General features: G+C 73.4%; 28 protein-coding genes. 19 read left to right on the top strand and 9 right to left on the bottom strand.

The features are described 5' to 3' along the window. Positions 1-123 precede the first annotated feature (123 nt). Both ACFV6D_RS14955 and ACFV6D_RS14950 read right to left on the bottom strand, forming a co-directional pair. Positions 124-687: an acetate uptake transporter gene (locus ACFV6D_RS14955; RefSeq protein WP_063349313.1), complete on the bottom strand. Its 564-nt coding sequence runs from the start codon at positions 685-687 to the stop codon at positions 124-126. A 304-nt stretch (positions 688-991) separates the two neighbouring features. After that, a complete protein-coding gene (locus ACFV6D_RS14950) occupies positions 992-3,553 on the bottom strand; it encodes a SpoIIE family protein phosphatase (RefSeq protein WP_380559938.1) in 2,562 nt (853 codons plus the stop codon). A 570-nt stretch (positions 3,554-4,123) separates the two neighbouring features. Between ACFV6D_RS14950 and ACFV6D_RS14945 the strand changes: the two genes are divergently transcribed. The 9 genes from ACFV6D_RS14945 (at position 4,124) to ACFV6D_RS14905 (ending at position 17,373) form a co-directional block, all read left to right on the top strand. Beyond that, on the top strand, positions 4,124-8,632 hold the full coding sequence (locus ACFV6D_RS14945) for a hybrid sensor histidine kinase/response regulator (RefSeq protein WP_063351394.1): 4,509 nt from the start codon (positions 4,124-4,126) through the stop codon (positions 8,630-8,632). 294 nt (positions 8,633-8,926) lie between these two features. Then, entirely contained in the window at positions 8,927-9,565 is a 639-nt protein-coding gene (locus tag ACFV6D_RS14940) for a response regulator (RefSeq protein ID WP_063351395.1), read from the top strand. 146 nt (positions 9,566-9,711) lie between these two features. Continuing rightward, entirely contained in the window at positions 9,712-12,399 is a 2,688-nt protein-coding gene (locus tag ACFV6D_RS14935; protein WP_380559936.1) for a DNA translocase FtsK, read from the top strand. A 263-nt stretch (positions 12,400-12,662) separates the two neighbouring features. Then, complete coding sequence (locus ACFV6D_RS14930; protein ID WP_363374410.1) at positions 12,663-13,526, top strand: RodZ domain-containing protein; 864 nt, start codon at positions 12,663-12,665, stop codon at positions 13,524-13,526. Positions 13,527-13,643: 117 nt separating this feature from the next. After that, on the top strand, positions 13,644-15,137 hold the full coding sequence (rimO, locus tag ACFV6D_RS14925; protein WP_380494239.1) for a 30S ribosomal protein S12 methylthiotransferase RimO: 1,494 nt from the start codon (positions 13,644-13,646) through the stop codon (positions 15,135-15,137). Next, complete coding sequence (pgsA, locus tag ACFV6D_RS14920; RefSeq protein ID WP_380494237.1) at positions 15,134-15,772, top strand: CDP-diacylglycerol--glycerol-3-phosphate 3-phosphatidyltransferase; 639 nt, start codon at positions 15,134-15,136, stop codon at positions 15,770-15,772. The genes rimO and pgsA overlap by 4 nt, the downstream gene beginning before the upstream one ends. A gap of 32 nt (positions 15,773-15,804) precedes the next feature. Continuing rightward, the gene (locus ACFV6D_RS14915) at positions 15,805-16,281 is read left to right on the top strand and encodes a CinA family protein (RefSeq protein ID WP_380377605.1); all 477 of its coding nucleotides are present in this window, start codon (positions 15,805-15,807) and stop codon (positions 16,279-16,281) included. 380 nt (positions 16,282-16,661) lie between these two features. Next, positions 16,662-17,030: a helix-turn-helix domain-containing protein gene (locus ACFV6D_RS14910; RefSeq protein ID WP_049660741.1), complete on the top strand. Its 369-nt coding sequence runs from the start codon at positions 16,662-16,664 to the stop codon at positions 17,028-17,030. Between the two features lie 55 nt (positions 17,031-17,085). Then, positions 17,086-17,373, top strand: coding sequence for a hypothetical protein (locus tag ACFV6D_RS14905; protein WP_380377579.1), 288 nt, complete (start codon positions 17,086-17,088; stop codon positions 17,371-17,373). 77 nt (positions 17,374-17,450) lie between these two features. Here ACFV6D_RS14905 and ACFV6D_RS14900 read toward each other — a convergent pair whose 3' ends face one another. Continuing rightward, a complete protein-coding gene (locus ACFV6D_RS14900) occupies positions 17,451-22,184 on the bottom strand; it encodes an ATP-dependent helicase (protein ID WP_380559934.1) in 4,734 nt (1,577 codons plus the stop codon). 172 nt (positions 22,185-22,356) lie between these two features. Between ACFV6D_RS14900 and ACFV6D_RS14895 the strand changes: the two genes are divergently transcribed. The 7 genes from ACFV6D_RS14895 (at position 22,357) to rny (ending at position 30,125) form a co-directional block, all read left to right on the top strand. Beyond that, complete coding sequence (locus ACFV6D_RS14895; protein ID WP_380559932.1) at positions 22,357-23,934, top strand: S8 family serine peptidase; 1,578 nt, start codon at positions 22,357-22,359, stop codon at positions 23,932-23,934. A gap of 53 nt (positions 23,935-23,987) precedes the next feature. Next, positions 23,988-24,578 carry a GNAT family N-acetyltransferase gene (locus ACFV6D_RS14890; RefSeq protein WP_363374392.1) on the top strand — a complete coding sequence of 197 codons (591 nt, stop codon included), beginning with the start codon at positions 23,988-23,990 and terminating at the stop codon, positions 24,576-24,578. Then, entirely contained in the window at positions 24,575-24,769 is a 195-nt protein-coding gene (locus ACFV6D_RS14885; protein ID WP_063349322.1) for a DUF3046 domain-containing protein, read from the top strand. The genes ACFV6D_RS14890 and ACFV6D_RS14885 overlap by 4 nt, the downstream gene beginning before the upstream one ends. 84 nt (positions 24,770-24,853) lie before the next feature. Then, positions 24,854-26,110, top strand: a complete 1,257-nt coding sequence (locus tag ACFV6D_RS14880; RefSeq protein ID WP_380336445.1) for an AI-2E family transporter — start codon at positions 24,854-24,856, stop codon at positions 26,108-26,110. Positions 26,111-26,287: 177 nt separating this feature from the next. Then, a complete protein-coding gene (recA, locus tag ACFV6D_RS14875) occupies positions 26,288-27,406 on the top strand; it encodes a recombinase RecA (RefSeq protein ID WP_063349323.1) in 1,119 nt (372 codons plus the stop codon). A gap of 4 nt (positions 27,407-27,410) precedes the next feature. Next, entirely contained in the window at positions 27,411-28,499 is a 1,089-nt protein-coding gene (gene recX / locus ACFV6D_RS14870) for a recombination regulator RecX (protein ID WP_380559930.1), read from the top strand. 156 nt (positions 28,500-28,655) lie between these two features. After that, the gene (gene rny, locus ACFV6D_RS14865; protein WP_380559928.1) at positions 28,656-30,125 is read left to right on the top strand and encodes a ribonuclease Y; all 1,470 of its coding nucleotides are present in this window, start codon (positions 28,656-28,658) and stop codon (positions 30,123-30,125) included. Positions 30,126-30,188: 63 nt separating this feature from the next. Here rny and ACFV6D_RS14860 read toward each other — a convergent pair whose 3' ends face one another. The 5 genes from ACFV6D_RS14860 to ACFV6D_RS14840 all read right to left on the bottom strand — a co-directional run bounded on the left by ACFV6D_RS14860 (position 30,189) and on the right by ACFV6D_RS14840 (position 35,410). After that, complete coding sequence (locus ACFV6D_RS14860; protein ID WP_063349325.1) at positions 30,189-31,937, bottom strand: FAD-dependent monooxygenase; 1,749 nt, start codon at positions 31,935-31,937, stop codon at positions 30,189-30,191. A 122-nt stretch (positions 31,938-32,059) separates the two neighbouring features. Next, entirely contained in the window at positions 32,060-32,911 is an 852-nt protein-coding gene (locus tag ACFV6D_RS14855; protein WP_380428664.1) for an amino acid ABC transporter permease, read from the bottom strand. After that, complete coding sequence (locus ACFV6D_RS14850; RefSeq protein ID WP_063349327.1) at positions 32,908-33,558, bottom strand: amino acid ABC transporter permease; 651 nt, start codon at positions 33,556-33,558, stop codon at positions 32,908-32,910. The genes ACFV6D_RS14855 and ACFV6D_RS14850 overlap by 4 nt, the downstream gene beginning before the upstream one ends. A 55-nt stretch (positions 33,559-33,613) precedes the next feature. Then, positions 33,614-34,516, bottom strand: a complete 903-nt coding sequence (locus tag ACFV6D_RS14845; RefSeq protein WP_380336426.1) for a glutamate ABC transporter substrate-binding protein — start codon at positions 34,514-34,516, stop codon at positions 33,614-33,616. Between the two features lie 120 nt (positions 34,517-34,636). After that, entirely contained in the window at positions 34,637-35,410 is a 774-nt protein-coding gene (locus ACFV6D_RS14840; RefSeq protein ID WP_063349329.1) for an amino acid ABC transporter ATP-binding protein, read from the bottom strand. 371 nt (positions 35,411-35,781) lie between these two features. On the opposite strand from ACFV6D_RS14840, the gene ACFV6D_RS14835 reads away from it, so the two are divergent. Both ACFV6D_RS14835 and ACFV6D_RS14830 read left to right on the top strand, forming a co-directional pair. Next, entirely contained in the window at positions 35,782-36,537 is a 756-nt protein-coding gene (locus ACFV6D_RS14835; protein WP_380559926.1) for a response regulator transcription factor, read from the top strand. 6 nt (positions 36,538-36,543) lie between these two features. Continuing rightward, the gene (locus tag ACFV6D_RS14830; protein WP_063349331.1) at positions 36,544-37,974 is read left to right on the top strand and encodes a HAMP domain-containing sensor histidine kinase; all 1,431 of its coding nucleotides are present in this window, start codon (positions 36,544-36,546) and stop codon (positions 37,972-37,974) included. 75 nt (positions 37,975-38,049) lie between these two features. Here the strand turns inward: ACFV6D_RS14830 and ACFV6D_RS14825 are convergent, their stop codons facing one another. Continuing rightward, positions 38,050-39,069 carry a TAXI family TRAP transporter solute-binding subunit gene (locus tag ACFV6D_RS14825; protein ID WP_079135875.1) on the bottom strand — a complete coding sequence of 340 codons (1,020 nt, stop codon included), beginning with the start codon at positions 39,067-39,069 and terminating at the stop codon, positions 38,050-38,052. Between the two features lie 85 nt (positions 39,070-39,154). Here ACFV6D_RS14825 and miaB point away from each other — a divergent pair, with 85 nt between their 5' ends. After that, on the top strand, positions 39,155-40,657 hold the full coding sequence (gene miaB, locus ACFV6D_RS14820) for a tRNA (N6-isopentenyl adenosine(37)-C2)-methylthiotransferase MiaB (RefSeq protein ID WP_279634927.1): 1,503 nt from the start codon (positions 39,155-39,157) through the stop codon (positions 40,655-40,657). The last annotated feature ends 193 nt before the right edge of the window (positions 40,658-40,850 follow it).

Below are 40,850 nucleotides of genomic sequence, written 5' to 3'. Positions count from 1 at the left end.
TGTGGGGGTGGGTGTGGGTGGCGTCCTGGGGGGGGGTGTGTTGTGGGGGGGGGGGGGTGGCGTGTGCTCTGGGGGCGCGCCCCCCCCCCCCCCGGTACGCCGCGGCGGATCAGCCGCAGCGGGTCATTTGACCGGCAGGGCGATCCTGCCCCAGGAGCCGTTGCTGAGCGCGGAGGTGGCCCAGTACCAGGCGGTGAGCCCGGAGACGGCCGCGACCCAGCCGGCGAACTTGGCGAGGCCGCTGTAGCCGCCGAAGACGGCGATGGCGTTCAGCAGCAGGGACAGCGTGAGCAGGCCGTAGACGGCGCGGCTGAACAGGCCCGCGCCCCAGCTGGCGGCGGTCAGGGTGAGGGCGAGCAGGGCCCAGAGCAGGAGGAACAGGCCGGCGGCGTTCTTGCCCGCCCCGCCGGCCGTCGACCAGGTCGCCCAGAAGGCGCCGAGGCTGGTGAAGGCCGTTCCGGTGAAGCCCTCGCCGCCGCGGAGCTGCCACAGGCCCGCGATGAAGAGGGTGACTCCGCCGACCAGATGGGCGAGGTGTGCCGCGTCCCCGACCCCGGTGCCGCTGAAGACGCCGGTGGAGAGCAGGCCGTAGGCGAGCAGTGTGAGGCCGAGTGCGAGGTAGCCGAGGTTACCCGCGTCGGCTCCGGTGGAGCGGGCGTTCGTTGCCCCGGTAGCTTCGTTGCTCACCGGAGGCTCCTTTCACTTTGGGCGCGCGCAGGGCGCAGTCAACGCAGTGGTGTGGTCCGATGAGGTGGATGCGCGCGACCGCGCCGAGGGCGCACGGCTGGAGCGTGCGCGGGCTGCGGTCAGAAGTGATGGGTCGGCGGGAGAGCCGCCGGTCCTGTCCCCGCCGGGGGATTCCCCGGTGAGATCGGTGTACCCGGACGTACTCGCTTGTACCCTTGTGAATATAACAATTTGTGACGATGTCAGCTGTGGAACGCTCAGGGCCGACCGGGGAGCCAGGGGCTGACCGAGAGGCGGTGTCGGCTCACGAGGCGCGCTGGGTCGGCACCCGCAGGGTCAGGATGGCCATGTCGTCGGACGGCGGTTCCGGGGCGAAGCGCTCGACGGCGCGCTGCACCCGCATCGCGACCGCCCCGGCGGTCAGGCCGGTACAGCCCGTGAGCACCTCGGCGAGGCCGTCGTCGCCCAGCATCCGGCTGCCCTCGCGGCGTTCGGTGACGCCGTCGGTGACGCACAGCAGGACCTCACCGGGGGAGAGCACCAGGCGCTCGGCGGTGAGGTCGAGGTCCTCCATGACGCCGAGCAGCGGCTGCGGGGTGGCGGCCCGGTCGACCTGGCCGTCGGTGCTCAGCCGGAGCGGCAGCGGGTGGCCGGCGCAGACCAGGGACAGTTCGATGCTGCCGTCCGGGCGGGGCGTCAGTTCGCCGTAGAGCAGGGTGAGGAAGCGGCTGCGCGAACCCTCGTCCAGGATGGCCGCGTTGAGGCGGCGGAGCACCTGCGGTGCGTCCAGGCCCTCGCGGGCGAGCAGGCGCAGCGAGTGCCGGGCGAGGCCGGTGACCGAGGCGGCCTCGGGGCCGGTGCCGCAGACGTCGCCGATGGCGAAGCCGTAGGTGCCCTCGCGGATGGTGAACAGGTCGTAGAAGTCGCCGCCGACCTCGTTGCCCTCGCCGGCGGCCTGGTAGTAGACGTCGACCTCGACGCCCGGGATCTCGGGCAGGTCCGGCGGCAGCAGGCTGCGTTGCAGGGCCTGGCTGGTGGCGGTGCGCTCGGAGTAGAGGCGGGAGTTGTCGAGCGCGAGGGCGGCCCGGCGGGAGAGGTCCTCGGCGAGTTCGAGGATCTCCTGGCGGAACCGGACGCCGGCCGGGACGCCGAGCGCGAGCAGGCCGATGACCCGGTTGCGGGCGGTCAGCGGCAGGACGACGGTCTCGCCGAGCAGTCCGGCGAGTTCGGGGCTGTCGGTGAGGCCGCCGGCGGCGGCGGTCTCGGCGGGCGCCGACCAGAAGCGGACGCCGTGGGTCGGGCCGGCGTCGGGGGCCGGGGTCTTGTCGAGCAGGTCGCGCAGCGGGTCGATCCGGTCCTCGTCCTCGTGCAGGACGAAGGCGAGGCCGGCCGCGGCGCCGTGGTCGCCCTTGGTGTAGACGGCGCACCAGGAGGCGAGGGTGGGGACGGCCATCTGGGCCATCAGGGCGAGGGTCTGCTCGTGTTCGAGGGTGCCGGCGAGCAGGTCGGAGGCCTCGACGAGGAAGGACAGCGAGCCCCGGCGGAGTCGTTCGAGCTCGGTCAGCCGGGTGCTCTCGACGGCGAGGGCGACCCGGTCGGCGGCGAACTGCAGCCGCAGGGCGTCCTCGTTGTCGTAGCGGCCGGGTGCGGCGGTGGCGATGCCGAGTGAGCCGATCAGCCGGCCCTCGACCTTGAGCGGGACGGTGACCAGGGAGCGCATGCCGCTGCCGGTGAGCAGGGGCAGGCCGGTCGGGCGGGAGGTGAGGTCCTCGTGGACGGAGGGCAGCCGGGCGGAGTCGTAGCGGCTGCCGGTGTCGACCGGGAAGCGGGTGTGCCGGCGGTGTCCGGAGGTGAAGCCGGTGGCGGCGCGGACCTCGAACTCGGTCTCGTCGTCGGTGGTCAGCAGCAGGTACGCGGCGTCGGCGTCGAGCAGGTCGCGGGCGCGTTCGACGGTGCGCTGGAGCAGGGTGTCGAGGTCGTCGGTGGCGACCGGGCCGGCCAGCAGGTCGAGCCGGGGGCCGGTCGGGTCGGAGCGCTCGCCGGGCAGGGCGCGGGCGGGGGAGCGGAGCACCGCGCGGTCGGGTTCGAGGACGAGCAGGCAGAGGGTGGAGGGGACGCCCTCGGTGTCGCGTACGCGGACCTGGACGCCGTACACCTCGACCTCGTGGCCGTCCGCGCGGCGGACGCCGTAGCCGCCCTCCCAGCGGGCCAGCCGCAGGGTGTCGGCGAGGCCGAGGCCGCGGCCGGCGGACTGCGGCCAGACGGCGAGGTCGGCCCAGGGGCGGCCGAGGACGGTCGTGGCGGGGTACTGGAAGAGCGCCTCGGCGTCCGGGTTCCAGGCGAGGACGCGGCCGTCCTCGTCGAGCTGGACGACGGCGACGTGCACCGGGCCGGGGCCGCTGGGCAGGTCGCTGCCGGGGGTCGCGGGGACGGCGTAGCGGGTGCCGGCCACGGGGGCGGGCAGGGTGAGCCGGAACCAGACGGTCTTGCGCCCGGCCGCGTACTCGACGCCCCAGCGCTCGGCGAGGGCGGAGCACATCAGCAGGCCGCGGCCGCCCTCGCCGTCGGGGTCGGCGTAGCGGTCGGAGGCGGTGACGGGGCCGTCGCCGAGGGAGGGCAGGCCGCGTTCGGGGTGGTGGTCGGTGACTTCGATCCGGACGGTGCCCTCCTCCCGCAGGCAGCACACCTCGGCGGCGGTGCCGGCGTGGACGACGGCGTTGGTGACCAGTTCGCTGACCAGGACGACGGCGTCGTCGACGACCTCGGGCAGACCCCAGCCGAGCAGCGCGTCCCGTACGAAGCCCCGGGCGGCGGCTGCGGACCGGCCGTCGGGGTCGAAGGTGGCGGCTGCGCGCGCGGTGACCACGTTGCCACTTCTCCTCTGCTGCTCTGGCCTTGACTGTCCGGGGCGTGGCGCCGACTCCCGGTGCGTGCCGCCGGGGTGGCGGCGCTGGGTCGGGTCATGGCCCGGTGCAGCGCTCCACCCTACTTTCCGCTTGGTTCCCCGTGGGGACGGGGCGTTGAAACAGGCACCTGAGAGTGATTCTGCCCACCTGTTTCGGACGGTCGGCTACCAACCGGGCGCAACCGGCCGTATACCCGGCGCCGGTGCTGCCAGACTGGGGGGTCCGCGACGGCCGGTCGGAGCAGTACGGTCGATGCGGGTGCCGGTGTGCCGTGTGGGGCGCCGGTACGCAGCCCGACCGGGCCGGTGCCCCGGTGCGTGCCGTACCGGCACGGACGGTCACCGGAAAGTTCACGATGTGGGAGGGGCCCGTTGAGTTCGGCCACCAAGGACGCAACCGGTACGACGCCGCCCGTTCCGCGCGGTGGGCGGTCCGGGACCGCGCCGCGGAACGCGGCCGGCCGGCGAGTGAGCCACAACCGGGGGGCGGAGCCGGCCGAACTGCGGAAGCTGCTGGCCGCGCTGACCGCGATGCGGGACGGCAACTTCCGCCGCCGGCTGACGGTTCCGGGGGACGGTCCGCTGGCGGAGATCGCCGCGGTGTTCAACGAGGTCGCCGAGCGCAATCAGCACCTGACCGGGGAACTGGCCCGGGTGCGGCGGGCGGTGGGCCGCGAGGGCCGGCTGAACGAGCGGCTGGAGACCGGCGCGGGCGAGGGCGCCTGGATGGCGGCCGTCGACAACTGCAACGCGCTGATCGACGATCTGGCCCGTCCGATGGCCGAGGTGGGCCGGGTGCTCTCCTCGATCGCCGAGGGCGACCTGGACCAGAAGATGGAGCTGCGCTCGCTGCACAGCAACGGGGTGAGCCACCCGCTGCGCGGCGAGTACCTGAAGATCGGCCGGACCGTCAACGGGCTGGTGGACCAGCTCTCGGAGTTCACCGACGAGGTGACCCGGGTGGCCCGCGAGGTGGGCACCGAGGGCAAGCTGGGCGGCCAGGCCAAGGTCCGCAGTGTGTCCGGCAGTTGGAAGGACCTGGCGGATTCGGTCAACACCATGGCCGGCCGGCTGACCGCGCAGGTGCGCAACATCGCCCAGGTGACCACCGCGGTGGCCAAGGGCGACCTGTCCCGCAAGGTCACCGTCGAGGTGGCCGGCGAGATGCTGGAGCTGAAGAACACCGTCAACACGATGGTGGACCAGCTGAACGGGTTCGCCGCCCAGGTCACCGGGGTGGCCAGGGACGTGGGCACCGAGGGCCGGCTCGGCGGTCAGGCGCAGGTGCCGGGCGTGGCCGGGGTCTGGCGGGACCTGACGGACTCGGTGAACTTCATGGCCGACAACCTGACCGGCCAGGTGCGCAACATCGCCCAGGTGACCACGGCGGTGGCGCGCGGGGACCTCTCGCAGAAGATCGAGGTGGACGCGCGCGGCGAGATGTTGGAGCTGAAGAACACCATCAACACGATGGTCGACCAGCTCTCCGGCTTCGCCGAACAGGTGACCAGGGTGGCCCGCCAGGTGGGCACCGAGGGGCGGCTCGGCGGTCAGGCGCAGGTGCCCGGGGCGGCCGGGGTGTGGCGCGACCTGACCGACAACGTCAACTTCATGGCGAACAACCTCACCGATCAGGTGCGCAACATCGCGCAGGTGACGACCGCGGTCGCCAAGGGCGACCTGTCGCAGAAGATCCAGGTGGACGCGCGCGGGGAGATCCTGGAGCTGAAGAACACCATCAACACGATGGTGGACCAGCTGGGCGCCTTCGCCGACGAGGTCACCAGGGTGGCCCGGGACGTCGGCACCGAGGGCATCCTCGGCGGTCAGGCGAGCGTGCCCGGGGTGTCCGGGACGTGGAAGGACCTGACCAACAGCGTCAACCTGATGGCCAACAACCTGACCAGCCAGGTCCGCAACATCGCCGAGGTGACCACGGCGGTGGCGCGCGGCGACGTGTCGAAGAAGATCACCGTCGACGCCCGGGGCGAGATCCTGGAGCTGGTGACGACCGTCAACACCATGGTCGACCAGCTGTCGGCGTTCGCCGACGAGGTGACCCGGGTCGCCCGCGAGGTGGGCACCGAGGGGATCCTGGGCGGCCAGGCGCGGGTGCGCGGGGTGTCGGGGATCTGGAAGGACCTGACCGACAACGTCAACTTCATGGCGTCCAACCTGACCGGGCAGGTCCGCAACATCGCCGAGGTCGCCACCGCGGTGGCCCGCGGCGACCTGTCCAAGAAGATCACCATCGAGGCGCAGGGCGAGGTCGCCGCCCTCGCCGGGACCTTGAACACCATGGTCGACCAGCTCTCCTCCTTCGCGGTGGAGGTGACCAGGGTGGCCCGCGAGGTCGGCACCGACGGCACCCTGGGCGGTCAGGCGAGCGTGCCGGGCGTGGCCGGCATCTGGAAGGACCTGACCGACAACGTCAACCTGATGGCCAACAACCTCACCGGCCAGGTCCGCAACATCGCGCTGGTGATCACGGCGGTGGCCCGCGGCGACCTCTCGCAGAAGATCGACGTCGACGCGCGCGGCGAGATCCTCCAGCTCAAGACCAGCATCAACACCATGGTCGACCAGCTGTCGGCGTTCGCCGACGAGGTCACCCGGGTCGCCCGCGAGGTGGGCACCGACGGGCGGCTCGGCGGCCAGGCCCGGGTGCCCGGCGTGGACGGCACCTGGCAGGACCTCACCGAATCGGTGAACGAACTGGCCAACAACCTGACCCGGCAGGTGCGCGCGATCGCCCAGGTCGCCACCGCCGTGACCAGGGGCGACCTGAGCCTGCGGATCGACGTGGACGCCGCGGGGGAGCTCGACGAGCTCAAGGACAACATCAACCAGATGATCGCCAACCTGCGCGAGACCACCCGCACCAACCAGGAGCAGGACTGGCTCAAGACCAACCTGGCCCGGATCTCCGGCCTGCTCCAGGGCCGCCGGGACCTGGAGGCCGTCGCCTCGCTGATCATGACCGAGCTGACCCCGGTGGTCTCCGCCCAGCACGGCGCCTTCTTCCTCGCCCAGCCGGCCGGCCGCACCGCCGAGCTGATCACCGAGGACGACGACGAGAACGACACCGTCCTGCGGCTGATCGGCAGTTACGGCTACCAGCGGCGCGCGATGCCGACCACCTTCCGGCCCGGCGAGTCGCTGATCGGGCAGGCCGCGGTGGAGAAGCGGGCGATCATCCTCAAGGAGGCGCCGCCCGGATACCTCAAGATCGCCTCCGGCCTCGGCGAGGCCTCGCCGGCCCACATCGTGGTGCTGCCGGTGCTGTTCGAGGGCCGGCTGCTGGGCGTGATCGAGCTGGCCACCTTCAGCTCCTTCACCACCGTCGCGCTGGACTTCCTCAACCAGATCGCCGACCTGATCGGCGTCACCGTCAACACCATCAGCGTCAACACCAAGACCGAGGGCCTGCTGCTGGAGTCCCAGCGGCTCACCGCCGAACTCTCGATGCGATCCGCCGAGTTGGAGGCGCGCCAGGAGGAACTGGAGCGCACCAACGAGGAGTTGCAGGAGAAGGCCGAGCAACTCGCCCAGCAGAACCGCGACATCGAGATCAAGAACAGCGAGATCGAGGAGGCCCGGCAGGTCCTGGAGGAGCGCGCCGAGCAGCTCGCCCTGGCCTCCCGGTACAAGAGCGAGTTCCTTGCCAACATGTCGCACGAGCTGCGCACCCCGCTCAACTCGCTGCTGATCCTGGCCAAGCTGCTCTCCGACAACAACGAGGGCAACCTCTCGCCCAAGCAGGTCGAGTTCGCCGACACCATCCACGGCGCCGGCTCCGACCTGCTCCAGCTGATCAACGACATCCTCGACCTCTCCAAGGTCGAGGCCGGCAAGATGGACGTCCGCCCGGCCCGGATCGCCCTCGTCCAGCTGGTCGACTACGTCGAGGCCACCTTCCAGCCGGTCGCGCTGGACAAGAACCTGGACTTCGCCGTCCGGGTCTCGCCCGCCCTGCCGGTCACCCTGCACACCGACGAGCAGCGGCTCCAGCAGGTGCTGCGCAACCTGATCTCCAACGCCGTCAAGTTCACCGACGCCGGCGCGGTCGACTTCTCGATCTCCCCGGCCGGCGCGGAGGTCCCGCAGCACGTGCGCGAGCGGCTGCTGGAGTCCGGCTCGATCAAGGACCCGGACGACGAGCTGATCGCCTTCGCGGTCTCCGACACCGGCATCGGCATCCCCGGCAACAAGCTGCGGGAGATCTTCGAGGCGTTCAAGCAGGCCGACGGCACCACCAGCCGCAAGTACGGCGGCACCGGGCTCGGCCTGTCGATCAGCCGCGAGATCGCGCGGCTGCTGGGCGGCGAGATCCACGCCGAGAGCGAGCTGGGCAAGGGCTCCACGTTCACGCTCTACCTGCCGCTGCGCACCGAGGCCCCGGGCGCGACCCAGGTCGAGCGCCCGGTCGTGTCGAGCGTCCCGACGCTGCGCGCCTCCGTCGGCGTGACCCCGATCGGGGTGCCCGTGCCGGTCGGCGAGAACCCGGCCGACCACTGGGCCCAGGAGGTCCGCGAGCTGGCCGAGGAGCGCCGCCGCGGCGCGGTGGAGCGACGGCGCAGCGCCGCCCTGGACGCCGCCGCCGGGGCCCGCCCGGTGGAGCCCGCCCCGCCCCGCCCCAGCCGCAGCGACGTGCGCTTCGACGGCCAGCAGGTGCTGATCGTGGACGACGACGTCCGCAACGTGTTCGCCCTCACCAGCGTGCTGGAGCAGCACGGCCTGACCGTCCTGTACGCCGAGAACGGGCGCGAGGGCATCGAGATGCTGGAGCAGCACGAGAACGTGGCGCTGGTCCTGATGGACATCATGATGCCGGAGATGGACGGCTACGCGACCACCGAGGCGATCCGCCGGATGCCCCAGTTCGCGGGCCTGCCGATCATCGCGCTGACCGCGAAGGCGATGAAGGGCGACCGGGAGAAGTCGCTGGAGGCGGGCGCCACCGACCACATCACCAAGCCGGTGGAGACCGACCACCTGCTGGCGGTGATGCGCGAGTGGCTGCGGGCGGACCGCGCGTAGCGCCAGGGGAGGGCGCGAACTCCGGGGCGGGCTCCGGGGTTCGCGCCGTCCGGTGGGCCGGTTTGCTGGCGGTCGGGCCCGGGAACCCGGTAGGGTCACCGATCGTTGCGAACAGTGACCGGACGGCGACACGCTGCTGAGCGTGCGCCGGAGCACTGGCCGCGCGCCGCTCCGGATCGGGTCACGACGGAGCGATGTGCCGGGCGAGGGGGTGCGGCTAGCATGACCGGGGTAGCGGTGGGCAGGACGCGAGTGCCATCACCGGGCGGCAGGCAGGCGACAGGAGGGCGAGCCCTGATGCAGAAGGCGAAGATCCTCCTGGTCGACGACCGACCGGAGAACCTGCTGGCGCTGGAGGCGATCCTCTCCGCGCTGGACCAGACGCTGGTGCGCGCCGTCTCCGGCGAGGAGGCGCTCAAGGCGCTGCTCACCGACGACTTCGCGGTGATCCTGCTGGACGTCCAGATGCCCGGGATGGACGGCTTCGAGACGGCCGCCCACATCAAGCGCCGCGAGCGCACCCGGGACATCCCGATCATCTTCCTGACCGCGATCAACCACGGCCCGCACCACACCTTCCGCGGCTACGCGGCCGGGGCCGTGGACTACATCTCCAAGCCCTTCGACCCGTGGGTGCTGCGCGCCAAGGTCTCGGTCTTCGTCGACCTGTACGTGAAGAACTGCCAGCTGAAGGAGCAGGCCGCGCTGCTGCGGCTGCAACTGGAGGCGGGCGGCGGCGAGCCGCCCCTGGGCGGGGCGCTGCTGGGCGAGCTGTCCGCGCGGCTGGCGGCGGTCGAGGAGCAGGCGGAGGCGCTGGGCAAGCAGCTGGACGGCGTCGAGGACGCCGGGGTGGCGGCCACCGCGGCGCACCTGGAGCGCAAGCTGGCGGGGCTGCGCCGGGCCCTGGACGCGCTCCGGCCGGGAACCGCGTAACCGGTCGGCGGGGTTCACTCCTGCGGGTGAATTTCTGGCGCGGCCGGGTGAAACCGGGTCAGCGTGACGGTGTGTCTGCGACACGTCCCTGAGCCCCGGCTCGGGCACATGTGCACTGGTGGCCCACCCCGGTAGGCTGCTGACCCATGGCCACTCGTACGCCCGGAAGCGCGGCACGCAACCCGAGTCCGGGACCGTCCAAGAAGGCCGCGGCGAAGGCCCCGGGCAAGCCGCCCGCGAAGAAGGCGGCGGCCAAGAAGGCGGCCCCGGCGAAGAAGGCGGCGGCCAAACCGGCCCCGCCGTCCCCGCCGCCGCCCAAGCCGATACTCTTCCGGGCCGTCCGGGCCGTCTGGCTCGGCGTGGCGAACAGCATCGCCGCGATCTTCCGGGGCTTCGGCGACGGGGCCAAGAACCTCCACCCGGCCCACCGCAAGGACGGGCTGGGCCTGCTGCTGTTCGCACTCGCGCTGGTGACCGCCGCCGGCACCTGGTTCAGCCCGCAGGGCTGGCTGGGCGAGGCGGCCACCGCCGTGGTGTCCGGGCTGTTCGGGCGGCTCGACGTGCTGGTGCCGTTCCTGCTGGCCGGGATCGCGGTCCGGCTCTGGCGCCACCCGGAGCTGCCGGAGGCCAACGGCCGGATCATGATCGGCCTGAGCGCGCTGCTGGTCGGCGTCCTCGGCCTGGTGCACATCGGCTGTGGCGCGCCCATGATGGGCAGCGGCGCCTCGCGGATAAGGGTGGCCGGCGGGATCATCGGCTGGGCCGTGTCCACCCCGATGATGGCCGCCGCCGGGCCGGCGCTGGCCGTGCCGCTGCTCCTGCTGCTGTCCTTCTTCGGCCTGCTGGTGGTCACCGCCACCCCGGTCAACCGCATTCCCGAGCGACTGCGGTCGGCCGGCGTGCGGCTCGGCGTGGTGGAGCCCGGGCCGGAGGACGAGCTGCGCGAGGGGCGTACGCCGGAGCGCGACCTGTCCACCGAGCCGCCCGAGGACGCGGACCCCGCCGCGCTGCCGTTCACCGTGGGCAGCGAGGACCCGGGCGACGAGGTGGCCGCCCGCCGTCGGCGCCGCCGCCGCAAGCCGGCGGACGACGAGGACCAGCCCGACGCCGTCCGGGTGTCCCTGGACAAGGAGCCGCTGGACCCGTACGCCACCCGCGACCTCGCCGCCGGCGCCGCCGCCGACCTGGACGGGGCACTGGTCTACGGCGTGCCCGCCTCCTCGGCGGTGGCGAACATGATGCACCAGGTGCAGGACCGCACCGCCCCGCCGGAGGAGGCCGCCGTCCCGGCCGCCCGCAGCGCGGGCCCGGGCGCGCCCGAGGAGCACGGCCCGGCCCCGGTGCGGATGGAGCAGCTCCAGCTGGCCGGCGACGTCACCTACGCGCTGCCCCCGCTCGACCTGCTGGAGCGCGGTGGCCCGGCCAAGGCCCGCAGCGCCCTCAACGACGAGGTGGTGGCCCAGCTCAGCAGCACCTTCGCCGAGTTCAAGGTGGACGCCAGGGTCACCGGCTTCACCCGGGGCCCGACGGTGACCCGCTACGAGGTCGAGCTCGGCCCGGCCGTCAAGGTGGAGCGGATCACCGCGCTCGCCAAGAACATCGCGTACGCGGTGGCCAGCGCCGACGTGCGGATCATCAGCCCGATCCCGGGCAAGTCCGCGGTCGGCATCGAGATCCCCAACCGGGACCGCGAGATGGTCAACCTCGGCGACCTGCTGCGCTCGCGCACGGCCGCCGAGGACACCCACCCGATGGTCGTCGGCATGGGCAAGGACGTCGAGGGCCAGACCGTGATGGCCAACCTCGCCAAGATGCCGCACATCCTGGTGGCCGGCGCGACCGGCGCGGGCAAGTCGTCCTGCATCAACTGCCTGATCACCTCGATCCTGGCCCGGGCCACCCCGGACGAGGTCCGGATGGTGCTGGTCGACCCCAAGCGGGTCGAACTGACCGCGTACGAGGGCATCCCGCACCTGATCACGCCGATCATCACCAACCCGAAGAAGGCCGCCGAGGCCCTCCAGTGGGTGGTCCGCGAGATGGACCTGCGCTACGACGACCTCGCGGCGTTCGGCTTCCGGCACGTGGACGACTTCAACGCGGCGGTGAAGGCCGGCACGGTCACCCCGCCGCTCGGCAGCGAGCGCGAGCTGACCCCGTACCCGTACCTGCTGGTGATCGTCGACGAGCTGGCCGACCTGATGATGGTGGCGCCGCGCGACGTCGAGGACTCGGTGGTCCGGATCACCCAGCTGGCCCGCGCGGCCGGCATCCACCTGGTGCTGGCCACCCAGCGGCCCTCGGTGGACGTGGTCACCGGCCTGATCAAGGCCAACGTGCCGTCCCGGCTGGCCTTCGCGACCTCCGCGATGGCCGACTCCCGGGTCATCCTGGACCAGCCCGGCGCGGAGAAGCTGATCGGCAAGGGCGACGCGCTGTTCCTGCCGATGGGCGCCGGCAAGCCGATCCGCCTCCAGGGCGCGTTCGTCACCGAGGCGGAGATCGCCGCGGTGGTGCAGCACTGCAAGGACCAGCTGACCGCCGTCTACCGGGACGACGTGACGGTCGGAGGCGGGGCCAAGAAGGAGGTCGACGAGGAGATCGGCGACGACCTGGACCTGCTGATCCAGGCGGCCGAGCTGGTGGTCTCCACCCAGTTCGGCTCGACCTCGATGCTCCAGCGCAAGCTCCGGGTCGGCTTCGCCAAGGCGGGGCGGCTGATGGACCTGATGGAGTCGCGCGGGATCGTCGGGCCGAGCGAGGGCTCCAAGGCCCGCGACGTCCTGGTGAAGCCGGACGAGCTGGACGGGGTGCTGGTCGCCCTGCGCGGCTGACGACCCGCGCCTGCGACGAGTGTTCACCCGTTCGGAGGAGGGTAGGCGCGTGAAGGGGAACCGAACGCCCGTACGCCGCGTCACAGGCCGGAAAGCGAACCCCCCGGGTTCCCCGCGCGGGCCCGCTGACGGCCGTTCAGCGGGGTGCCGGGCACCCGTCGGGGCGGGCGCGCGCATTCGGGCCTGTTCCGCTTGAGAAACGATCCGCCCGCGCCCCTAGACTGTTCCCCAGCAGGTGGCCATCCGCTCGAAAGGCGTGCCCCGTGACCATCGGCAAGTCCCCCGACCGCGAGAACGCCCCGTCGTCCGTCGAGCCGACCGACGACGCGGTGCAGGCGGCCGATGCCCCGAGCATCGGCCGGGTGCTGTCCACCGCCCGGATCGAGGCCGGGCTCACGGTGGACCAGGTGAGTACGGCGACCCGGGTCCGGGTGCCGATCGTCCACGCCATCGAGGAGGACGACTTCGGCCGCTGCGGCGGCGACTTCTACGCCCGCGGGCACATCCGCGCGATCGCCCGCGAGGTCGGCGTCGACGGCGAGGCCCTGATCGCCCGGTACGACGCCGCGCACGGCGGCTCGCCCGCCTCCAAGCGGCCGACCCAGCTGATCGACAGCGGCCCGATCAAGGTGCCCGGCCGCGGCCGGCCGAACTGGGCGGCGGCCATGGTCTCCGCGATCGTCGTGGTGGTCGTCCTGATCGGCTTCAACCTGGTCAGCGGCAAGGACGGCCACACCGGCACCGGCTCCGCCAGCGCGCCGCTGCCCAGCGGCTCCGGCACCGGCTCGGTCGCCTCCGTGCCCTCGCCCACCGTGCAGCCGCCGGCGCCCGTGCCGAGTGCGGCCGCGATCGCCGCCGTCCCGGCCGACAAGGTCACCGTGAAACTGGTCGCCGAGGGCAGCACCAGCTGGGTGTCCGCGGTGGACGGCAGCGGGAAGTCGCTGTTCCAGAACAACATCAGCGACGGCCAGGACCAGACCTTCACCGACCCCAAGCAGATCAAGCTGGTGCTCGGAAACGGCGGGGCCGTGCACGCGTACGTCAACGGCAAGGATCTCGGCCTCCTCGGCAAGGACGGCCAGGTGGTGCACGTCACGTACACCCCCGGCGATCCGCAGGCGGGCTGACCACAGGCCTGCGGAGGCCCTGGAGAGCGGCCCTGCGGCCTGGCGAAGATCTGGTAATCCGAGGCGCGCGGCCTCCGGGGCGAACGGCACCGGAGGCCGCGCGTTAATCTTGGCCCTATGCCTGAACGCCGTACTGTCGCCCTTGTCACGCTCGGATGCGCCCGCAACGAGGTGGACTCCGAGGAACTCGCCGGGCGACTGGAAGCCGACGGCTGGTTGCTCGTCGACGACGCCGCCGAAGCGGACGTCGCCGTCGTCAACACCTGCGGCTTCGTCGAGGCCGCCAAGAAGGACTCCGTGGACGCCCTGCTGGAGGCCAACGACCTCAAGGGGCACGGCCGCACCCAGGCCGTCGTCGCGGTCGGCTGCATGGCCGAGCGCTACGGCAAGGAGCTCGCCGACGCCCTGCCCGAGGCCGACGGCGTGCTCGGCTTCGACGACTACTCCGACATCTCCGACCGCCTCCAGACCATCCTCTCCGGCGGCCACCACGCCCCGCACCTCCCGCGCGACCGCCGCAAGCTGCTGCCGATCAGCCCGGCCGAGCGGCAGTCCGCCGCCGAGGCCGTCGCGCTGCCCGGCCACGGCGCCGCCGAGGCCCCGGCCGAGCCGATCACCGACCTGCCCGAGGGCCTCGCCCCGGCCTCCGGCCCGCGCACCCTGCGCAAGCGGCTCGACGACAACCCGGTCGCCTCGGTCAAGCTCGCCTCCGGCTGCGACCGGCGGTGCTCCTTCTGCGCCATCCCGGCGTTCCGCGGCTCCTTCATCTCCCGCCGCCCCTCCGACGTGCTGCACGAGGCCCAGTGGCTGGCCGAGCAGGGCGTGCGCGAGGTCGTCCTGGTGAGTGAGAACAACACCTCGTACGGCAAGGACCTCGGCGACATCCGGCTGCTGGAGACGCTGCTCGGCGAGATCTCCGCGATCGAGGGCGTCGAGCGGGTCCGGGTCTCCTACCTGCAGCCCGCCGAGATGCGCCCCGGCCTGATCGACGCGATGACCGGGACCACGGACGTGGTGCCCTACTTCGACCTGTCCTTCCAGCACTCGGCGCCCGCCGTGCTGCGCCGGATGCGCCGCTTCGGCTCCACCGACCAGTTCCTGGACCTGCTGAAGACCATCCGCGACCGGGCCCCGGAGGCCGGCGCCCGGTCCAACTTCATCGTCGGCTTCCCCGGCGAGACCGAGGCGGACTTCGCCGAGCTGGAGCGCTTCGTCACGCACGCCGGGCTGGACGCGATCGGCGTCTTCGGCTACTCCGACGAGGACGGCACCGAGGCCGCGACCTACGACGGCAAGCTGTCCGAGGACGTGATCGCCGACCGGCTGAACCGGCTCAGCCGGCTGGCCGAGGAGATGACCGCCCAGCGGGCCGAGCAGCGCGTCGGCACCGAGGTCGAGGTCCTGATCGAGTCCATCGAGGACGGCGTGGTCGAGGGCCGGGCCGCCCACCAGGCCCCCGAGACCGACGGCCTGACCACCCTCACCGGCGTCGAGGACCCGCAGATCGGCCAGTTCCACCGGGCCAAGGTGGTCGCCAGCGAAGGCGTCGACCTGATCGCCGAGGCGCTGGAGCCGGTCCGGGTCCGTCAGGCCCCGGGAGCCGGGGAATGACCAAGGGGCCCGGCGCCCCGGCCGCGGCCCATCCGGGCAGACCGCCGGCCGCGGTGTCGCCGGCGCCGGCTGTCTGGAACATCGCCAACATGCTCACGATGCTCCGGCTGCTGCTGGTGCCGGTCTTCGTGTCGCTGCTGTTCGCCGACGGCGGGCACGACCCCAAGTGGCGCTCGGTCGCCTGGGCGTCGTTCGCCATCGCGATGATCACCGACCTGTTCGACGGCGAGCTGGCCCGGCGCAAGGGCCTGGTCACCGACTTCGGGAAGATCGCCGACCCGATCGCCGACAAGGCGATCATGGGCTCGGCGCTGATCGGCCTCTCGCTGCTCGGAGACCTGCCCTGGTGGGTCACCGCGGTGATCCTGGCCCGCGAACTCGGCATCACCCTGATGCGCTTCTGGGTGATCCGCTACGGGGTCATCCCGGCCAGCCGAGGCGGCAAGATCAAGACGCTGACCCAGGGCATCGCGGTCGGCATGTACGTCCTGGAGCTGACCGGCTGGCTGGCCACCGCCCGGGCCGTGCTGATGGCCCTGGCGGTACTGCTGACCATCGGCACCGCGCTGGACTACGTCGGACAGGCGCTGCGCATGCGCCGCGAGGGACTGGCCGCGGAGCGCGCGGGCCGGTGAGCGACGGGGGAGACCGGGTGACGGAGCACGAGCTGGCGGTACGGGCGCACGAGGCGCTGCGCGCCAGGGGCGGCACGCTGGCCGTCGCCGAGTCGCTGACGGGAGGGCTGCTCGCGGCCGCCCTGGTCGACGTCCCCGGGGCGTCCGCGACCTTCCGGGGCTCGGTCACCGCGTACGCCACCGAGCTGAAGGCCTCGGTGCTCGGCGTGGACGAGGGGCTCCTGGCGGTGTACGGGCCGGTCCACCCGGTGGTGGCGGGGCAGATGGCCGAGGGCGTGCGCCGGCTGCTGGGGGCCACGTACGGGATCGCGACGACCGGGGTGGCCGGGCCGGACCCGCAGGACGGGCAGCCGGTGGGCACCGTACACCTGGCGGTCGCCGGTCCGGAGGGAACTCTGGTCAGTTCGCCCCGGCTGTCGGGCGGGCGTGCCAGAATCCGTCACGGGGCGGTGACCGCCGCTCTGGAGCTGTTCGTCGGGCGGCTCCGGGCCGGTACGCCCACGACCTGAACCCCGCGGGGCCCGCACCCGGGCGTCCCGCAGCCCGTTGGAGGCGCCGCGGAGGCGTGGTGGAGCCCCGATCGCGGCGATCTCCACCGAACCGAGATCCGCCGATCCGGTCCGCGGGCATGGCACAGCTGGAGGATCGTGTTACATCCAAGGGCCTGGTTGGGCAGAAACCAGGTGGCGAACGAGTTGCGTGACGGTGGCCGGGCGGTCCGCGAGGGGTACCACGAGGGGCCCGCGGACCCGGAAACGACACCGGAACGAGGAGGGGGACGGCCTTGCAGCCCAGAGTGAACACGACCAGGGTCCCCGCACGCGAAGCGGGCAAGGCGGTACGGTGGGGTCGTGACATCTCGATCCGCAGTCCGAGGAGGGAGGCACCGATGATCCTGCTTCGTCGCCTACTGGGCGATGTACTGCGTCGGCAGCGCCAGCGCCAGGGCCGCACACTCCGCGAGGTGTCGGCGGCAGCCAGGGTTTCGCTCGGTTACCTCTCCGAGGTCGAGCGGGGACAGAAGGAGGCCTCCTCGGAGCTGCTCTCCGCCATCTGCGACGCGCTCGACGTCCGGATGTCCGAGGTCATGCGCGAGGTCAGCGACGAACTGTCGCTCGCTGAACTTGCGGCGATGGCCACCCTCTCCGAAGGTGATCTGCTGAGGCCGGTACTCGAACCGGTTCCGCTGCCCGCCCCCGGCACCGACCGGGCGAACATGTCGCCCAAGGCCGCCGCGATGGACGTGGTCGCCGCCTGAACCCGGCCTCGACTCCCGGGCTCCTGGTGCCCGGGGCGAGCGAAGGAGGGCGGTCGTGCGGAGATCCGCGACGGCGTGCACGGAGGCTCGAATACGGCTGCGGCTACTGATACCGTGGCCGGCCCGCCGGGTCCTGGTGATCCTGACGGCAGGGCTGGTCTGGTGGCTGCCGGCGGTCCGGGGACAGTTGGCCGACGGCGCCGTGCTGGGACTGCTCGCGGCCGGCGGCTGGGGACTCGGCCTGATCCCGGTCCACGCCGACCGGAACGCCACCGGGCCGCAGCGGCGCCCGTCAAAGGAGGCCGTGGCCCGGGTGGCGGCGCAACCGCCGACGGTCGGCTGAGCCACTCGAACGGGTGATACGAGCGAACGAAGGCCGCGGGGCACCGGATGCCCCGCGGCCTTCGGCGTCGGCGGACCTCAGGAGGACCGCAGGCGCAGGCCGCGCGGGGTGGCGTGGAAACCGGCCTCCTCCAACGCGGCGCCCAGCGCCGAGCCGAGGGCCGGCTCGCCGTTCGCCCGCTCGACCGTGACGCTGCCGAGCGCACCCTCGCGGACCGCGGCCGCCAGCGCGCCCACCGCCAGCGCCCGGGTGGCGCCGTCCTCCGGCCAGGCCAGCAGCGACTTGCCGCCCCGCTCGACGTACAGCGCCAACTCGCCGTCCACCAGCACCACCAGGGCGCCCGCCTTGCGGCCCGGGCGGTGCGCCCGGGCCTCCTTGGCTCCGGGGACCGTCGGCGGCTCCGGCCAGGGCAGTGCGGAGCCGTAGGCGTTCGCCGGATCGGCGGCGGCCAGCACCAGCACCTGCGGCGGCTCGGTGGCCGGGGCGGCCGGCCACTCGGCGGCCCGGGCCCGCTCCAGCCGGCCGTTGACCGAGCGCAGCCGGTCGGCCGCGCCCTCCATGGCGAACTGGGCGCCGCCCAGCCCCTCGACGAAGTAGCCCCGGCGGGCCCGGCCGCGCTCCTCCATCGCGGCGAGCACCCGGTACACCCCGGCGAAGCCGCCCGGCACCCGCTCGGCCGCCACCGCGCCCCGGGTGACCAGGCCGTGCCGGTCCAGCAGGCTCTGCGCCTGGGTGGTGGCCCGGACCGTCGGGTCGGTGGTGAAGGCGGGCAGCAGCGACCAGCGCCCGGCCACCGTCGGCGGGCCGCCGCGCAGCGCGCCGCCGACCCGGCCGAAGGCGCGGCCGGCGCCGCCGTAGCGGCCGCGCGGGGTCGCCCGGGGCACGCGGTGGGCGGTGGCACCGGCCGTCCGGCCGGAACCGAGCAGGGCGCGCAGCGGGGCGAGGGTGTCGTTGGTGACGTACCCGGCCCAGACGAGGTCCCAGAGCGCCTCGACGATCTCCGGCTCCGGGGTCTCCTCCGGCAACTGCTGGACCAACTGGCGGAAGAACAGGCCGTAGCCGCCGGCCAGCGCCGCCAGCAGCGCGCTGTGCACGGGGGTGAGCGCGGGCGGGACGGGCTCGGGGCGCAGCAGGTGGGCGTGCTCGGCCAGGTGCAGGCTGAGCCAGCCGTCCTTGCCGGGCAGCGCGCCGGCCCCGCACCAGCCGATCTCGCCGGCCGCCGTCAACTCGTCCAGCAGGCCGGGGGAGTAGCCGGTGAGCCGGGCCGGGAGGATCAGCTTTTCCAGGGCGGAGGCGGGCAGGGCGGTGCCCTGGAGCTGTTCGACCACCCGGAGCAGGCCGTCCGGGCCGCTCAGCCGGTGGCCGGCCAGGTGCTGCCACTGCGGGAGGAACGCGGCCAGGGCGCGCGGCGGGACGGGTTCGACCTCCTGGCGCAGGGCGGCCAGCGAGCGGCGGCGCAGCCGGCGCAGGACCTCGGCGTCGCACCACTCGGTGGTGGTGTGGTCGGGAGGAGTGGTGCCTAGCGCCTCCGGCGAAGGGGGCCGGCGGGCGACGGGTGGGCGGAACTGGCCCTGGACCAGGCGGCCGGCGGCGGTGAGCCGGTGCAGGGTGCCGGTGACGACGGCGGTGCCGAGGCCGAAGCGGGCGGCCGCCTCGGCGGCGGCGAACGGGCCGTGGGTGCGGGCGTAGCGGGCGAGCAGGCCGCCCAGCGGATCCTTGACCGGCTCGGTGAAGGCCTCGGGGACGCCGACCGGCAGCGGGGTGCCGAGCGCGTCGCGCAGCCGCCCGGCGTCCTCGACGGCGGACCAGCGCCGCTCGCCGGCGATCCGGACCTGGATCACCCGGCGGGCGGCCTCCAACTCCAGGGCCCAGAGCGGCTCGGCGCCGCGGGCCGCCAACTCGGCCTCGGTGAGCGGGCCGAGCAGGCGCAGCGCGTCGGCGACACCCTCGGCGTCCTTGATCCGGCGCTCGGGGGTGAGGCGCTGGAGCTCGGCCTCCAACTCGGCGAGCACCTGCGGGTCGAGCAGTTCGCTCAGCTCGGCCTGGCCGAGGAGTTCGGACAGCAGCCGGGAGTCGAGCGAGAGGGCGGCGGCGCGGCGCTCGGCGAGCGGGGAGTCCCCCTCGTAGAGGAACTGGGCGACGTAGCCGAACAGGAGGGAGCGGGCGAAGGGCGAGGGCTCGGGGGTGGTGACCTCGACCAGGCGGACGGCGCGGGATTCGAGGTCGCCCATCAGCTCGACCAGGCCCGGCACGTCGAAGACGTCCTGGAGGCACTCGCGGACGGCCTCCAGGACGATCGGGAACGAGCCGTACTCGGAGGCGACTTCGAGCAGTTGGGCGGCGCGTTGGCGCTGCTGCCAGAGCGGGGTGCGGCGGCCGGGGCTGCGGCGCGGGAGCAGCAGGGCACGGCCGGCGCACTCGCGGAAGCGGGAGGCGAACAGGGCCGAGCCGCCGACCTGGTCGGTGACCAGCTGCTCGATCTCGGCGGCGTCGAACAGGGCGGCGTCGGCGCCGACCGGGGCCTCGTCCGAACCGGACCGCTCCGGGGGGCTGTTGAAGTCGAAGTCGGCGGCGAAGAGGTCGGCGTCCGGCAGGCGCAGCACGATGCCGTCGTCGGCGTGCATGACCTGGGGGTCGAGGCCGTGCTTCTCGCGCAGCCGGGCGCCGAGCGCGAGCGCCCAGGGGGCGTGCACCTGGGCGCCGAAGGGGGAGTGGATGACGATCCGCCAGTCGCCGAGCTCGTCCCGGAAGCGCTCGACGACGATGGTGCGGTCGTCCGGGAGGTGGCCGGTGGCGGCGCGCTGCTGGGCGAGGTAGTCGAGCAGGTTGGCGGCGGCCCAGTCGTCCAGGCCGGCCCGGTGCAGCCGGGCGGTGGCGGCCGCGGGCTGCAGGGCGCTCAGCTCGCGGGTGAACGCGCCGAGGGCGCGGCCGAGTTCGAGCGGGCGGCCGAGGGTGTCGCCCTTCCAGAACGGGAGCCGGCCGGGCACGCCGGGGGCGGGGGTGACCAGCACCTTGTCGTGGGTGATCTCCTGGATCCGCCAGGAGGTGGTGCCGAGGGTGAACACGTCGCCGACGCGGGACTCGTAGACCATCTCCTCGTCGAGCTCTCCGACCCGGCCGCCGCCCTTCTTGGGGTCGGCGCCGGCGATGAAGACGCCGAACAGGCCGCGGTCGGGGATGGTGCCGCCGGAGGTGACGGCGAGCCGCTGGGCGCCGGGGCGGCCGGTCACGGTGCCGGCCACCCGGTCCCAGACCACCCGGGGGCGCAACTCGGCGAAGGCGTCCGAGGGGTAGCGGCCGGCCAGCATGTCGAGTACGGCCTCGAAGGCGGACTGCGGGAGGGTGGCGAAGGGCGCGGCGCGGCGGACCACGGTGAGCAGGTCGTCCACCGGCCAGGCGTCCAGCGCCGTCATCGCGACCAGTTGCTGGGCGAGCACGTCCAGCGGGTTGCGCGGGACGCGCAGCGCTTCGATCCGGCCGGCCCGCATCCGCTCGGTGACCACGGCGGACTGCACCAGGTCCCCGCGGTACTTGGGGAAGAAGACGCCGGTGGAGACGGCGCCGACCTGGTGGCCGGCCCGGCCGACCCGTTGCAGGCCGGAGGCGACCGAGGGCGGGGACTCGACCTGGACGACCAGCTCGACGGCGCCCATGTCGATGCCCAGTTCCAGGCTGGAGGTGGCGACCACGGCGGGCAGCCGGCCGGCCTTCAACTCCTCCTCGACCAGCGCCCGCTGCTCCTTGGAGACCGAGCCGTGGTGGGCGCGCGCGATGACCGGCGGGGCGCCCTTGGCGACGCCGGACTCGGCCATCAGCTGGGCGGGGGAGTGCGCCTCGGGCAGCGGCTCACCGGTGGCCCGTTCGAGGGCGATCTCGTTCAGCCGGTTGCACAGGCGCTCGGCGAGGCGGCGGGAGTTGGCGAAGACGATGGTCGAGCGGTGCGCCTGCACCAGGTCGACGATCCGCTCCTCGACGTGCGGCCAGATCGACGCCTGCCGCTGCGGGTCGGCGTCGGAGGAGGCGCCGGTGGCCGGGGCCGCGGGCAGGTCGTCCAGGTCGGGGACGGGGACGACCACCGACAGGTCGAACTCCTTGGCGGCGGCGGGCTGGACGACGACGGCGCCGCGCTGCGGGCTGAGGTAGCGGGCCACCTCCTCGACCGGGCGGACGGTCGCGGACAGGCCGATCCGGCGGGCCGGGCGCTCCAGCAGTTCGTCCAGCCGCTCCAGGCTGAGCGCGAGGTGGGCGCCGCGCTTGGTGCCGGCGACGGCGTGCACCTCGTCGAGGATCACCGTGTCGACGCCGCGCAGCGCCTCCCGGGAGGCGGAGGTGAGCAGCAGGAACAGCGACTCGGGGGTGGTGATCAGGATGTCCGGCGGGTGGGTGGCGAAGCGGCGGCGGTCGGCGGCGGGGGTGTCGCCGGAACGGGTGGCGACCTGGACCTCGGGCTCGGGCAGGCCGAGCCGGACGGCGGCCTGGCGCAGGCCGGTCAGCGGGGCGCGCAGGTTGCGCTCGACGTCCACCGCGAGGGCCTTGAGCGGTGACACGTACAGGACCCGGCAGCGGCGCTTGGGGTCCGCCGGGGGCGGGGTGCTGCTCAGCCGGTCCAGGGCGGAGAGGAAGGCGGCGAGCGTCTTGCCGGAGCCGGTGGGGGCGACCACCAGGACGTCGGTGTCCTGCCGGATGGCGCGCCAGGCCTCGGCCTGGGCGGTGGTGGGGGCGGAGAAGGCGCCGGTGAACCAGGCCCGGGTGGTCGGGGCGAATCCGGCCAGGGGGTCGTCGTTCGGCGGGGTCGGGTGCGGGGGCGCCATGCCCCCATGGTGCCGGGTGGCACCGACAACCGGGGTGGGGGAGCGGAGGTCGCACGGGTGTGGTGAGCATGGGTGTAGTTAAAGGAGCAAAAAGGCAAATCCGCTCATATGGTGATGAATCAGGCCAGTGACCCACCCCCGACCCACCGGACCGACGAGCGGAGACCGTGCGATGGCGCAGGTGAACCCGTCCGGCGGTCCCGCCCGTGCCGCCCGCCGCCGCGTCCGCGGGCCCGCCCGGGCGCTGCTCGCGATGCTGCTCACCGCACTCGTGGTCGGCGGCGCCGTCCCGTACGTCTCCGGATCCGGCCGGCCCTACCTCAGCTACCTGGTGCTCGCCGAGCAGGAGGACGCCGCCGGGGCCGCCCTGGCCGGGGCCGAGAGCCGGGCGGCGGGCGGGCAGGTGGTCCAGGAGTACCCGCAGATCGGGGCCGTCCTGGCGTACGCCACCGGCGGCTTCGCGGGCACGCTGCGGGCCCGGCCCGGGATCGCCGCCGTCGGCACCACCCGGACCGAACCGGTGGTCGCCCCGCCCCGCCTGCTGGACGGCGCCGGGGACTTCGCCGCCGGTACCGACCGCGCCGACCGCGCCGGCCGCAGCAGCACCGATCACGCCCGTCGCAGCACCGACAGCGCCCGGCGCGACAGCACCGACCGGCAGGACGGCGGCACCGTCACGGTGCCCGATCCGAGCGAGGGCGACCCGTGGAACCTCGCCATGCTCGGCGGCGCCGGCGCCCGGGCCGGCGACACCTCCACCGGGATCCGCGGTCCCGCCGGCGCGCCGACCGCCGACGCACTGCACAAGGTGCTGGTCGCGGTGCTCGACTCCGGCGTCGACGACACCCACCCCGACCTGCGCGCCGCCGTCGACCCGAAGGCCTCCGTCTCCTGCGCCGACGGCCGGCCCGACGCCCGCTCCGGCTCCTGGCGGCCCGACCCCGGGGTCAGCGAGAGCGGCCACGGCACCCATGTCGCCGGGATCGTCGGCGCCACCCGGGACGGCCACGGCATCACCGGGGTCGCGCCGGGCGTGCGGATCGCCGCCGTCCGGCTGCTCGGACCGCTCGGCCAGTACTACGCCGAGAACATCGTCTGCGGCATGCTCTGGGCCGCCGACCACGGCGCCAAGGCGATCAACAACAGCTACTTCGCCGACCCGTGGAAGTACAACTGCCCGGAGGACCAGGACCAGGCCGCGCTGATCGCCGCCGTCGGCCGGGCCTCCGGCTACGCCCAGCGCAAGGGTGCCGTCGTGGTCGCCTCGGCGGGCAACGACGGGCAGGACCTCGGCGCCACCCGGACGGACGAGCGCAGCCCCAACGACCGGGTCTCCGGCCCGGCCCGCTCCCGCTACCTGGGCACCGAGTGCATCCGGCTGCCCGGCGAACTGCCCGGCGTCGTCACCGTCACCGCCGTCAACCGGGACGGCCGCCCGTCCGGCTATTCGAACTACGGCCGCGGCCGGGTCTCGCTGGCCGCCCCCGGCGGCGACCCGGACAGCGGGCCGCAGGGCGCGATCGTCTCCGACTGGCCGGGCGGGCAGTACGCGGCACTGGCCGGCACCTCGATGGCGGCGGCGCACGTCACCGGCGCGGTCGCGGTGGCCGCCGCCCTGCACCCGGACTACGGCTCCGGCCCGCTCGCCGCCCTGCTCGCCGGCACCGCGGCGGCCGCCTGCCCGCCCGGGCCGTACGCCTGCGGGGCCCGGCAGTACTTCGGTGCCGGGCTGCTCGCGCTGCCGCGCTGAGGCGGGCGGAAAACCGGGTGACGCCGCCCGGGCGGGTCGGTGAGGATCGGGGCGTGACCGTCTTCCTCACCACCGAGCGGCTGGTGCTGCGCCGCTTCACCGCAGCGGACGTCGACCACCTGGTCGAACTGGACGGCGACCCGGAGGTGATGCGCCACCTCACCGGCGGGCGGCCGACCGCGCGGGAGCAGGTCGAGGGCGAACTGCTGCCGCTGTACCTCGCGCACTACCGGCGGTACGGCGACCTCGGCTGGTGGGCGGCCGAGGAGCGGGCCGGCGGGGCCTTCCTGGGCTGGTTCGAGTTCCGGCCGACGCGGGACGGCGACCGCTCCGAGGTCGAACTGGGGTACCGGCTGCGCCGGGCCGCCTGGGGGCTCGGGTACGCGACGGAGGGGGCGCGGGCGCTGGTCCGCCGCGGCTTCACCGAACTGGGCGTGCGGCGGGTGGTGGCGTACACGATGACGGTCAACGCGGGCTCGCGGCGGGTCATGGAGAAGACCGGGCTGTCGTTCGTCCGCACCTTCCACGAGGACTACCCGGAGGCGATCCCCGGCAGCGAGCACGGCGAGGTCGAGTACGCGCTGACGGCCGGGCAGTGGCGGGCCCCGGACGGCGCCGCGCGGTCCGGGATACTGGAGCCATGAGGCTGACGGAGTTCTGGCGACGGATGCACGCGCACTTCGGGGAGACGTACGCGGAGTCCTTCGCCTCCGACCATGTGATGAGCGAACTCGGCGGGCGGACGGTGCGGCAGGCACTGGAGTCGGGCTGGGAGGCCAAGGACGTCTGGCGGGTGGTCTGCGAGACCCAGGGCGTCTCCGGCGTGCTGCGCTGACCACCGCCCGCCCGCGGGACCGACCCCGCCCCGGCGGGGTGCCCGGTGCTCGGGCGGCTCCGGGGGATGGGTGAGACTGTCGGAGTGACAAGCAGCGCAGAAGCACAGAATTCGGACAGGACGGCGCGGGTCGCCGACGAGGCTCCGGGTCCGCCGCCCGAACCGCGGCTGCCGGAGGGCGAGGCCGGCGGCCTCTGGGGTGGCGGGATGCCGCGCTGGCTGCCCCGGGCGATGGTGCTGGCCCTGGTGCTGGTCGGGCTGTTCCAGCTCGCCGACTGGGCCTTCCACCAGCTGATCGACCTCTTCGTGATGCTGCTGGTGGCCTTCTTCCTCTCGCTGGCGCTGGAACCGGCCGTCGACCGGATGGCGGCGCGCGGGGTGCGTCGCGGGATCGGCACCTTCCTGGTGTTCGTCGCGGTGGGGATCGCGGTGATCGGGTTCCTCGCGGCGCTCGGCACGCTGCTGGTCGATCAGGTCGCGAAGATCGCCGGGGACCTGCCGCACCTGGTCGACAACCTGATCAACTGGGTGAACCGGACGTTCCATCAGGACCTGTCGCTGGGCGAGCTGCAGAAGAAGCTGCTCAAGGACTCCGGCGCGATCGAGAGCTACGCCCAGCAGGCCGCCGACAACGTCTGGGGCCTCTCCTCCACCGTGATCGGCGGGCTCTTCCAGGCCTTCACGGTCGGGCTGTTCACCTTCTACTTCACCGCCGAGGGCCCGCGGGTCCGCCGGACGGTCTGCTCGATGCTGCCGCCCGCCAAGCAGGGCGAGGTGCTGCGGGCCTGGGAGATCGCCCTCGCCAAGACCGGCGGCTACCTGTACTCCCGGGCGCTGCTCGCGGTGGTCTCCGCGGCCGGGCACTGGGTGATGTTCGCGCTGCTCGACCTGCCGTACGCGGCCGCGCTGGCGGTCTGGGTCGGCGTCATGTCGCAGTTCGTGCCGACCATCGGGACGTACCTGGCCGGCGCGCTGCCGGTGCTGGTGGCGCTCACCGTGCAGCCGGTGGACGCGCTCTGGGTGCTGATCTTCGTGGTGGTCTACCAGCAGGTCGAGAACTACCTGTTGCACCCGAGGATCACCGCGCGGACGGTGGACGTGCACCCGGCGGTCGCGTTCGGCGCGGTGATCGCGGGCGCGGCGCTGCTCGGCGCGGTGGGTGCGCTGATCGCCATCCCGGCGGCGGCCACCTTGCAGGGCTTCGTCGGGACGTACGTGCGGCGGTACGAGGTGGCCACCGACCCGCGGATCGACCGGGGCGAGCAGCGGCGGGCCCGGCGGGAGCTGCGCCGGGAGGCGGCGCGGCGGCTGCGGCGGATGGTCGGCGGCGACGGGAGGTGACCCGGCCGGTGGTGGTGGCACCGTTCGGACGTGCGAAGCTTGAATCGAACATTTGTTCTCTGTACTCTCCGGCGAGGAGTTTTCCACAGGCGGAGCCGGGTCGGGCTCGTTTGTCAGTGGGACGCGCTAGCGTCGAGGACGATGAAGCGCACAGCACAGAACCCGAGGGTGGAAGCCATGGCAGGTACGGACCGCGAGAAGGCCCTTGAGAACGCACTCGCTCAGATCGAGCGGCAGTTCGGCAAGGGCTCGGTGATGCGCCTGGGCGAGAAGGCCAACGAGCCGATCGACGTGATCCCCACCGGGTCCACCGCCCTGGACGTCGCCCTCGGTGTCGGCGGTATCCCGCGCGGCCGGGTGGTCGAGATCTACGGCCCCGAGTCCTCCGGCAAGACCACCCTGACCCTGCACCTGGCGGCCAACGCCCAGCGGGCCGGCGGCACGGTCGCCTTCGTCGACGCGGAGCACGCGCTCGATCCCGAGTACGCCAAGAAGCTCGGCGTGGACACCGACGCCCTGCTGGTCAGCCAGCCGGACACCGGTGAGCAGGCGCTGGAGATCACGGACATGCTGATCCGCTCCGGCGCTGTCGACCTGATCATCATCGACTCGGTCGCGGCGCTCGTCCCGCGTGCGGAGATCGAGGGCGAGATGGGTGACTCGCACGTCGGTCTGCAGGCCCGGCTGATGAGCCAGGCGCTGCGCAAGATCGCCGGTGCGCTGAACCAGTCGGGCACCACGGCGGTGTTCATCAACCAGCTGCGCGAGAAGATCGGCGTCATGTTCGGCTCGCCGGAGACCACGACCGGTGGCCGGGCGCTGAAGTTCTACGCCTCGGTCCGGCTGGACATCCGCCGGATCGAGACCCTGAAGGACGGCACCGAGGCGGTCGGCAACCGCACCCGCGTCAAGGTGGTCAAGAACAAGGTCGCCGCGCCGTTCAAGCAGGCCGAGTTCGACATCCTCTACGGCATCGGCATCAGCCGCGAGGGCGGCCTGATCGACATGGGCGTCGAGCACGGCTTCATCCGCAAGTCCGGCGCCTGGTACACCTACGAGGGCGACCAGCTCGGCCAGGGCAAGGAGAACGCCCGCAACTTCCTGCGGGACAACCCGCAGCTCGCCGACGAGATCGAGCGGAAGATCAAGGGCAAGCTCGGCATCGGCCCGAAGACCGAGGAGCCGGCCGAGGGCGAGGCGGCGGCTGCTGCCGCCGACGGCGCCGCGAAGCCGATCACCGCGACCGCCGCCAAGACGGCCGCGGCGAAGAAGACGGCGGCGGCCGCCAAGGCCTGAACCGTTGACGCAGCACGACGCAGTGGGTGAGGGCGGCCCGGCGGGTCCGGACGGCGACGACTACGGGCCGCCGGACTGGTTCGCCGCCGTGGCGGGGGAGCCGGAGCCGCCGTTCGAGGCGACGCCCCGGGAGCGGTCGCAGCCCCGGAAGGGGCGGCGGCGGGAGCGGTCCTCCGCCGCACAGTGGGCATCCGGTTCGGAGCCGGAGTTCGACCGGGAGCCGGCCCGGGCGGTGCGCGGCGCGGCGCCCGGGCCGGCACCGGCGGAGCCGTCGGTCGGCGAGCTCGGGTTGGTCTCCGCCTCAGAACTGCCCACCGGCCGCCGCAGGCGGCGCTCGGCACTGGCGGCCGAGGAGTTCGACGAGGCCGGCTCCCCGGCGGCGGGCGAGGGCCGGAGCGAGGCCGGGGCGGTCGGTCACGGGGGTGTGACCGCCCCGGCCCCGCACACCGGTCCCGGCGCGCGTCGTGGGCGGCGCGCTGCGGCCGGGCGCTCCGCCGGGCACGCCTCGGACGAGACGGGCGCTCCGGGTGACGAGCACGACCCCTCCGCCCGTACCGGCCGAACCGGGCGGAAGCGGGCCGGGGCCGAGGAGACGGCCGATCCCGAGACCCGCGCCCGCGACATCTGCCTGCGGCTGCTCACCGGCGCCGCCAAGAGCCGCAAACAGCTCGCCGACGCCCTGCGCAAGCGGGAGATCCCGGACGACGTCGCCGACGAGGTGCTCACCCGGCTCGAAGAGGTCGGGCTGATCGACGACGCGGCCTTCGCCGCGGCCTGGGTGGAGTCCCGGCACGCCGTCCGGGGCCTGTCCCGGCGGGCGCTGGCCCAGGAACTGCGCACCAAGGGCGTGGCCGCGGACCTGGTCGAACAGGCCGTCGCCCAGCTCGACCACGACGACGAGACCGAGGCCGCCCGGGCGCTGGTCGACCGCAAGCTGCGGTCCACCCGGGGGCTGGACCCGCAGGTCCGGATGCGGCGGCTGGTCGGTGTGCTGGCCCGGCGCGGCTACTCCGAGGGGCTGGCGTTCCGGGTGGTGCGCAGCGCGCTGGACGAGGAGGAGCCGGGCGAACCGTCAGGAACCGGGAGGGACTAGTGGCCGTCCGGTAGCCATTGCGTACGCTTCTTGGTCCAGTCCAGGTCGAGTCTTGACCGTTTCGTGACCCGCACCTAGCCTCGCACTCAGTGCGGGGGCGCTTCCGGACGGCGGTCCACGCCGGGCGGCGGACAGCGGTGACGGGGAGTGGGCGGCATGAGGATCTCTGCGGGCACCGGACCGGACACCTCCCTGCTGCCACTCGCCGGGTCGGCCGGCGCCGTCCTGCTGCTCCTCGCCGTCCTGGTCGGGCTGCTGGCCAAGCGGCTCCGGGCCGCCCAGCGGCGCGTCGGCGTCGAGGCCGAGCGCGTCCGCGGCTGGGCCGAGCAGCAGACCTCCCGGCAGCGGGCCGAACTCGCCCGGCGCGAGGAGCAGTTGGCCGAGGAGCTGCGCCGGGTCCGGACCAGGGAGGACGAACTCGCCGCGCGCTCCGCCGAACTGGAGCGCACCCGGGGCGAGGCCGAGGCGCTGGTGACCCGCCGGGTGGCGGTGCTGGAGCGGGCCGGCGGACTCTCCGCCGAGCAGGCCCGCGCCGAACTCCTGCGCGAGGCCGCGACCACGGCCCGGCGGGAGGCCGCGGTCACGGTCCGGGAGATCGAGCGCGAGGCCAGGGAGGAGGGCGAGCGCCGGGCCCGGGGCATCCTCGCCGGGGTGATCCAGCGGCTGGCGTCGGTGCAGACCGCCGAGACGGCGGTCACCGTCTTCCGGCTGCCGAGCGAGGACATGAAGGGCCGGATCATCGGCCGCGAAGGCCGCAACATCCGTGCCTTCGAGGCGGTCACCGGCGTCAACCTGATCATCGACGACACCCCCGCGACGGTGCAGCTCTCCTGCTTCGACCCGGTCCGCCGGGAGACCGCCCGGCTCACCCTGGAACAACTGGTCGAGGACGGCCGGATCCACCCGACCCGGATCGAACACGTCCACGAGCGCAGCCGCGAGGAGGTCGAGCAGTGCTGCGTCCGGGCCGGTGAGGACGCCCTGCTGGACGCCCGGGTCGGCGGGATGCACCCCGAGCTCGTCCGCACCCTGGGCAGTCTGCGCTACCGGGTCTCGTACGGGCAGAACGTGCTCGGGCACCTGCTGGAGTCCGCGCACCTGGCCGGGATGATGGCCGCCGAGCTCGGGGTGGCCCCGGAGCCGGTGCGGCGGTCGGCGCTGCTGCACGACATCGGCAAGGCGCTCACCCACGAGGTCGAGGGCAGCCACGCGGCGGTCGGCGCGGACTTCGCCCGCAGGCACGGGGAGTCCCCGGAGGTGGTGCACGCGATCGCCGCGCACCACGGCGAGGTGGAGCCGCGCACCGTGGAGGCCGTGCTCACGCAGGCCGCGGACGCCTGTTCGGGCGGGCGGCCCGGGGCGCGCAAGGAGTCGCTGGAGGTGTACGTGCGGCGGCTGGCGCGGCTGGAGGAGATCGCCCGCGCGCACGAGGGCGTGGCCGAGGTGTACGCGATGCAGGCGGGGCGCGAGGTGCGGGTGATGGTGCGGCCGGAGGAGGTGGACGACCTCGGGGCGCAGCTGATCGCCCGGGAGGTCGCCCGGCAGGTCTCCGAGGAGCTGACCTATCCGGGCCAGATCCGGGTGACGGTGGTCCGGGAAAGTCGGGCCATCGCGGTGGCGAGTTAGGTCCTGTCCGGCGCACGTCCGGGGCGCGCGCAGGGGTGCACGCCCGGGGCTCGCGCCAGGGCCCTACGCGCTGGGGGAGTCCACCTGCTGGGGCGCCTGGCGGGCGGCGGGCTCCGGCGCTGGGCTCTGGTCGGGCTCGGGTTCGGGTGCGCCGGCGAGCGGGGCCGGACCGCCCCGGGCGCGGTCGGCGAGCGCCAGCAGGTCCTCGGCGGCGGCGCCCTGGGTGGCGCCGACCAGGTGCCCGTCCGGCCGGATCAGCAGCACGGTGTGCGGCCCGGCCTCCGGGTACTCCTCGGTGACCAGCACTTCGGCGGGCACCGGCAGCGCGGCGGCGACCTCGGCGAGCCGGGGCATCAGGCCGGCGCCCAGCCAGTGCTCGGCGGACCAGACGGCGGTGCCGGGGGCGACCAGCAGCAGCAGGAAGGTGACGCCGAGCCGGGCGTGCAGGTGGTCCGGGGTGCCGTCGGCGGCGAGCACCGGCAGGTCCGGGACGAGCACGCCGGGGGCGGTGGCCGGCAGCAGTTCGCTGAGCGAGGTGGTGCCGCGGGCGCCGCGCTGGACCGGTACCCGGCCGGGGACGCCCGAGGGCGCGGCCGGGTAGGCGGGCGCGCCGCCGAAGCGGCCGGTGCCGAGCTGTCCGTCGGCGAGCAGCGGTGCGTGCTTGCGGAAGCCGCCGACCAGCAGCGAGCGCCGGGTCTGCTGCCAGCCGCGCAGCGGGCGCAGCAGCGGCATGGACTGGTCGACGGCGCGCAGCCGGGCGCCGACCGCGCCGCGCCGTTCGGCCTCGTAGCCGTCCAGCAGGGAGCCGCCGGGTTGCGGGCCGCCGGAGTGGAGGTGCCAGGCGAGGGAGAGCCGCCAGGCGAGGTTGTCGGCGTCGCGCAGCCCGTCGGCCAGGTTCTGCATGCCGAGCGCGCCGTGCAGGTGGGCGGCGTCGCCGGCGAGGAAGCAGCGGCCGCTGCGGAACCGGGCGGCGAGGCGCTGCTGGGCGGTGTGGTCGGCGGCGGCGAGCAGGTCGAAGCGGGGGAGTTCGCCGCACCAGCCGGTGAGGGTGGCGGTGACCCGGGTGAGCAGGGTGTCGCCGGTGACGACGCCGGGCCAGGTGGCGTGCGGGTCGACGGTTTCGGTGGGGGCGGGCCGCCCGGGGGGCAGCCGCCAGTCGAGCCGCCAGACGCCGTCCGGCAGCGGGCGGGCGGAGGCCTCGCGGTCGCCGCGCCACGGGGGCTCGCGGTGCAGCCGGGCCTCGTGGAAGGGCAGGTCGACCCGGACGGTGGCGATGGCGTTGCGGTCGACGGCGGGGCGGCCGGGGAAGCGGATCTTCAGGAGCTTGCGGACGGCGGATCTGGCGCCGTCGCAGCCGACCAGGTGGCTGCCGCGCCACCAGGTGCTGGAGCCGTCCTGGGTGCCGTGGGTGCGGACGCTGACGCCGTCGCGGTCCTGTTCGAGTTCGACGACCCGGCTCAGCGGGACCAGCCGGACCAGCGGGGTGCCGGTGAGGGCGTCGCGCAGGCCGCGCTGGAGGCGGTGCTGGGGCAGGTGGAAGGCGGGGGAGTCGGTGAGGTCGATCCGCAGGACCTCCTGGCGGCGGCGCCAGACGGTGAAGGAGTCCCAGAGGGCGGAGTCCGAGACGGCCCGCGGGTAGCCGATCCGGGTGAGGAAGGCGGCGGTGTCGGCCCCGAGGACGACGCTGCGCGGGCCCTCGGGGCAGAGCCCGGAGCCCTCGTCCAGGACGATGGTCGGCACCTCGTGCCGGGCGAGGGCGAGGGCCAGGGCCAGACCGACCGGTCCGGCCCCGACCACGATCACCGGGTCCATGCGGTGACCTCCGGGCACGAACCGGCCGATGGGCCGGCGTCAGTTACCGCTGCCGCATATGCCGCGTGGATGCTCCCGGGAGGTGTCACGAAGAGCAATGCAACAGTTCACCTGCGTGTGCGTCAAGCAGCAGCTGAAGTGCGCCGGTTCGCGCCGCGACGGCCGCGCGCTTCGATCCACCGGGCGAGGGCGGTCAGCAGCAGGCACATGGCGATGTAGATCGGACCGATCACCAGCACCACGGGGATGTAGGGGAAGCCCGCGGCGTTGATCGGCTGGCTGGCGATCGCCTTGCCGACGAACAGCAGCTCGTTGAAGGTGATGACGAAGCCGAGCGAGGTGTCCTTCAGGGTGACGACCAGCTGGCCGATCATCGAGGGCAGCATCGAGCGGATCGCCTGCGGCACCAGAATGCCGGCCATCACCTGGGTCTTGCGCATGCCGAGCGCGTAGGCCGCCTCGGCCTGGCCACGCGGGACGGCGTTGACGCCGCTGCGGATGATCTCGGCCTGCACCGAGCCGTTGTAGAGGGTGAGGCCGATGACAAGCGCCCACATCGGCTCCTTCGCGAAGAACGCGTAGTAGAGCGCGACGATCAGGATCAGCAGCGGCATCGCCCGGAAGAACTGGACGAAGCCGACGGCCGCCCAGCGGACCGGCTTGTGGTCGGAGAGCTGTCCGGCGGCGAGCAGGCCGCCCAGGGTGAGCGAGAACAGCGCGGCCAGGCCGAAGGCCTCCAGGGTGGAGAGCAGGCCGTCTGCGATGCGTTGCTGGACGGTGTTGTACTGGAACGCGTCCCACAGATGAGGGTCGAACTGGCCGTTGTCGGAGAGCGCGGTGAAGACGTACTGGAGCAGGGCGGCGACGCCGATCAGCGCCAGCACCCCGAACAGCTGGTACCGGGTGCGGGCCCGCGGGCCGGGGGCGTCGTAGAGGACGCTGGCCGTGGGGGTGCGGGTGAAGAGGTTGCTCATCGGGCCACCGCCAGTCGGGATTCCAGGACGCGGAACAGCGTGGCGACCGTGGCACTGATCACCAGGTAGGCGCAGGCCACCCAGAAGAAGATCCCGAAGATCGCGTAGCCGCGCTCGGAGAGGGTCTGCTGCACGCTGTAGAGCTCGCTGACGCTGAAGGCGCCGGCGATCGCCGAGTTCCTCGGCAGCGCGATGAACACACTGCTCAGCGGGGCCAGGACGGTCCGGGTGGCCTGCGGCAGGATGATCAGGGTGAGGGTCTGACCGAAGCTCATGCCGAGGCTGCGGGCCGCCTCGGCCTGCCCGAGCGGCACGGTGTTGATGCCCGAGCGGATCACCTCGCAGACGAACGAGGCGGTGTAGCCGCCGAGCGCCAGCACCGCGAAGGTGAGGTGGCTGAAGTGCACCCCGAGCGGCGGCAGGCCGAAGGTGACGGCGAAGAACAGCAGGGTCAGCGGCGTGTTGCGGAACAGCGTGACCCAGGTGGTGCCGAAGGCACGCAGGACCGGCACCGGGGAGACCCGGAAGGCCGCCAGCAGGGTGCCCAGCAGCAGGGCGAGCAGGGCGCTGAGCGCGCTCAGCTCGATCGTCTGCAGGAAGCCGTCGCGGAACAACGCGAAGTTGTCCTGCTCGAACAGGAACCCCATCCGGCGGCCCTCCTCTCATCAGATGGTCAGGACGGATGGTCGGGCGTGGACCGGATCAGTAGCGTTCGAGGGCCGGCACGGCCGGCGCGGCGGAGCCGGACGCGCCCAGGGTCGCGTCGTAGGCCTTCTTCCAGTCGCCGTTGTCCTCGTGGGCCTTGAGCGCGTCGCTGATGGCGTTGCGCAGGACCGCGTCGTCCTTGTTGAGACCGACGCCGTAGTTCTCCTTGGTGAACGGCTTGCCGACCACCTTGAGCTTGGGGGCGTACTTGGAGGCGTAGCCCTTGAGGATCGCGTCGTCGGTGGTGACCGCGTCGACCTCGCCGGACAGCAGCTTCTCGACGCAGGCCGAGTAGGTGTCGAACTGCGTGATCTTCGGGTTGTACTGCTGGATGTTCTTGATCGAGGTGGAGCCGGTGGCGGTGCAGACGTTCTTGCCGCCGACGCTCTCCGGGCCGGTGATCGAGGTGTTGTCGGCCTTCACCAGGAAGTCCTGACCGGCGATGTAGTACGGGCCGGCGAAGGAGACCGTCTTCTTGCGCTCGTCGTTGATGCTGTAGGTGCCGACGTAGAAGTCGATCTGGCCCTTGGCGATGGCCGGCTCGCGCTGCGAGGAGACCAGCGTCTGCCACTTGATCTGCTGCGGGCTGAAGCCGAGGTCGGCGGCGACCATCTTGGCGATCTCGATGTCGAAGCCGCTGCGGTCGCCGCTGGCGACGTCCTCGAAGCCCAGTCCCGGCTGGTCGGCCTTGGCGCCGATGATCAGCTGGCCGCGCTTCTTCGCCTCGGCGAGGATCGCCGAGTCGATCTTGACGTCGGTCTTGACCGTGTAGGTGGGCAGCGCCGGGGCGTTGCCGCTGCTCGCGGCGGTGGCGCCGGGGGAGCCGTCCTTGCCGCAGGCGGCGGTGGCGGTGAGCGCGACGGCACAGAGCGCGACGGCGAGGGTGCGACGAGTCCTCATGAGGGTTGTTCTCCTGGGAGCTGGGCCACGGCTAACCGGGCTCTGGCGTCTGGAAGGTGCGTGCACGGGCAGGGCCGCCTGGCGTCCTTGCCGGCGGCGGCCCCGCGTGGTCTCGAAGCGTCAGTGGTGGAGGATCTTCGAGAGGAAGTCCTTGGCACGGTCGGAACGCGGCGCGGTGAAGAAGGCGTCCGGGGTGTTCTGTTCGACGATCCGGCCGTCGGCCATGAACAGCACGCGGTTGGCGGCGGAGCGGGCGAAACCCATCTCGTGGGTGACCACGACCATCGTCATGCCGTCGGCGGCCAGCTGGCGCATGACCTCCAGCACCTCGTTGACCATCTCCGGGTCGAGGGCCGAGGTGGGCTCGTCGAAGAGCATCACCTTGGGCTTCATCGCCAGCGCCCGGGCGATCGCCACGCGCTGCTGCTGGCCGCCGGAGAGCTGGGCGGGGAACTTGTCCGCCTGCGCGCCGACGCCGACCCGCTCCAGCAGCCCGCGGGCGGTCTTCTCGGCCTGCGCCCGGGCGATCCCGCGCACCTTGACCTGGCCGATGACGACGTTCTCCAGCACCGTCTTGTGCGCGAACAGGTTGAAGCTCTGGAACACCATGCCGACCTCGGCGCGCAGCCGGGCCAGCTCCTTGCCCTCGTCGGGCAGCGGGCGGCCGTCGATGGTGATCGTGCCGGAGTCGATGGTCTCCAGCCGGTTGATCGTTCGGCAGAGCGTCGACTTGCCGGAGCCGGACGGCCCGATCAGGACCACGACCTCGCCCTGGACGATCTTCAGGTCGATGTCCTGGAGGACGTGCAGCGCGCCGTAGTGCTTGTTCACGCTGCTCAGCACGACCAGGGGGGCGGCTGCAGGGGTGGAGTCCTCGACCGGATTCTCGGCCATCGCGCCTGCTCCCTCGTGTCGGCCCGTGAAAGTCTGAACTCCCTTGGGCGGCAATGGTGGTACGAAATCCGGGAGCCGCGACCGGCGGAGCCGCAGCCCCCGGTGGGCCGACCATAGGAGTGATGACGACGTGCCGTCAGCCGATCTGAGCGGAACTTGAGGATCACGAAACGGCCACACGCTGCTCGCGGGCTGTTCGCCGGGGCGCCAACGGGGCATGTGACAGCCGGCGTCCGCGCCGGCGCGCCCCGCCCCGTGGCAGCCGTCGGGCGACCGAGCCTGGCGCCGGGCCGCCCACTGGCTCATACTGCGCAGGACCGGGGCCCGACCAGGCGGTCCCGGCGATCAGGTGGGGGAAGGAGGAGAACAGGATGCGATTGCTGCTCGTCGAGGACGACGAACGCGTGGCCGCCGCGCTGGTCGCGGTACTGGGCCGGCACGGCTTCCAGGTCCGGCACGCCCGCAGCGGGCACGAGGCGCTGGACGCCCTGGTGCCGGACGGAAGCGACCCGTACCGGGTGGTGCTGCTCGACCTCGGGCTGCCCGACCGCGACGGCTTCGAGGTGTGCAGCCGGATCAGGGCCGGCAGCGGCGTCCCGGTGATCATGGTCACCGCCCGCGCCGACATCCGCTCCCGGATCCACGGCCTCAACCTGGGCGCCGACGACTACGTCACCAAGCCCTACGACATGGGCGAGCTGCTCGCCCGCATCCACGCGGTGGCCCGCCGCGGCGCCGCCCCCGCCTCGGTGGCGGCGCCCGCGCCCGACGCCGTCCCACAGCAGCGCGGCCCGCTGGAGTCCCGCGGCATCCGGATCGACCGGGAGCGCCGCCGGGTCAGTGTGGACGGCCGGGACGTGCCGCTCACCCGCAAGGAATTCGACCTGCTCGCCCTGCTCGCCCAGAGCCCCGGCGTGGTCTACCGGCGCGAGCAGATCTTCAGCGAGGTCTGGCGCAGCGGCTGGGAGGGCAACGGGCGCACCCTGGAGGTGCACATCGGCTCGCTGCGCAACAAGCTCGCGCTGCCCGGCCTGGTCGAGGCCGTCCGCGGCGTCGGCTACCGCCTGATCCCGGAGTCCCCGGCGCCCGCCGCGGACCCGGCCCCGCCCGCCCCCGCGGAGCGCTGACCGCACGTGCGCACCCGCCTGCTCGGCATCCTGATCGCCCTCATGCTCTGCGTCCTGGCCGCCCTGGGGCTGCCGCTCGCGGCGGCGGTCGCGGCGGCCGAGCAGAGCAGGGTGGTCGTCGACCGGCTCGACGACGCCGCCCGCTTCGCCCAGGACCTGCCCACCTCCGGCCCCTCGGCGGTGGAGTCCGCGCTCAAGGGCGACCCGGAGCCCGCCCCCGGCGACGTCAGCCGCCGGCGCGCGATCGACGCCGAGGTCCGCCGCTACCACGACCTGTACGGCGTGCGGCTGGGCATCTTCCAGCGCGACGGCGTGCCGATCGCCGCCGCCCCCGCCGACTGGCGGGTGCCCCGCGGCTGGGGCGCGCAGGCCTTTCAGGAGGCGCTGGACGGGCGGCGCAGCCACAACCCGCCCCAGGTCTGGCCGTGGACCGACGACCGCACCCTGACCGTCGCCACCCCGGTGGTGCGCGACGGCGACGTGGTCGCGGTGGTGCTCAGCGAGTCCCCCACCGGGGCGCTGCGCACCCGGATCCTGCACAGCTGGCTGGTGATCGGCGCCGGCGAGGCCGCCGCGATGATCGTCGCGGTGCTGCTGGCCGGCCGGCTCACCGAGTGGGTGCTGCGCCCGGTCCGCACCCTCGACCGGGCCACCCACGACATCGCCACCGGCCGGATGGCCGCCCGGGTCGCGCCCGGCGGCGGCCCGCCCGAGCTGCAGCGGCTGGCCCGCTCGTTCAACGAGATGGCCGACCACGTGGTGCTCGCCATGGACCAGCAGAAGGCCTTCGTCGCGGACGCCTCGCACCAGCTGCGCAACCCGCTGGCGGCCCTGCTGCTGCGGGTCGAGGTGCTCGGCCTGGAACTGCCCGAGGGGCACGAGGAGGAGCTCGGCGGCGTCCGGGAGGAGGGCGTCCGGCTGGCCCGGGTTCTGGACGACCTGCTCGGCCTGGCCACCGCCGAGCACGCCCGCCCCGAACCCGAGCAGACCGACCTCGCCGCGCTCACCCTGGCCCGGGTCGACGCCTGGCGGCCGGTCGCCGAGCAGCGCGGGATCGAGCTGAGCTGGGAGGGCCCGGCGCTCGCCGTCGGCATGGCGGACCCGATCGGCTTCGGCTCCGCCCTGGACGCCGTGCTGGACAACGCGCTCAAGTTCGGCCCGGCCGGCAGCGGGGTGCGGCTGAAGGTCTCGGTGCGCCGGGACGAGGTCGCGGTGACCGTCACGGACGCCGGGCCCGGCCTCGCCGAGGACGAGCTGCCCCGCGCCGGGGACCGCTTCTGGCGCAGCCCGCGGCACCAGAACGTGGACGGCTCCGGGCTCGGCCTGTCGATCGCCCGCACCCTGCTGGCGGCGGGCGGCGGTTCGCTCGCCTTCGCCCCGGTCGAGCCGACCGGGCTCGCGGTGACGCTGACGGTGCCGCGGCCGGAGAAGCGGTAGCCCGTACGGGCCCGCAGCGCCCGTACGGTTTCCGGGCTTCAGGGCCTCGCCTTCAGGGCTCCACCTTCAGGACCTTCAGGGCTTCACCGAGCGGTAGTAGCGGGCCGCGCCCTCGTGCAGCGGGAGCGGGTCGGTGTAGACGGCGGTGCGCAGGTCGACCAGCTGGGCGGCGTGCACCTGGGAGCCGATCTGGTCGCGGCTGTCGATCACCGCCCGGGTCATGCCCTCGACCAGGCCCGGGTCCACGTCGTCCCGGGTGATCAGCAGGTTGGGCACGGCCACGGTGGCGACGGCGTCCTTGGGGTCGGCGTTCGGGTAGGTGCCCTTGGGCATGGTGGCTGCCCGGTAGGCGTCGGTGCCGCCGCCCTCCATCTTGTGGATGGCCCCGGCGAGGTCCCCCAGCGGCACGACCCGCATCCGCATGTGGTCGGACAGGTCGGTGAGGGCGCTGGTCGGCAGGCCGCCGGACCAGAAGAAGGCGTCGAGCTTGTTCTCGCGCAGCTGGTCGGCGGCGTCGCCGACGCCCGCCGACACCGGGACGATGTCGTGGTCCGGGTCCAGGCCGGCCGCGGCCAGCAGCCGCCTGGTCACCAGGTTCACCCCGGACTGCGGCAGGCCCACGCCGACCCGCAGCCCCTTGAGGTCGGCCGTGCGGTGCACCGTCGAGGAGGACGGGACGATCAGCTGGAGGTAGTCGTCGTACAGCCGTGCGATCGCCCGCAGCCGGTCCTTGCCCGGGCCCTGGTAGTCGGCGACGGCGTCGGCGGTGGCGATCGCGAAGTCGTCCTGGCCGCTGGTCACCCGGGCCAGGTTGTCGATCGAGCCCTCGGTGTTGTCCAGGGCCAGCCGCACCCCCGGCATGGCCTTGGCGACGTGGGCCTCCAGCAACTGCCCGTACCGGTCGTAGACGCCGCGCTGCACGCCGGTCGCGAAACGCGTCTCGCCGCGCGGGTAGCCGGGCGAGCGGCCCGCCGACAGCCACCAGCCGCCCAGCCCCGCGACCAGCAGCACCAGCACCAGCACCGTCCGCCACAGCGGGCTGCGGGCCGCGGTGCGGACGGCGGCGCCGAGACGGGACGGGGTGGTGGGGGTCATGCAGGGATACTGCCAGGCGCTCCGCCGGAACGGGAGGGGAAACGGTGGGGGAAAAGCGCTTCGCGGCTGCCCGTACCCTGGTCTGGTGAGCGGTGAGAGCGGATTGAAGAGCTACAAGGTCGTCACGTACGGCTGCCAGATGAACGTCCACGACTCCGAGCGGCTGTCCGGCCTGCTGGAGGACGCGGGTTACGTCAAGGCCGGGCAGGAGGGCGACCCGGACCTGGTCGTGTTCAACACCTGCGCGGTGCGGGAGAACGCCGACAACAAGCTGTACGGCAACCTCGGGCAGCTGGCGCCGGTCAAGACCCGCCACAAGGGCATGCAGATCGCCGTCGGCGGCTGCCTCGCCCAGAAGGACCGCGACACCATCGTCCGCAAGGCCCCCTGGGTCGACGTGGTGTTCGGCACCCACAACATCGGCCACCTGCCGGCGCTGCTGGAGCGGGCCGCGGTCGAGCGCAAGGCCCAGGTCGAGATCCTGGAGTCGCTGGAGACCTTCCCCTCCACCCTGCCGACCCGCCGCGAGTCCGCGTACGCCGCGTGGGTCGCCATCTCCGTCGGCTGCAACAACACCTGCACCTTCTGCATCGTCCCCGCACTGCGCGGCAAGGAGGAGGACCGCCGCCCCGGCGACGTCCTCGCCGAGATCGAGGCGCTGGTGGACGAGGGCGTCATCGAGGTGACCCTGCTCGGCCAGAACGTCAACGCCTACGGCTCCGACCTGGGCGACCGCGAGGCCTTCTCCAAGCTGCTGCGCGCCGCCGGCCAGATCGAGGGCCTGGAGCGGATCCGCTTCACCTCGCCGCACCCGCGCGACTTCACCGACGACGTGATCGCCGCGATGGCCGAGACGCCGAACGTGATGCACCAGCTGCACATGCCGCTGCAGTCCGGCTCCGACACCGTCCTCAAGGCGATGCGCCGCTCCTACCGCCAGGAGCGCTTCCTCGGGATCATCCGGAAGGTCCGCGAGGCCATGCCGGACGCGGCGATCTCCACCGACATCATCGTGGGCTTCCCCGGCGAGACCGAGGAGGACTTCGAGCAGACGATGCACGCCGTCCGCGAGGCCCGCTTCACCAACGCCTTCACCTTCCAGTACTCCAAGCGCCCCGGCACCCCGGCCGCCGAGATGGCGGACCAGGTGCCGAAGGCCGTCGTGCAGGCCCGCTACGACCGGCTGATCGCCCTCCAGGAGGAGATCTCCTGGGAGGAGAACAAGAAGCAGGTCGGCCGCGTCCTGGAGATCCTGGTCGCCGAGGGCGAGGGCAAGAAGGACGACAAGACCGACCGGCTCTCCGGCCGCGCCCCCGACAACCGGCTGGTGCACTTCAGCAGGCCGACGGAGCCGGTGCGTCCGGGCGACGTGGTGACCGTCGAGATCACCTACGCCGCCCCGCACCACCTGCTCGCCGAGGGCCCGTCGCTCGCGGTGCGCCGCACCCGGGCCGGCGACGCCTGGGAGAAGCGCCAGGCCAAGCCCGCGGCCAAGCCGGCCGGGGTGATGCTCGGCCTGCCGGGCATCGGTGCCCCGGCCGCGCTGCCCCTGGCCGCTCCGGCGGGCGGGGCCTGCTGCGGCGACTGACGGCCCACTCCTCGAACGGGGCCTGCTTCTCGAACGGGGCCTGCTTCTCGAACGGGGCCGCTCCTCGAACGGGGCCTGCTCCTCGAACGGCGGCCCGGCGGGACTTCGAGTCCGGCCGGGGCGCCCGCGCCGGGTTGGGAGAGTGTGGGGGTTATTAAAAACAGTAGCGGGCCGCGGCCAAGCCAAGGTATAT

Source organism: Kitasatospora sp. NPDC059812, from assembly GCF_042732075.1.
Taxonomy (GTDB): domain Bacteria; phylum Actinomycetota; class Actinomycetes; order Streptomycetales; family Streptomycetaceae; genus Kitasatospora.
Note: the sequence above shows the minus strand (reverse complement) of the source record. Positions and strands in the feature narration are given on the sequence as shown.

Coding starts and splice junctions, on each gene's coding strand:
- ACFV6D_RS14885 (WP_063349322.1), top strand. CDS start 24,575: ATGAGGCTGACGGAGTTCTGGCGACGGATGCACGCGCACTTCGGGGAG.
- ACFV6D_RS14825 (WP_079135875.1), bottom strand. CDS start 39,069: ATGACCCCCACCACCCCGTCCCGTCTCGGCGCCGCCGTCCGCACCGCG.
- ACFV6D_RS14855 (WP_380428664.1), bottom strand. CDS start 32,911: ATGAGCAACCTCTTCACCCGCACCCCCACGGCCAGCGTCCTCTACGAC.
- ACFV6D_RS14840 (WP_063349329.1), bottom strand. CDS start 35,410: ATGGCCGAGAATCCGGTCGAGGACTCCACCCCTGCAGCCGCCCCCCTG.
- pgsA (WP_380494237.1), top strand. CDS start 15,134: ATGACCAAGGGGCCCGGCGCCCCGGCCGCGGCCCATCCGGGCAGACCG.
- ACFV6D_RS14935 (WP_380559936.1), top strand. CDS start 9,712: ATGGCCACTCGTACGCCCGGAAGCGCGGCACGCAACCCGAGTCCGGGA.
- ACFV6D_RS14835 (WP_380559926.1), top strand. CDS start 35,782: ATGCGATTGCTGCTCGTCGAGGACGACGAACGCGTGGCCGCCGCGCTG.
- ACFV6D_RS14900 (WP_380559934.1), bottom strand. CDS start 22,184: ATGGCGCCCCCGCACCCGACCCCGCCGAACGACGACCCCCTGGCCGGA.
- ACFV6D_RS14850 (WP_063349327.1), bottom strand. CDS start 33,558: ATGGGGTTCCTGTTCGAGCAGGACAACTTCGCGTTGTTCCGCGACGGC.
- ACFV6D_RS14910 (WP_049660741.1), top strand. CDS start 16,662: ATGATCCTGCTTCGTCGCCTACTGGGCGATGTACTGCGTCGGCAGCGC.
- rimO (WP_380494239.1), top strand. CDS start 13,644: ATGCCTGAACGCCGTACTGTCGCCCTTGTCACGCTCGGATGCGCCCGC.
- ACFV6D_RS14895 (WP_380559932.1), top strand. CDS start 22,357: ATGGCGCAGGTGAACCCGTCCGGCGGTCCCGCCCGTGCCGCCCGCCGC.
- ACFV6D_RS14860 (WP_063349325.1), bottom strand. CDS start 31,937: ATGGACCCGGTGATCGTGGTCGGGGCCGGACCGGTCGGTCTGGCCCTG.
- ACFV6D_RS14945 (WP_063351394.1), top strand. CDS start 4,124: ATGCGGGACGGCAACTTCCGCCGCCGGCTGACGGTTCCGGGGGACGGT.
- recA (WP_063349323.1), top strand. CDS start 26,288: ATGGCAGGTACGGACCGCGAGAAGGCCCTTGAGAACGCACTCGCTCAG.
- ACFV6D_RS14845 (WP_380336426.1), bottom strand. CDS start 34,516: ATGAGGACTCGTCGCACCCTCGCCGTCGCGCTCTGTGCCGTCGCGCTC.
- rny (WP_380559928.1), top strand. CDS start 28,656: ATGAGGATCTCTGCGGGCACCGGACCGGACACCTCCCTGCTGCCACTC.